At 70.6% G+C, this 57,671-nt stretch carries 44 protein-coding genes and 1 pseudogene (2 of these 45 cut by a window edge); 28 read left to right on the top strand and 17 right to left on the bottom strand.

Annotated features, from left to right (window positions below; genetic code table 11):
* From AB0J04_RS07770 to AB0J04_RS07755, 4 genes are all read left to right on the top strand, one after another.
* A protein-coding gene (locus tag AB0J04_RS07770; RefSeq protein WP_363167461.1) for a hypothetical protein crosses the window boundary here: on the top strand, positions 1-643 show its final stretch. Its footprint begins 1,466 nt before the window's first position; the window shows 643 of its 2,109 coding nt (coding positions 1,467-2,109); its start codon lies off the left edge, out of view; it ends in the stop codon at positions 641-643.
* 216 nt (positions 644-859) lie between these two features.
* On the top strand, positions 860-1,168 hold the full coding sequence (locus AB0J04_RS07765; RefSeq protein ID WP_363167460.1) for a hypothetical protein: 309 nt from the start codon (positions 860-862) through the stop codon (positions 1,166-1,168).
* A gap of 206 nt (positions 1,169-1,374) precedes the next feature.
* Positions 1,375-1,698 carry a hypothetical protein gene (locus AB0J04_RS07760; protein ID WP_363167459.1) on the top strand — a complete coding sequence of 108 codons (324 nt, stop codon included), beginning with the start codon at positions 1,375-1,377 and terminating at the stop codon, positions 1,696-1,698.
* Entirely contained in the window at positions 1,629-2,366 is a 738-nt protein-coding gene (locus AB0J04_RS07755; protein WP_363167458.1) for a nucleotidyl transferase AbiEii/AbiGii toxin family protein, read from the top strand. Before AB0J04_RS07760 ends, AB0J04_RS07755 begins: the two co-directional genes overlap by 70 nt.
* Before the next feature lie 1,462 nt (positions 2,367-3,828).
* Here AB0J04_RS07755 and AB0J04_RS07750 read toward each other — a convergent pair.
* Together AB0J04_RS07750 and AB0J04_RS07745 are read right to left on the bottom strand one after the other, a co-directional pair.
* On the bottom strand, positions 3,829-4,125 hold the full coding sequence (locus tag AB0J04_RS07750) for a hypothetical protein (protein ID WP_363167457.1): 297 nt from the start codon (positions 4,123-4,125) through the stop codon (positions 3,829-3,831).
* A 75-nt stretch (positions 4,126-4,200) separates the two neighbouring features.
* Positions 4,201-7,821, bottom strand: coding sequence for a DNRLRE domain-containing protein (locus AB0J04_RS07745; protein WP_363167456.1), 3,621 nt, complete (start codon positions 7,819-7,821; stop codon positions 4,201-4,203).
* A gap of 476 nt (positions 7,822-8,297) precedes the next feature.
* Here AB0J04_RS07745 and AB0J04_RS07740 point away from each other — a divergent pair, with 476 nt between their 5' ends.
* The 3 genes and pseudogenes from AB0J04_RS07740 to AB0J04_RS07730 all read left to right on the top strand — a co-directional run.
* Positions 8,298-15,482 carry a ricin-type beta-trefoil lectin domain protein gene (locus AB0J04_RS07740; protein WP_363167455.1) on the top strand — a complete coding sequence of 2,395 codons (7,185 nt, stop codon included), beginning with the start codon at positions 8,298-8,300 and terminating at the stop codon, positions 15,480-15,482.
* A 76-nt stretch (positions 15,483-15,558) separates the two neighbouring features.
* Entirely contained in the window at positions 15,559-16,275 is a 717-nt protein-coding gene (locus AB0J04_RS07735) for a hypothetical protein (RefSeq protein ID WP_363167454.1), read from the top strand.
* Positions 16,276-16,457: 182 nt separating this feature from the next.
* A pseudogene (locus AB0J04_RS07730) lies at positions 16,458-17,537 on the top strand (ISL3 family transposase); the annotation flags it as partial.
* 776 nt (positions 17,538-18,313) lie between these two features.
* Here AB0J04_RS07730 and AB0J04_RS07725 read toward each other — a convergent pair.
* The 8 genes from AB0J04_RS07725 to AB0J04_RS07690 all read right to left on the bottom strand — a co-directional run bounded on the left by AB0J04_RS07725 (position 18,314) and on the right by AB0J04_RS07690 (position 27,953).
* Positions 18,314-19,153, bottom strand: coding sequence for a TauD/TfdA family dioxygenase (locus AB0J04_RS07725; RefSeq protein ID WP_363167453.1), 840 nt, complete (start codon positions 19,151-19,153; stop codon positions 18,314-18,316).
* A gap of 11 nt (positions 19,154-19,164) precedes the next feature.
* Positions 19,165-20,211, bottom strand: coding sequence for a methyltransferase (locus tag AB0J04_RS07720; RefSeq protein WP_363167452.1), 1,047 nt, complete (start codon positions 20,209-20,211; stop codon positions 19,165-19,167).
* 279 nt (positions 20,212-20,490) lie between these two features.
* Positions 20,491-21,678 carry an amidohydrolase family protein gene (locus AB0J04_RS07715; protein WP_363167451.1) on the bottom strand — a complete coding sequence of 396 codons (1,188 nt, stop codon included), beginning with the start codon at positions 21,676-21,678 and terminating at the stop codon, positions 20,491-20,493.
* 157 nt (positions 21,679-21,835) lie between these two features.
* On the bottom strand, positions 21,836-22,633 hold the full coding sequence (locus AB0J04_RS07710; protein ID WP_363167450.1) for an SDR family NAD(P)-dependent oxidoreductase: 798 nt from the start codon (positions 22,631-22,633) through the stop codon (positions 21,836-21,838).
* Between the two features lie 30 nt (positions 22,634-22,663).
* Positions 22,664-24,328: an FAD-dependent monooxygenase gene (locus AB0J04_RS07705; RefSeq protein WP_363167449.1), complete on the bottom strand. Its 1,665-nt coding sequence runs from the start codon at positions 24,326-24,328 to the stop codon at positions 22,664-22,666.
* Between the two features lie 10 nt (positions 24,329-24,338).
* Positions 24,339-25,316, bottom strand: coding sequence for a zinc-binding dehydrogenase (locus AB0J04_RS07700; RefSeq protein ID WP_363167448.1), 978 nt, complete (start codon positions 25,314-25,316; stop codon positions 24,339-24,341).
* Between the two features lie 80 nt (positions 25,317-25,396).
* On the bottom strand, positions 25,397-26,317 hold the full coding sequence (locus AB0J04_RS07695; RefSeq protein WP_363167447.1) for a zinc-binding dehydrogenase: 921 nt from the start codon (positions 26,315-26,317) through the stop codon (positions 25,397-25,399).
* Between the two features lie 154 nt (positions 26,318-26,471).
* On the bottom strand, positions 26,472-27,953 hold the full coding sequence (locus AB0J04_RS07690) for a DHA2 family efflux MFS transporter permease subunit (protein ID WP_363167446.1): 1,482 nt from the start codon (positions 27,951-27,953) through the stop codon (positions 26,472-26,474).
* A 216-nt stretch (positions 27,954-28,169) separates the two neighbouring features.
* On the opposite strand from AB0J04_RS07690, the gene AB0J04_RS07685 reads away from it, so the two are divergent.
* The 7 genes from AB0J04_RS07685 (at position 28,170) to AB0J04_RS07655 (ending at position 36,043) form a co-directional block, all read left to right on the top strand.
* Complete coding sequence (locus tag AB0J04_RS07685; RefSeq protein WP_363167445.1) at positions 28,170-28,628, top strand: MarR family transcriptional regulator; 459 nt, start codon at positions 28,170-28,172, stop codon at positions 28,626-28,628.
* 41 nt (positions 28,629-28,669) lie between these two features.
* Positions 28,670-29,689 carry an LLM class flavin-dependent oxidoreductase gene (locus AB0J04_RS07680; protein WP_363167444.1) on the top strand — a complete coding sequence of 340 codons (1,020 nt, stop codon included), beginning with the start codon at positions 28,670-28,672 and terminating at the stop codon, positions 29,687-29,689.
* 125 nt (positions 29,690-29,814) lie between these two features.
* Positions 29,815-33,060 carry a BTAD domain-containing putative transcriptional regulator gene (locus AB0J04_RS07675; protein ID WP_363167443.1) on the top strand — a complete coding sequence of 1,082 codons (3,246 nt, stop codon included), beginning with the start codon at positions 29,815-29,817 and terminating at the stop codon, positions 33,058-33,060.
* A gap of 188 nt (positions 33,061-33,248) precedes the next feature.
* Entirely contained in the window at positions 33,249-34,070 is an 822-nt protein-coding gene (locus AB0J04_RS07670; protein WP_363167442.1) for an AfsR/SARP family transcriptional regulator, read from the top strand.
* A 110-nt stretch (positions 34,071-34,180) separates the two neighbouring features.
* On the top strand, positions 34,181-34,630 hold the full coding sequence (locus AB0J04_RS07665; protein WP_363167441.1) for a nuclear transport factor 2 family protein: 450 nt from the start codon (positions 34,181-34,183) through the stop codon (positions 34,628-34,630).
* Positions 34,627-35,730: an alkene reductase gene (locus AB0J04_RS07660; RefSeq protein ID WP_363167440.1), complete on the top strand. Its 1,104-nt coding sequence runs from the start codon at positions 34,627-34,629 to the stop codon at positions 35,728-35,730. Before AB0J04_RS07665 ends, AB0J04_RS07660 begins: the two co-directional genes overlap by 4 nt.
* Before the next feature lie 10 nt (positions 35,731-35,740).
* The gene (locus tag AB0J04_RS07655; RefSeq protein ID WP_363167439.1) at positions 35,741-36,043 is read left to right on the top strand and encodes an antibiotic biosynthesis monooxygenase family protein; all 303 of its coding nucleotides are present in this window, start codon (positions 35,741-35,743) and stop codon (positions 36,041-36,043) included.
* Positions 36,044-36,129: 86 nt separating this feature from the next.
* Here the strand turns inward: AB0J04_RS07655 and AB0J04_RS07650 are convergent, their stop codons facing one another.
* Together AB0J04_RS07650 and AB0J04_RS07645 are read right to left on the bottom strand one after the other, a co-directional pair.
* A complete protein-coding gene (locus AB0J04_RS07650) occupies positions 36,130-36,846 on the bottom strand; it encodes an SDR family NAD(P)-dependent oxidoreductase (RefSeq protein ID WP_363167438.1) in 717 nt (238 codons plus the stop codon).
* 171 nt (positions 36,847-37,017) lie between these two features.
* On the bottom strand, positions 37,018-37,923 hold the full coding sequence (locus AB0J04_RS07645) for an MBL fold metallo-hydrolase (protein WP_363167437.1): 906 nt from the start codon (positions 37,921-37,923) through the stop codon (positions 37,018-37,020).
* Between the two features lie 110 nt (positions 37,924-38,033).
* Here AB0J04_RS07645 and AB0J04_RS07640 point away from each other — a divergent pair, with 110 nt between their 5' ends.
* From AB0J04_RS07640 to AB0J04_RS07610, 7 genes are all read left to right on the top strand, one after another.
* Positions 38,034-38,837: an AfsR/SARP family transcriptional regulator gene (locus AB0J04_RS07640; protein ID WP_363167436.1), complete on the top strand. Its 804-nt coding sequence runs from the start codon at positions 38,034-38,036 to the stop codon at positions 38,835-38,837.
* Between the two features lie 9 nt (positions 38,838-38,846).
* Complete coding sequence (locus tag AB0J04_RS07635) at positions 38,847-40,022, top strand: phosphotransferase family protein (RefSeq protein ID WP_363167435.1); 1,176 nt, start codon at positions 38,847-38,849, stop codon at positions 40,020-40,022.
* A complete protein-coding gene (locus tag AB0J04_RS07630) occupies positions 40,009-40,527 on the top strand; it encodes a flavin reductase family protein (RefSeq protein ID WP_363167434.1) in 519 nt (172 codons plus the stop codon). Before AB0J04_RS07635 ends, AB0J04_RS07630 begins: the two co-directional genes overlap by 14 nt.
* A 21-nt stretch (positions 40,528-40,548) precedes the next feature.
* Positions 40,549-41,613, top strand: a complete 1,065-nt coding sequence (locus AB0J04_RS07625) for an LLM class flavin-dependent oxidoreductase (protein WP_363167433.1) — start codon at positions 40,549-40,551, stop codon at positions 41,611-41,613.
* A gap of 10 nt (positions 41,614-41,623) precedes the next feature.
* Entirely contained in the window at positions 41,624-42,535 is a 912-nt protein-coding gene (locus tag AB0J04_RS07620; RefSeq protein WP_363167432.1) for an amino acid ABC transporter permease, read from the top strand.
* Positions 42,532-43,281: an amino acid ABC transporter ATP-binding protein gene (locus tag AB0J04_RS07615; protein WP_363167431.1), complete on the top strand. Its 750-nt coding sequence runs from the start codon at positions 42,532-42,534 to the stop codon at positions 43,279-43,281. The genes AB0J04_RS07620 and AB0J04_RS07615 overlap by 4 nt, the downstream gene beginning before the upstream one ends.
* Positions 43,282-43,345: 64 nt before the next feature.
* Complete coding sequence (locus tag AB0J04_RS07610) at positions 43,346-44,311, top strand: ABC transporter substrate-binding protein (RefSeq protein WP_363167430.1); 966 nt, start codon at positions 43,346-43,348, stop codon at positions 44,309-44,311.
* A 7-nt stretch (positions 44,312-44,318) separates the two neighbouring features.
* Here AB0J04_RS07610 and AB0J04_RS07605 read toward each other — a convergent pair whose 3' ends face one another.
* Positions 44,319-45,335, bottom strand: coding sequence for a ketoacyl-ACP synthase III family protein (locus tag AB0J04_RS07605; protein WP_363167429.1), 1,017 nt, complete (start codon positions 45,333-45,335; stop codon positions 44,319-44,321).
* A gap of 276 nt (positions 45,336-45,611) precedes the next feature.
* Here AB0J04_RS07605 and AB0J04_RS07600 point away from each other — a divergent pair, with 276 nt between their 5' ends.
* From AB0J04_RS07600 to AB0J04_RS07585, 4 genes are all read left to right on the top strand, one after another.
* Positions 45,612-46,679 (top strand): acyltransferase domain-containing protein, encoded by a 1,068-nt coding sequence (locus tag AB0J04_RS07600; protein ID WP_363167428.1) that lies wholly within the window; start codon positions 45,612-45,614, stop codon positions 46,677-46,679.
* An 8-nt stretch (positions 46,680-46,687) separates the two neighbouring features.
* Positions 46,688-47,956, top strand: a complete 1,269-nt coding sequence (locus tag AB0J04_RS07595; protein ID WP_363167427.1) for a beta-ketoacyl-[acyl-carrier-protein] synthase family protein — start codon at positions 46,688-46,690, stop codon at positions 47,954-47,956.
* Positions 47,953-49,173, top strand: a complete 1,221-nt coding sequence (locus AB0J04_RS07590) for a ketosynthase chain-length factor (RefSeq protein ID WP_363167426.1) — start codon at positions 47,953-47,955, stop codon at positions 49,171-49,173. Before AB0J04_RS07595 ends, AB0J04_RS07590 begins: the two co-directional genes overlap by 4 nt.
* A 65-nt stretch (positions 49,174-49,238) precedes the next feature.
* Positions 49,239-49,508, top strand: coding sequence for an acyl carrier protein (locus AB0J04_RS07585; RefSeq protein WP_363167425.1), 270 nt, complete (start codon positions 49,239-49,241; stop codon positions 49,506-49,508).
* Positions 49,509-49,585: 77 nt separating this feature from the next.
* On the opposite strand, the gene AB0J04_RS07580 is transcribed toward AB0J04_RS07585, so the two are convergent.
* From AB0J04_RS07580 to AB0J04_RS07565, 4 genes are all read right to left on the bottom strand, one after another.
* Complete coding sequence (locus AB0J04_RS07580; RefSeq protein WP_363167424.1) at positions 49,586-50,533, bottom strand: aromatase/cyclase; 948 nt, start codon at positions 50,531-50,533, stop codon at positions 49,586-49,588.
* Between the two features lie 1,228 nt (positions 50,534-51,761).
* Positions 51,762-51,884 carry a hypothetical protein gene (locus AB0J04_RS07575; protein ID WP_256252286.1) on the bottom strand — a complete coding sequence of 41 codons (123 nt, stop codon included), beginning with the start codon at positions 51,882-51,884 and terminating at the stop codon, positions 51,762-51,764.
* Between the two features lie 786 nt (positions 51,885-52,670).
* Entirely contained in the window at positions 52,671-52,841 is a 171-nt protein-coding gene (locus tag AB0J04_RS07570) for a hypothetical protein (RefSeq protein WP_363167423.1), read from the bottom strand.
* Between the two features lie 61 nt (positions 52,842-52,902).
* Positions 52,903-53,379 carry a hypothetical protein gene (locus tag AB0J04_RS07565; RefSeq protein ID WP_363167422.1) on the bottom strand — a complete coding sequence of 159 codons (477 nt, stop codon included), beginning with the start codon at positions 53,377-53,379 and terminating at the stop codon, positions 52,903-52,905.
* Positions 53,380-53,655: 276 nt separating this feature from the next.
* On the opposite strand from AB0J04_RS07565, the gene AB0J04_RS07560 reads away from it, so the two are divergent.
* The 3 genes in view from AB0J04_RS07560 to AB0J04_RS07550 are tightly spaced (at most 13 nt apart) and all read left to right on the top strand, a layout consistent with a single transcriptional unit that may run on beyond the window.
* Positions 53,656-55,278 carry a TIGR02677 family protein gene (locus tag AB0J04_RS07560; RefSeq protein ID WP_363167421.1) on the top strand — a complete coding sequence of 541 codons (1,623 nt, stop codon included), beginning with the start codon at positions 53,656-53,658 and terminating at the stop codon, positions 55,276-55,278.
* A 13-nt stretch (positions 55,279-55,291) separates the two neighbouring features.
* Entirely contained in the window at positions 55,292-56,734 is a 1,443-nt protein-coding gene (locus tag AB0J04_RS07555; RefSeq protein WP_363167420.1) for a TIGR02678 family protein, read from the top strand.
* Positions 56,731-57,671, top strand: partial view of a TIGR02680 family protein gene (locus tag AB0J04_RS07550; RefSeq protein ID WP_363167419.1) — the 5' portion only. It continues 3,178 nt past the right edge of the window; only the first 941 of its 4,119 coding nucleotides appear in the window; it begins with the start codon at positions 56,731-56,733; its stop codon lies off the right edge, out of view. The genes AB0J04_RS07555 and AB0J04_RS07550 overlap by 4 nt, the downstream gene beginning before the upstream one ends.

Raw genomic sequence — 57,671 nt, 5'->3', positions numbered from 1 at the left:
GCGGCTGTGCGCCCCGGACTCGCCCGCCGCCGCCCTGCTGCGGCTGTACGGCGCGGCCGGGCCGCTGTACGGGATCGGCGTCGGCTCCCGGGAGCGGGTGGAGTCCTGCAGCGTCGCGGTCTTCCCCGCCGAGGGACGACGCGGCTGGGACAGTGCCGGAGGCGAGGTCCGCACCGACCGGGGACGCCATGATTACCTGCTGCGCTGGTCCCTCGGGCCCGACCGGCTGATCGCCGAGGTCCTGCCCCACCAGACCCCCTACGCGATGAACGCCAGCACCATGATGGCGCGCTACCGCCCAGGTGGTACTGAGCCGGCCACCCGCCTCCCGCGCACCGGTGCCGAACTGGACCCGGTCGCCCACCTGCTGTGGCAGCGTACCCCTGCCCGACACGGGGCCCACCTGGCCGCACGGGCCCTGGGCTCCTGGTGGCGGCTGACCGATCCGCAGGCACTGCGGGAGCGTTACCCGGCTGCGGTCCTCGCTGCCGCCGTCGAACGGTCCGCCTGCTACTGGAGCGGCGTCGGCGGAGGCGGCTACGGCGACGCGGCACTGCTGTGGCAGGTCCCCGAGGCCGACCTGCGCAAGGCCGGCACGCACCTGCAGCGCCTGCTGCGACTGACCCAGGACCAGCCCTGGTAGTCGCGCACCGCGCCCGGAACGGTCGACTGCCCGGCGGACGAGCTCGGGGCCTGTCGGCGCGCCATCGAGCCCCTCAGGGCTGTCACCAGGGGCACCGACCACCAGCAGATCCCCCGGCTGCTCAGCGCCCATGCCTGGCCTGCGCTGACGAGCACCTGCAGACCCTCGACGGGCTTGCACAGACGCAGTCGGCCCGGGCGAAGCGGGTCTACGGCCATGACTCCTCAGCCTGCGACCGCAAGGGCCGCGCCGGGGATCTGGCCGAGTGGCACGGGATGCTGCTGGAGCGACGCGGCGGACCGTCTCGCCCGGCTGGCTGCGCGCCCCGCCCTCGCCGGTGCCGAGTCGCTGCTGTTCCAGGCCAGGCTGGCCTGGCGGGACGGGGAGGCGGACCGGGCCCGCGCTGTGGTGAGTGAGGCGCTGACCGAGCTCCCCGGGCACCAGGAGCTGCACACGCTCGCCGCCGAGAGTGGGGCAGCGCTGCCAGCTCGGGTGCTGGGGGCGGCAGGGCGGTTCTCCTGCTGAACGGACTCCGAGTCCACAGGCATGTGTTGCTGGAGCGAGTTCAGGGCGGTTACGACGATCGGGACGACGGTGGTCCTGCGGTCGGCGCAGGGGGCGGCCTCGCCTCCCCGGCGGCGCGGCTCACGTGCCTGGTTGCGGATCGAGGCGTCGCTGACGAACACCACAGCGACCGGCAGACAGCGCTCGGGCAGGGGCATACTGGGCGCATGGAGTCACGGGTGCGGTACGCGGAGATCCGGCCCTACACGGTTCCGGAAACGCTGGAGGAGCTGGCTGGTCCGGCAGCCGGGGTGGTGGTTCTGCCGACCCTGCTGGACTGGACGCCGAAGCGCGTCTACGACCTGTCGGACGACGTTGACCTGCGGATGCTCTATGAGACGGTCATCCGTGAGGCCATGCATGTGGAGGAGCTACGACAGTTCCTGGACCCGGTGCTCCTCTCGGCCGTATGGCAGAGGCTGTGGCTTCCGCCGCGCGCACGGTCGATGTGGGAAGGGCGATTCCCGCAGCTGGCCCGCAGGGCTGCGTAGGATTCACCTGCATGGATCCGTTTCACACCCGGCTCGCCCGTATCGGTCTTGGAGCCGCCGCGAGATACGGCTTCGCTCTGGCCGGCGGGTACGCGGTTCAGGCGCACGGGTTCCTGGACCGGCTGTCGGATGACGTCGACCTCTTCACGAACATCGCCGACCCTGTCGCCTTCTCCGAGGCGGTCGAGGCGGTGGCTGCGGCCTATCGGGCGGCCGACCTGACCGTTGAGGTGGAGAAGTCCGCCGGGGTGTTCGCCCGGTTCGCTGTTGCCGACGAACAGGGGCACATGGCGAAGGTGGAACTCGGGTGCGACTGGCGGGCCCAGCCGCCTGCAGTGTTGGAGATCGGTCCGGTACTGCACCCCGATGACGCGGTGGCCAACAAGGTGACCACGCTGTTCGGACGGGCCGCGCCACGGGATTACCTTGACGTGAATGCCGCGCTCGCCTCCGGGCGGTACTCCGGTGGGCGGCTGCTGCAGTTGGCGTCGGAGCACGACGCCGGGTTCGATCCGCGCTACTTCGCCCAAGCGCTGCGGGCGGTCGACCGTTGGCCGGACCGGGAGTACGAGGCATACGGCGTCGACGGCGGTCAGGTGGAGGATATGCGCCGACGGTTGCGCGCCTGGGCTGCCGAGATCCTTGACGAACGGCTCGACGAGAAATGACCCAGCCAGCTGTGTTGACCCTGAGTACCCGCAAGCGTGGGCGACTTCGCCGACTACGGCGTCTCTGGCACCGGAACTGAAGACCACGGTGACCGAACCCAGTGATGGGCGCTTGTAGATGTCCGACAGCGACCTCCGTTCGTCTCTCCGCCTGGTCGACAGCGTCGTTGGGAGCGCAGCTCCAGTCTCGCTGGTGCGCCGCTGACGCCCCCTTCGGTGGACAGCCGGTGGACAGACGCCTTTGGACCGTGCATCACGTGGCAGTACGGATCAACCAGTTGCACGTCTTCTGATCAGGCGAAACGTCACCGGACAGCACGACGAAGCACCAGGCAACACGATCGCTCATGTTCTCGTAATGCGTAGGTCTCGGGTTCGAATCCCGAAGGCGGCTCCATGGTGAACCCCAGGCCAGGCCTCTGACCTGGGGTTTCTTTTTTTGGCTGACCTTGGAATTCGGGCCAATCGGGCACGTGTGGTCTATGCATCGCAATGCGTAGGTCTGAGGTTTGCAGTCAGTGGCGGTTCTGCTCTGCAGAGCTGTGAGCTGGCCATTGTCTCTTGCGGGCGCCGTTCTTCGGGCTGCTCGGATTGGCGTGGTGGCCGTGCGGTGGCCGAGCGTGCAGACCGGCTCCCGAAAAACCGTGAAATTGGTGGTTCACAGGGGAAACGATGGTTGTGGCATCCCGACAATGAGTGCGTTTCTTGTTAAGTGAGGTCGGCGAGAGCGCCGCGTCTGGCGTGGTGACCGTCCCGTTGCGGTAGCTGGGTCGATCAGCTGGCGTGGGAGGCGATGGTGTCCCACCGAGTGCGACGCCGTTGCGTCAGCCGTCAAGCCCGGCGTAAATGTCTCCGTGAGTAATTGTCGAGACCTGTGGATCATGAGGTGGATCACGCTGCGCCGGTCTCGTCTCGTTCGATGAGGCGGCCGTTCTCGAAGCGGGCGCCAGCCCTTGCCTGGACGGTGGCCAGGAATGCCGGTGTTACTCGTCCTCGGGGTAGGCAGCAGCGATGCTGCCGCGCTCGACAGCGTCATGTCCCCGTTGCCGTGCCGCCGGTTCGGCGAGCCTTTGATTCCGTCCGAGGCCTTCGGCGTGGGCAGCAGCCTGCGGCGACCGCGGCGGCGGGACACCGGTAGGTGGTTCGGACGTCGCGCCGGCGGAGGGCGCGGTCCGCTGGGTGGCGGCGTGCAGGGAGGAGGCGCGGGCGGCTCGCTGCCGGTCCGCTTGTTGGTTCTGGGCAGCCGGAGGAGTGGCGTCTGCGATTGCGTCGCTGAGCAGTTCCCTGGTCCGCAGGACAGGCACCTCGTCGCGGTACTTGGGGTCGCTGAGTTCTGCAAGGCATGCGGCGATCATGTCCTCGGCGACCTCCAGCTCCTCCTGGACGTCCCGGAGCAGGCGGGTGGCGGCGGCCAGCCGTGTCCACGTCTCGAAGGTCGGGTTGTGGTGCGGGTTCTCGAAGGTCAGGCGGCTCGGGTCCAGTTGGCTGCTGCGGCGACGAGTTCGGTCAGCTGCGGGAGGGCTCCGACCAGGGCTCCGTTGACCTCCTCGATGATTCCGGCGACCTCATGGGGAGTTGCTGTCTCGGTGAGCCGGGCGATCATCCCCGGGACGGAGTACGGGTCGGCGGACGGGTGGGGCAGGTGTTGGACCTGCAAGGGCGTGTCGGAGTTGGACGCGTCGCCGCCGTGGGCGAGCCGGATGTCGTGCTGCATCGAGGCGCTGATGGCCTCGCCGATGCTCGGGTAGAACTCGGGCACTGTTCCTCCTCCAGAGCCGAGACGTACAACGGCTCCGCACCAAGTCGGATGCGGAGCCGTTCACTGGTCGAAGGCTCAGCCGATGGCCATCTTGTTGATCCAGGCGTCTCCGCTCTTGCTTACGATCTCCGTGCCGGAGCCGGCCAGCTCACTACGGGAGCCGGCGTAGAACCGGACCGCGCCGTCGGTGCGGACCGTCCAGATGTCCGGGATGTTGTCGCCGTTGGCGTCGGGTGTGCCGAACAGGAAGCGGATGCTGCTGCTGCCCCATCCCGCGGCACCGTACGGGTCGTCCGCCCCGCCTGCGGAGTTGACGGCCGCCGCGAGGGAGTTGAGGTCGACCCCGCGGCCTGAAGCAGCCTGCTTGCCGGTGCGTAGCAGGAGTCGGCTGGAAACGTCCGTGCGGTAGATCAGGTCGGTGATGCCATCGCCGGTGACGTCCTGGACGGTGACGATGTCACGCTCAGTCCACGGCGAGCTGGAGAGCTGGACGGCCTGCTCGATGCTCGCGCCGTTGTAGCCGGTGAAGGCCCAGATCGCGTCGCCGACGGTGAGGAAGAAGTCGGTCTTCCCGTCCCCGGTGGCATCCCCGGCGGCCACGATCTGGGTGATCGTGGAAGGGGCGGGCGCGTTCGACGGCAGCAGCATCCGCTGGCGCTTATCGATGTTGACGGCGCCGTAGCCGTCGCCCGGATAGACCCACAGCGTGTTCTCGCGGACGGCCACGAGATCCTGGAGCCCGTCACCGCCGTAGAAGTCGCCGAGATGGGTGACCAGGGTGTTCTTCCAGTACCCGGAGGGTGCGGCGGCGTAGGCGGGAAGGCCGTCGTTGCCGTTGGGGTCCTTGGCGGGGTTGCCCCGATAGGCGCCCGACATGGAGTAGTCGAGGTCCCCGGTGCCCTTGGTCAGGTCCGTCGTGGACTCGGACGGGTAGAGGCGCAGATTGCCGTTGGCGTCGACCACCATCAGGTCGGGCCGCCGGTCACCGGTGAAGTCGCCCGGCGCGTCGGCCTTGTCTCTTGGGGTCACGTAGAAGAAGTACTTGAGCGGCTGAGACACGTTCCCGGCGCCGTCCACCGCACGCACGTACAGCACGTTCGGTCCGGCGAGCGGCGGCTTCACGTTCGACACGGAGGTCGTCGTGGTGGTCGCCGCACCGTTGGTGCGGTTGGCCGAGAAGGGGTACGACGCCTGATTGAAACCGTACTCGTAGCGGACCACGTCAGTCTGCCGGGCTCGGAAGACGAAGGTGCCTGCCGTTCCGAAAGCGACCGTGCTCCACTTCGAGTCCTCGGGGTCGTTCCCGAAACCGTTGTCGGCGGCGTCGGCGTCCGGGAACTGCGTCGAGGACGCGAGCGGCGGCGACGGCTTCGAGGTGTCGTACACGAAGCGACACGGGATCTTGCTGTGCGAGTAGGCAGAGGTGGCACCGTACTTGTCGACAGCCTTGGCACGCCATGAGTACGTCGTGCCGTTGACCAACTTCAGACCGGTGCTGCCCGTCGAGAACGGATCGGTGTGCACACGCGCGGAACTGTTCTGGCTGCCGACCGACACCTTGCCCTTGCTGCCGAGCAGGTTGGCCGTGCTGCCGAGCAGGTTGGCCGTGCTGCCGTTCGTCGGCCACATCTCGAAGTTCACGGAGGCGAGGTTGCCGTCCTTGTCGGAGCTGTTGGCCCAGAAGGTCAGCGAGGATGCCCCGACGTTGATGTACGGCGACGTGGTGTCACAGCTCAGGTCCGGGTCGAGGTCGAGGCTGCTCGGGGGAGCGGGCGGCCGATTGTACGACAAGTCGACGTACGGGTCGTTGCCGCCATTGGCCTGGAACTTCTTCCACGAATACTGGGAGTTCTCGTCGGAGGCGCGCATCCCGATCGTCATCGTCGTCCAGCCGCCCGCGACGGCCTTCATCGCGCTCGCCTTGACGTCGAAGACGACGTACTCGTCCGGACACGAACTCGACTTCCAGCCGTGCGCGAAGCTGCCTCCGCCGATCTTGTTGCCGCTGTTCATCGCCGGGGCGTTCTTCCAGTTCGTCTTCGAACTGATCGTCCCGGTGAGATGGACGGTCATGGCGCGGGCGCTGCATGACCAGGAGTACGTTTCCAGGGCGCGCAGCTTGGCGCTGTGCACCGTGGAGCCCTTGAGGTCCGGGTCCCAGTCGATGCTGAAGAAGGACCGTGAGGTGCCCCAGGTGTCCGACTCGAAGCCGACGCGTGCCTCATCGGTCCCGCCCCGGTTGAAGTTCTTGCCGTTGTAGAAGGTAGCGGTGGGGTGGCGGCTGTAGGCCGTCGTCCAGTCGTTTGTGTGCTTCTTGATCGAGGGGTCGACGAAGACGGGGTACACGGTCTTCGGGTCGGCGAGGAACGCCTGGTCCGGGCTGAACACCCAGCGCCCAGCGTCCAGGTCGACGTCTACGAGAGAGCCGTGGGAGTCGGGCTGCGGGCCGTTGACACCGGACAGCGAGAGCGTGGCGGCGGCACCGGTCTGGGAGGGCAGCGGGCTTGGCTCCGGCGGTACGGGCGGTGAGGTGCCCTCCATCTCGGCAACGACCGACGGATCGGCTGCCTCGTCGGTCGCCGCGGGCAGCGTCTCGGGGGTGAGGTCCTCCTGATCGGTGTCGGCCATCTCGTCGGTAGGCTCAGGCGACTCGGACGGCTCGTCCTCCGGCCTGCCAGTGACGGTCGGCTCGGAGGGGATGACTTCGGGGACGGTCGGTGAGGCGCTGCTGCCCGCTTGGCCGTCGGTGAGGGCCGGAGTGCCGGCGCTGTCCCACATCAACGGGGTCGGCGCCTCCGCCACGTCGGCGCCGTTCGTGTCGGTGGCCGACACGATGCCGGTGACCGGATCGAGCGCGAAGTCGAGGTCCGGGGAGCTGAGGCCGTATGCCAGACGCGCCACGCGCGGATCGGTCGCGGCTTGACGGTTTTTGACGACCAGAAGCTGAGCGAACCCGCCGTCGGCCGCCGTCAGGACGAGGTCGGCGCCGGGCAGGATCTCCGGGTACAGGGCGCGCGGCCCGTCAATGACGGGGGTCGGCACGGCGTCCGGCCAGGTCAGCATGATGTCATGACCGTCCACGGAGAGCGTTACCAGCGGGTTCGCGGCGGACGTAGCGGCGGCACTCGTGGTGGAAGCGTTCTTGGCGCTGCCGAGCAGGGGGACCTGGTGGGGAATGGAGCGGTTGGCGTGCTGGTCGGCGGGCTCGCCCGCACCGGCGGCCGAGCCCGTGGCCCCGTGGACGTACGAAGCGCCCTGGGCGCCCTTTGGGCTCGATGTCTTGCCCGCGCCGCCCGAGAAGACCATGCCCACGTTGGTCGCCTTGGGCGCCCAACCGCCGTCCACCCGGCGCAGATCCGTGCCGATGGCCTGCCAGGCCCCGTCCACCTTGGCCCGGATCGGGCTCGCGTGGATCCGGCGCTGGAGCAGTCCGTCCGGGCGCGCCCAGGTCGTCGCGTACGCCGTGCGCAGCGCGGTCGCCTCGACGGCCTTGCCAGTCTTCTTGGCGCGTGCGGCGGCGGCGGTCTCCGTCAGAGGCGCCGCCTGGCGGGCGTCGGCAGGGCGCCGTGGATGGTCTTCTTCGCCACCGCTCAGAGCGACGACCGTGAGGCCGGACGCTGCGATGACGGCGGCGACGACGGCCGCGACCGGTCGGCGCGCGGGCGAGCGGCGCCATCGGCGCCATCGGCTCGGCATGAGAATTCCCTTCCCCCTGTGCAACGGCTGTGGCAGACGCGGAGACAGCCGACAGATCATGGCTCAGCTCTCGGGGGCCGTCACCCGGCGTTGTGGCGCTGACAGCGCCGGGCGGCGTACGGAGTCCCGCGCCGTTCGCGGCCCACACATCGGCCCGTGGCGTCCCCGCAGGGGTGCACGGGCACCCATTCGGCGCACAACGGGACATGACTGGAGGGAATTTGGGGGGACTGATCCGCAAGGGGGTCACGCACCCCAAACGTGACGCAGTTACCCATGAGTCTGATCAGCGGCATCAGTGGCTCTTTGCCGCAACTGGCGTCAGGGTAGGCCGATTTATGTCCGTGGTGACCATCACATGACTACAGGGTGTCTGGTTTTTCTTCACAAGTAGCCCACAGAATCATCCCGTTCACTGGCCGCACCTGCGCACTGCCCGGGTGCGGCCTTCTGTCGCCCGGGGGGGGACTTTGTTCGTGCCTGCTTTCCTGTCCGCGCGCCGCGCTCGTCGCGCGCGCCGTGGCCCCCTGCGCTCAGCGTTGGCGCCCGCCGTCGGCGCGGTCCTGCTGGTGGGACTGACCCCGTTGACGGCCGTCGCCCAGCCGCCGAACCCCGAGGCGGCCGAAGTCGCCCGCGAGGAAGTGTTGTTGGAGGAGATCCCGACCGAGCAGCGGGTGGCCGGCAACACGCACAACGCCGGGCTCGACAGCATCGAGGCCGCCCCGCCCGCCGACCTGGAGCAGGCCCCGGCCGGGACCGTCATCCCGCCCACGGGCGGCACAGACACGGTCACCTTCGGTGCCGCGGGCGCCCGGCAGACCGGCCTGCGGGCCACCACCGGTACCGCCGTTCTCGAACCGGTCGGCACCCTGCCCGTGAAGCTCGGCCAGGCCCCCGGCGCCGCCCTGCCGACCGGAACCTGGCAGGTCGGTGTCTCCCCGCGCACCGCCCCCGAGGCCGACGGCATCGACGGCGCGCTCGTCACGGTCACCGCCCCCGCCACCGGCTCGGTGCCCGTCTCGGTGCAGCTCGACTACAAGGCGTACCAGAACCTCTACGGCGCCGACTGGGCTTCCCGGCTCACCTTCGTGCAGTTCCCCGAGTGCTACCGCACGACCCCCGACGTCGAGGAGTGCCGGGCCTACGAGGAGTTGGAGACGGTCAACGACACCGACGCCAAGACCCTGACCGCCACTGTCGACACCGCCGCCGACGGCACGGTGACGCCCGCCTCGGCGGCCGCGTCCCCGGCGGCCGGCACCGGCGCCGTCCAGGCGGCCTACCGCACCGGAGCGAGGCAGGCGGCGGCCGGCGGTGACAGCGCCGTGGTCGGCGCGGTCGACTCCGGCGCGGGCGAGAGCGGCTCCTTCAGGGCGACTCCGCTGGAGTCCAGCGGCAAGTGGTCGGCGGGCGGCTCGTCCGGCGCGTTCACCTGGTCGTATCCCATCGACGTTCCGCCCACGCCCGCGGGTCCCGCGCCGGAGATCTCCTTCGACTACAACTCGCAGAGCGTGGACGCGAAGACGTCCACCTCCTCGCCGCAGGCGTCGTGGATCGGCGAGGGCTGGGACTACAACCCGGGTTACATCGAGCGCCGTTACCGCACCTGCAAGGACGATCGCGAAGCCACCGCGGCCGGCGCCGCCAACAACGCGGCTAAGAAGGCCAAGACCTCCGACCTGTGCTGGGTGTCCTACAACGCCGTGATGTCGCTCGGCGGCGCCACGACCGAACTGGTCCGCATCGGCGACACGGACCGCTACCGCACGCAGCACGACGACGGCACCCGCGTCGAGTTGAAGACCGGTGCCGCCAACGGCGACAACAACGGCGAATACTGGGTCGTCACCATGCGGGACGGCACCGTCTACACCTACGGCCTCAACAAGATCGGCGGCGGTCACGAGGACACCCAGTCCGTCTTCACCGTCCCCGTCTTCGGCAACCATCCCGGTGAGCCCTGCCACGCGACCTCCTTCGCCGACTCCCGCTGCCAGGGCGACACCACCAAGCAGCAGGCATGGCACTGGGGGCTGGACAAGGTTACCGACGTCAACGGCAACGTCATGGTCGTCAACTGGCTGCAGTCGACGAACTACTACGCTGTCAACAAGAAGTTCAAGACGCCCGAGAAGTACGTCCGCGGCGGTCTGCCCGATTCCATCGAGTACGGGCTGCGCGAGGGCGCCCTCGGCGCCACCCCGGCCGCGAAGATCGACTTCCTGCTCTGGCAGCGCTGCCTCCAGGACACCGCGGTCTGCGACTCGGCGAAGTTCGACGACACCAAGAACCCCGCCTCCTATCGCCCCTGGTGGGACAGCCCCGGCAACCTGAACTGCAAGAGCGACTCCAAGCTGTGCCCTGCCTTCCCTTCTTTCTGGAACCGGCTGAGGCTCGGCGGCATCACCACCTACGCCCAGCGTCCCGGCGTCGCGGGTCTGTCCAAGGTCGACACCTATCTGCTCAACCAGTCCTTCCCGCGCGACTGGTACGACACCTCGCCCGGCCTGTGGCTCAACTCCATCCAGCGCTACGGCTTCCGCCCCGGCGACACCAGCGGCACCCTGCTCACCAAGTCCGGCGTCAGCTTCCAGCCGTACGTCGTCGGCACCGGCTCCGCGCACCCCCTCAGCACGTACCTGAAGGACCAGCAGCTGCCCAACCTGGTGCCCCGCAGCTCCTCAGACCCGCGCCCCGGGTTCACCCGGCCGCGCATCGGCGCCGTCGCCACCGAGCACGGCGCGGACATCGAGGTCACGTACAAGGGCGGCTGCCGTGTGCAGCCCGGCGTGGCCCCCGAGGACAACCACGGCACCTGCTTCCCTGTCCGCTGGTCGCCCGACGCCGAGGTCGAGAAGCCCGCGCTGGCCTGGTTCAACAAATACATCGTCCACACCGTGACCGAGACCGACCGGATCACCGGCGTCTCCGCCCGGATGTCGACGCGCTACGACTACACGGGCGCCGCCTGGGGCAAGAGCGACGACGAGTTCAGCAAGCCCGCCCTGCGCACCTACAGCGAGTGGCGTGGCTACCAGCAGGTGGCCACGTCGAAGGGCAACAAGATCTCGCCGGCCCCGGGCCGCCCGCAGACCCAGTCGTACTCGGTCACACGCTACTTCCGCGGTGCCGGCGGTCCGGTCAAGGACTCCACGGGCACCGTCACCTTGGCCGCCGACGACATCGCCCCCTACGCGGGCATGACCGCCGAGACGATCACGTACACCGGGACCGGCGGCAAGATCGCCACCCGGGTCCTGAACCGGCCCTGGGCCAAGCAGACCGCCTCCCGGCAGCGCGACGGCGACCTCACTGCGCTGACGGCCTACCGCAGCGGCTTCCAACGCAGCGACACCCTGCAGACCGTCGGCAGCAGCTGGCAGGGCGTGCGCACCACCACCGTCGTCGACGACGTCTACGGACTGCCGCAGCAGGTCGAGTCGGCCGTGGTCAAACCCGACGGCGGCGGTGAAACCCTCAGCGACCAGAGCTGCGTCAAGACGCTCTACGTCGTCAACGAGGCAGCCAACCTCGTCGGCCTACCCAAGGAGATCCGCACCACCTCCACCTCCTGCGCCGACCACGCCACCGCCGACCCGGCCACCCAGGTGATGAGCGCCGTCCGCACCAGCTACGACGGCGGAGCCTGGGGCGCCGCGCCCACCAGGGGCCTGGCCACGACCACGGCGACACTCAACGACGACGGCAGCGCCTACTCGACCGTCATGACCAGCACCTTCGATCCGCTGGGCCGGGTGCGGAAAATCACCGACCCGCTCAAGGGCGTCTCGGAGACCCAGTACACCCCCGGCGATACGGGGGGCCCCGTCACAGCGGTCAAGAAGATCAACCAGATGGAGCACGCCTCCACCACGGCCCTGGACCCCGGCCGGGGCCTGGCTCTGTCGGTGACCGACGCCAACGGGCACGTCTCGCGCATGGAGTACGACGCCTTCGGCCGCCTGGTGAAAGGCTGGTCGGCCGACGCCGCGACGCCCGACGTCCTCGTCGACTACCAGATGGCGACCGCGACCCCGACCGTCACGCGGCCCACTGCCGTCACCGTCCGCTCCCTCAAGGACAACGGCGGCTACAGCCGCCAGGTGACCGTCTACGACGGCCTGATGCGCCCCGTGCAGACGCAGAACGAGGCCCACGGCCCCGGCCGGATCGTCCAGGACACGCGCTACGACGACCACGGACTCGTCTCCGAGCAGACGGGCTCCTATCTCGCCAAGGGCGAGCCGGAAACCGGCCAGTTCAAGCGGGTCAGCGACTCCCTGGTGCCCAATCTGGTGCGCAACACGTACGACGGCCTCGGCCGCCCGGTACGCAAGACCACCGTGCAGAGCGGCAGCCCCGTCTGGTACGACACCGTCGAGTACGGCGACAACTGGACCATCTCCCGCCCGGCCGGAGGCGCCTCACCCGCCGTTCGCGCCTACTCCGATCCGCGTGGCCGGATCACCCGTGTCGACCACTCCACCAACCGCACCCAGGACGAGTGGCGCACCACCCGGTACTCCTTCGACGCCCGGGGCAACCGCACCCGCATCGAGGACCACGCGGGCAACCTCTGGACGTACGGCTACAACGCCCGGGGTCTGCTGGCCTCGGCCACCGACCCCGACATCGGCAGCGCCTCCTTCACCTACGACGCGCTCGGCCGGCAGGCCAGCGCCACCGACTCGCTCCAGCGCACCACGTACACCGAGTACGACGCGATCGGACGTGTCCTGAACGTCCGTCAGGGCTCCACGACCGCCGACCCGGTCAAGTCCTTCACATACGACCTGCCGGGCGCGCTCGGCAAGGCGGCGAGCTCCACCCGGCACGAGGGCGGTGCCGACTGGACCGACCGGATCACCGCCTACGACGACAAGTACCGCCCGACCACCCGTGAGATCGTCGTCCCGTCCCAGGCGGGGCCCAAGCTCGCCGGCACCTACACCTACCGCTACGCGTACACCGAAAGCGGCAAGCAGCTCTCCGTCAGCGTGCCCGCGATCGGCGGTCTGGCTGCCGAGAAGGTCATCACCCGCTACAACGAGGACGGTCTGGCGGAGTCCACCTCCGGCCTGAGCTGGTACACCTCCGACGTCACCTACTCCGCGTACGGCGAGCCCCTGCGGACCGTCAGCGGACCCCAGCCCTACCGGGTGTGGACCACCAACTTCATCGACCAGGAGACGGGCCGCCTCCAGCGGACCGTCTGGGACCGCGAGACCGCGTCCTCGCACCGCATCTCCGACTCCTACTACTCCTGGGACCGCGCGGGCAACCTCACATCCGCGGCCCGCAAGCAGGCTGACGGCACCACGTCCACCTGGGACAACCAGTGCTTCACCTACGACTACCTCGGTGAGCTGGTCCACGCCTGGACCTCCGGCCTCGAGGTGACCGCCGCCACCGGCTGCAAGTCCGCCTCCGGCACCGCCTGGGGTTACCGCAGCGACGACCAGAGCAGCTCCGGGCCCATCGCCGAGGCGCCGGACGCCGTCACCGACGCCGCCGCGCCCGACGCCGAGATGCAAGCGTCCCTCGACGCCGCGGCCCCGGCCTCCGGGTCGGTCGCCACCGCCGCCGGTTCCTACTACCAGTCCTTCACCTTCGACGCCGTCGGCAACCGGGCGTCCCTCACCGAGCACGACCCGGCGAACTCGGCCCTGGACGCCCGTACCACCTACAGCTACGGCAAGACGGTGACGGGCAACGGCACGAGCGCCCCTACCCTCACTCAGCCCCACCTGCTCAACAAGGTCGACCGGCCCACTGGCACCGACCCCGGTTACGTCAACGACGCCACCGGCAACACCACCGAGCGCCACCTCACCGGCGGCGACCAGATCCTGGACTGGAACGCTGAGAACAAGCTCGCCTCCGTTACCGGCGCCGGCGACGGATCCGGACCGATCACGGGCCTGAACGGCAAGTGCATCGACCTCCAGAGCAACACCCTCACCGACGGCACCCCGCTCCAGCTCCACGGCTGCAACAGCACGCCCGCGCAAGCGTGGCAGACCACCGGCGACACCCTGCGCATCCGCGGCAAGTGCGCCACCGTCAACGGTGCCCTCGTCCAGCTCGCCGCGTGCAACGGCAGCACCACGCAGAAGTTCACCCTGCGCACCACCGACAAGGCGTTCGTGCACGCCGCGACCGGCAAGTGCCTGGCGGTACCCGGCGGAACCGACACCGACGGCACCGACCTCCAGGTGGTCCCCTGTGCCACCGGCGCCGCCCAGCAGTGGGCCCTCGCCGACCGCACCACGTACATCTACGACGCGGGCGGCAACCGCATCCTGCAGAAGTCTGCGGCCGGCACCACCCTGTTCCTGGGCGAGACCGAGGTCACCACGGACCCCAAGGGTAATCTGCTCAAGGCGAGCAGGATCTACCAGCACCCCGGCGCCCCCTCCGTCGTCCGTGTCAGCAAGAACGGTGGTTCCGACCACGTCCTGAGCGTCCTGCTCAACGACACCGTCGGTACGGCCACCACCTCCGTGGAGCAGAGCACCGGCCAGGCCGTCACCCGCCGCGCCTTCAAGCCGTATGGTGAGACGCGCGGGACCCGGCCCGAGGGCTGGCCCAACGCCCGCAGCTACCTCGGCACCGGCATCGACGACACCTACTCCGGGCTCACCCACATCGGGGCCCGCGAGTACGACCAGTCGACCGGCCGCTTCCTCTCCGCCGACCCCGTGGTCGACTTCGCGGACCCGCTGCAGATCAACGGCTATGCCTACGCCAACAACAACCCGATCACCAAGAGCGACCCCGACGGGCTCCAGCCCATCGAGTGCTGGGAAGGCACCGCCGTCTGCGAGGGCGGCCGTATCGTCAGAGCCAAGAACGACGACGTGAAGCCGACCAAGGCGCTGACCGACGTGAAGGTCACCAAGAACAACAAGACCTACCGTGTCATCTACGACGAGCGAGGTGTTCCGCACACCGTCGGCTCGCCCGGAAAGATCCAGTCGGAACGCGTCGCTATTCAATTCATGAACGACGACCTGCGCTCGTCGCTCAACCTGTACGACCCGAAGACGGGCAACGGTAGTGAGTACCTCTGGCAGGACGACGCGGGAGTGGTCCCCAAGAAGGGCTTGGTCCACGACGCGAACGGCAACCACCGGGTGGCCGGCACGACGGCCGACTTCATCAAGGTCACCTGGAAGAACGGCAAGATCGTCGACGTGGAGACCTGGGACGCCAACGAGTCGACGCGGGGCCACGACTCCAAGACCGTCGGTGACATCGAGAAGACCATCAACAACAAGCTCGATCCCGAGGGTAAGACACAGAGCCAGAGGGTCGTCTTCGTCGCCAACAGCGTGGAGCAGGCCAAGGCCGTCGCGGACAAGTTCGTCGGCAACGCCAATGTCCGAGTAATTTTCGCGGGTGACGGGAAGCCGGGCTCCACAATGTTCGACACCCACATGTCGGGCGGTCTGCGCGGCGGGAGCATCTCGGGTACCGGCAGGACCAGTGGCGGTGATGGCGAGAGCAGCGGCGGTAAACGCGGCGGCGGTCTCGGCGGCAAGCTGATGAACGGCGCCGGCATTCTCGGCGACCTGACGTTCATCTGGGAGGGCTGGAAGACCTTGGAACGCGGCTGCGACGACGTCGTCGTCTCCTGCGGACCCCCGCCGACCGCCTGACCGGCGCGGCCTGCCAAGGTGGGCCGCGCACCGCACCACCCGCACCGAGCACGGACTGCACCGCAGGAGGAACACCATGGGCAAACAGCGCATCACCGTCTGTCTGCCGCCCGTCGGCCCCGACGGGCTCAAGCAGGCGCTCGGGCAGGCCATGGACCCCTTCTGGTACGACCGTGAGGACCGTCCCCATCCGGACTGGGTGGGGGAGTGGAGCTACTGGTTCGTCTCCGGGGCGGGCTGTCTCTTCGACGTGCTGCCCGGCCACGAGGACGACCCCCGGCTCGTGCGCTACGACGACTGGACCGAACCCCCGGAAAACCTGCCGCCCTCCCGCTGCCACGGAGGCCCGCGCGGCATCCTCGACCTCGACACGCCCCGCGCCGCCGAGGCTCGCCGGGCCGGCGACACCTGGACGGCGTACCGGGCCTTCTCCGACCGCTACCCCCCGGCGCTTCCCTTCCACCACTTCGCCGAGCGGGCCAGGACCCTGGACCCCGAACACGCCAGGGAGGCGGCCGTGACCGCCTTCCGGGAACAGCCCCTCATCCGGGCGATCAAATCCAACCCCGCGCTGGAGGAGCGGTTCGGCTCCGACCCCGCCTACCACTTCGACGAGGACCTCGAGACGTACGTGACCCGCCACGCGGCCGCCGTGTTGCCCACCGCCGCGCTGCTCACCCTCGACGGGCGGTGGATCGAGGGCGGCGGCCTTGAGTACAAGCAGACGTTCAACGCCTACCTGGACGGCCTGCCCGCCGACGCGATGGTCGTGCGGGTGCTCTACCACTCGTGACAGAGCAAAGGTATCGGCGGTATGGCGTGGGTCGGCATGGCCGGTTTGTGAGTGGGTGGTTCATGTGGTGATGTCCGTTTCCGGCTGAGGTCGGGGCAAAGTCGCTGGTGGAGGTTGCGTCGGCTATTGCCTCCTGGCGAAGTTGCCGGTGTCGGCCTCGGTGAGGATCCCGATTTTGGTGCAGCGAGCCGAAGTGCCCGAGGAAGTCGTTCACCGAGAGCATTGCCCAGATACCGGCCGGGGCGCGGGTCACCGCCCGGCTGCGGGAGGCGGCCGGGCACCGGGTGCGCGACGCCGGCTCCACGGTCATCCAGGCCGCCCGCGACCTGCATCTGTCCTGGCCGGCAGTGACGGGCGCCTTCCGCACATCGGCGCGCGAGGTCACGGGCGCCCCACTGCCCGAGGTGAGGGTGCTGGGCATCGACGAGACTCGGCGGGGCAGGACGAAGTGGGAGCAGGACCCCGACAGCGGCAAGTGGCACCTGGTGCGGGATCGGTGGCACACCGGCTTCGTCGACGCCCTCGGCACCGGCGGGCTGCTCGTCCAAGTCGAGGGCCGCACCGTCGCCGACGTCCTGGCCTGGCTCGTCACCACACCGCTGACCTGGCGAAAGGGTATCCGCTACATCGCCATCGACATGTCGGCCACCTACCGCGCGGCGGTCCGCACCGGCCTGCCGCACGCAATCGTCGTCGTCGACCACTTCCACGTCGTCCAGCTCGCCAACAAGATGCTCTCCATGGTGAGGCGCCGCACCACCGCCGAGATCCGGGGCCGACGTGGACGCGCCACCGACCCGGAGTGGAAGGCCAGACAACGGCTCCTGCGCAACCGCGAGGATCTCACCGACGACCAGTTCGCCACAATGTGGAACACCCTGCTCGGTGAGGGGAAGATCGGGCAGACGCTACTGACGGCGTGGATCGCCAAGGAGAACCTGCGCAACCTCCTCGCCCTGGCCCGCACCGGGGCCGACCACCACCAAGTCGGCCATGCCCGCTGGAAGTTCCTCACCTGGTGCGCTGACTCCGACATCCCCGAAGTCCGTACCCTCGCTGCCACCGTCGACCGCTGGTGGACCGAGATCGCCGCGTTCATCGACACCGGCCACAGCAACGCCAAGAGCGAGGGCATCAACCGCGTGATCAAGCTCGTCGCCCGCAACGCATTCGGCTTCCGCAACGCCGAAAATCAACGGCTACGGACACGCTGCGTCACCACCCGCCGAGCCCGCGGACACCTCCGCACCGCTCAACTTTGAAGACCCCAGTTGAGGCTGACACGCAGGAAGCACTGTGGGAGGCCCATAACCGGGGCAGCCTTGCTTCTTGTCGTCAGTGGTGCCCCTGCCGGTGGCCAGCCGGTGGCCGGATGCCTTTGGACGACGTAATACGAGGTGGCACAGTCCAACCAGCCGCACGTGCTCTGATCAGTCAGAACATCACTCAGCAGCACGATCAGGCACGAGGTAACACGATCGCTCACGGTCTCGTGATGCGTAGGTCTCGGGTTCGAATCCCGAAGGCGGCTCTAAGGGGAACCGCAGGTCAGGACTCTGACCTGCGGTTTTTTCGTTTTCTTGACCTTGGAACGTGCGTGCGTAGCGCTTCGGTCGCCTGCGCATGGAATGCGTAGGTCAGAGTTTCTCTCTACGGGTAGTGATGGCATGATTGTGGTGCCCGGAAGTGTTTCTGACCTGCTATTTTCTCGCGCGTAACTGAATGGCGGGCCAGTATGCGCAGCGGGTGGGGTGGCCAAGGGGTGGCCATCTGTGCAGCGCTGGTGCACGTGGCGGGGCGGGGGGCGTTCGCGGAGGTTGCGAGGGACTCGCCGCTGTTGTGGGAAGTCAACGATGCGGGTGGTTTGCGGGCATGGTTTGCACTGCCCGCTCAAGTCCCTGGGCAGGCCACACGAGGTCGACCGGTGACAAAGTCCGGCGTAGTCCGACTCGTCTCGCCTTCCGAGTCCAGGCCTCACGGCCCGGCCGCGTGGATAATTCGAGAGGGGCCGGTCTCCGCCTGCCGACAGAGTCCGGCGCTACCCGGCCTCCGCCCTGATGCTCACCCGGTGCACCCTCCTCAAGGTGCCCGGTGCCAGCTCGGTGGCGCTGTGGTAGGTGGTGGCCGTCTTCCACAGCACCAGGTCCCCAGGGCGCCAGCGGTGGGTGTGGACGTGATCCGGGTCCTGGATCAGACCGTCGATCAGCGCGAGGAACTCCTCGTTCTCCCGGTCGCTGAAGCCCACCACCGAGTCGAGGAACTCCGGTGCGCCATAGAGGAACCGGCGTCCCGTGTGCGGGTCGTGGCGCACCAGGTCGTGCGGAACCCTGGGATGGTCGTCCGACACTCGCTGCCTGAGTTCCGCCATCGACAGGCCGAGGTGCTCCGGGCCGATCCGCAGCCGCTTGGCTGCGGTGTGCAGGGCCGTGCGCCCGGTGACCTTGCCCTTCCATTCGGAGGGCAGCCGGTCGTAGACGTCGACGGCGCTGGCGAACAGGGTGTGGCCGGTGGTGCTGGGCACGTCTACGCCGTGCAGCAGGGTGTACGTCTCGGGGGCGGGCGTGCATGACGAGTCCTGGTGCCAGAAGTTCCCGGCCCGCGCCACGCCGACCGGCTTGCCGTCCCGGATCTCGTTCGACAGCACCATGATCTCCTGGTGGTCGGGGTGCGACTGCCTGCGCAGCGGCACCGGCCGACCGATCCGGGCGGCAAGCAGCACCTGCTGGGCGGGCGTCAGCTCGATGTCCCGGACGACCACCAGCTCGCTGCGGTGGACGAGGTCCAACACCTCGTCGAGGGCTCGCTGCTCAGTGAGGTCCCGGCTGGTGACACCGGTGATCTCGGTGCCGATGAAATCGCTGAGTTCCCTGGTGCGCATGGGGTCTCCTGTCAAATCTTGCGTGCCACGAGGGCGCCGTTGGCGCCGGGGGCGTCGAGGATGAAGTCGACCCGGGAGACGTCGGAGAACCCGGCCTTGCGCAGCAGCGACTCGTACTCCGCGCGGGAGTAGTTCCGGCCGTGCGACGTCTCCAGGAGCATGTGCAGGCTGGAGACCGCGCCGGAGACCGGTCCCGTCCCCTCGTCGTCGACGAACGACTCGGCCACGATCACCGCCCCGCCCTCGTCGAGCGCGGCATGACACTTGCGGGCCAGGACCAGGTTCTCCTCCTCGCTCCAGTCGTGGAGGACGTTGGAGAGCAGGATGACATCGTGGCCGCGTGGCAGGTCTTCCTGCCAGAAGTCCCCGGCGATCACCTCGACCCGGTCCCCGGCACCCGCGTCCTCGACGGACTGCCGGGCCAGTTCGCACACCACCGCCCGGTCGTAGACCGCGGCCGACAGGGCGGGGTGATGCGCGGTCAGCTCGATGCAGAAGGCTCCCGAGCCGCCGCCGACGTCGAGCAGCTTCCGGTACGGGCCAAAGTCCACGGAGAGGGCGAGCGCCTTCGCGGTGAACATGGCGCCGGAGTACAGCGCCTGCCAGAACATGTCCTTGAGCATGCCGTCGCCGTCGAAGACGCTGGACGCGGCGGCCGTGTCCCAGGTCATCGGACTGTCCTCGCGCAGTGCCTGCTCCAGGTGCAGCCACCCCGAGTAGGCCCTGCGGTCGTTGAAGCGGATGAAGTCCCCGAAGTAGTACCGCTTGCCGCGGATCAGGAACTCGTCCGCGAGGCGGGAGTTGCGGTAGCCCTCCGCCGTCCGCTCCAGCAGGCCGAGAGCGGTGCAGCCGACCAGCAGCATCTTGGCGGGACGCTCGGCCAGGCCGACGGCTTCGGCGAACTCGGCGACCTCCATGCCCCGGGAACCGTCCAGTGTGCCGAAGACGTTCAGTTCGAGGGCGGTGGCGAGAACCTTGGAGATGCGGAAACCGGCGGCCATCTCCATCAGCGGCACGGGCGTGAGCGGGACGGTTCCGGTGTGCGGGTGCTTGTACACGGCGGCTCCTCGGCTGTACGGAGGGATCAAGGACACGGGAAACGTCGCGGCGCCGGCGGCGGGGGTTCGTCCGGGAGACCCAGCAGGCGCGAGGCGGTGGTCCGGCCTCCCGGAGCGAGCAACGCACAGCCCAGGGGGATGGTGAGGTGCTCCGGGGGCCGGGACACAGGGGCGCCGGTCGCGGACGGTTCGGCTTCGGTACGCATGTCGGTACGCATGAGGGAAGCGTCGCCCGGACCGGTGGAGACGCGATCGAGCTCTGCTGCACACCCCGTCCGGCTACTCCGACACCCACCGCGGCGACCGTACGGCGACCCCCTTGGCCAGGACCAGTCGCAGCTCGCGGAGGGCGGCCACGTCGTGGAGCGGATCGCCCTCCACGGCGATGATGTCGGCGCGCAGACCCGGAGCGATGCGGCCCGTCACCGTGTCCACTCGCAGGGCACCGGCGGCGCGTGAGGTCGCTGCCTGGAGGATCTCCTCGGGCGGCAGACCGAGCCGGGCCATGCCGAGCAGCCCGTCCACGTAGGCGTGATGGGGCGCCCCGTCCGTGCCCGCGTCGGTGCCGGCGACGATGAGGACACCCTCCCGGTACAGCACCGGCAGGGCGGGCAGCTGGTGCCGTTCCCCTCGGTCCCAGCGGTTGGTGAAACGCCGGCTGATGGTGGGGCAGACGTGGATCCGGCCCGAGACGAGGCGTCGTACGAGCTCGGGGTCGGGGACGATGGACTCCGTCGCGTCGACGAAGCTGCAGTGTTCGACCGTGTGCACCCTGGCCCGTATGGATGCGGCGATGCCGTCCGTGCCATGCGCGTGTACGGCCACGACGAGGCCGGCGCGGGCCGCCTCGTCGACCACCGCCGCCAGTTCGGCCTCGCTGAACTGCCGCTCCCAGGAAGCGGGGCCGCTGGTCAGCGAGCCGCCGGTCGCCATGACCTTGATGAGATCGACGCCTGCGGACGCCTGGTCCCGTACCGCCCGCCGCAGGGCCTCCTCGTCTGCGCAGGTGCCGCCCATGAACCAGCAGTGACCGTCCGGCAGTGTGAGCGGTGCCCCGGACACCACGAGTTCGGGGCCCGGGGCGAGGCCCGAGCGGATCGCGTCGCGGACCCGCACCCCGAGTCCGGCGGGCGCACCGAGGTCCCGGGCCGTCGTCACGCCCGCCGTCAGCAGTTCGGCGGCGTTGCGCAGCATCAGCGCGTACAGCTCGTCGTCCGATGCCGCGCGCATACGGTCCATGGCGCCGGTGGCGCCGTCCAGGGCGAGGTGGACGTGGCTGTCGATGAGGCCGGGGAGCAGCGTCAGCGGCCCCAGGCCGATGTGCTCGCTGCCGCGCCGCAGCCGGTCGGGCAGCTCGTGGCTGGGGCCCGCCCAGCGGATGACCTCGCCGTCCACCAGCACTCCGCCGTTGCGGATGAATCTGCCGCGATCACCTGTGATCAGCCGGTCCGCCGTGTAGTACTTCACCGGGCTCTCGTTTCCGCCGTGGGTGCCGTGGGTGCCGTGGGTGCCGTGGGTGCCGTGGGTGCCGTGGGTGCCGTGGGTGCCGTGGGTGCCGTGGGTGCCGTGAGGACGTGCGGCCCGGCACCCACGGCCTGCTCCGGCCCCCAGGCTGCGGCCAGGGTCAGTAGTTGCCGAGACCGCCGCAGACGTTGAGGGCCTGGGCGGTGATGGACGCGGCGACGTCCCCGGCGAGATATCCGACCAGCCCGGCCACCTCCTCGGGGGTCGAGTACCTGCCCAGCGGGATCTTCGCCTGGAACCTCGTGAGCACATCCTCCTCGGTGGTGGCCCAGTGCGCGGCGTAACCCTGCCGCACCCGGGCCGCCATCGGGGTCTCCACATAGCCGGGGCAGACGGCGTTCACGGTGATCCCGGAGAGGGCGAGTTCCTTGCCGAGCGCCTTGGTGAAGCCGATGACGCCGTGCTTGGACGCCGAGTACGGGGCGGCGAGCTCCACGCCCTGCTTCCCGCCGGTCGAGGCGATGTTGATGATGCGGCCGTGGCCGCGGTCGAGCATGCCGCCGCGGGAGAGCACCTCACGGGTGATGCGGAAGACACTGTTCAGATTGGTCTCGATCACGGACTCCCACAGCTCGTCGGGGAGTTCGGCCGTTGCACCACCGCCGCCGCGACCGGCGTTGTTCACCAGGACGTGCACCGGGCCGTAGCGCTCCACCGCTGCGTGGACGAGGCCCTGGACCGCGCTCTTCGAGGTGACGTCGGCCGCGATGCCGTCGGCGTCGAGGCCTCGGCTGCGGAGCTTGTCGGTGACGGCGGCGACGCTGTCGCCGTCCCGGCCGCAGATGAACACGGCGTGCCCCTGCTCTCCCAGGAGGTCGGCGCAGGCGAGCCCGATGCCGCTCGTACCTCCGGTGATCAGCGCGACGCGCCGCTCTTGCGTCTTCTCTGCCACTGCCATGGATGGGTCCTTTCGGGGTTCGGGACGGTGTCAGGCCGCGCTGCCGGCCCTGTGCAGGACGTGCCGCAGTACCCGGTCGATCTCCGTCTCAGGGGCGTCGTGCGAGCCCGGGGCCCGCCAGGCCACGAACCGGTCGGGCCGCACCAGCACGGCCCCGGCGTCACCGATGCCGTACGCGGCGGTGAACGCGCCTTCCGTGTCCCGCAGTTCGGCCTCGGGGCCGATGCGATGCACCCGCAGCCCGACACCGAGGGCCCGGGCGGCAGCCGTGGCACCCGCTGCCCACGCGGCTCCCTCGGCTCCGGTGAGCAGGACGAACGAGCGGCCGAAGAGGGCGGTGGTGGAGGACGGTGTACCGTCGCGGCCGACGAGCGGGAGGTACGGGGCGTGGGACCCGGGCCGGCCCGTGGGGTGCGCGGGGTCCTCGAACAGGTCGCCGCGGTCGCCGGGTTCGGTGAGCACCGCCCCCTTCGGGTACCGGTACCCGAAGGCGATCACGGGCGGGGGCAGGGGCGCGGTCATCGACTCGTCGGCGAGTTCGGGGGAGATGCGGTCCACGAGGTTCGTGAACTGCTGCTCCACCAACTGCTCTGCGTACGGGCGGCGTTCGGAGTCGTGGCTGTCGAGGAGTGCGTCACCGGCCGTTCCGTCGAGCACGGCGGCGAGTTTCCAGGCCAGATAGAGACCGTCCAGATAGGCCGTGTTGCCGCCCATGCCACCGGTCGGCGGCATGACATGCGCGGCGTCGCCGACGAACAGGACCCGCCCCTCGCGGAACCGCTCGGCGACCCCGCAGGAGATCTCCGTCTCACCGATCTCCTCGATCTTCAGCGGGGTGTCCGGGATGCCGAGGTCGGTGCGTATCTGTTCGGCGACGGTCTCCTCGCCGGCCCACCAGCCGTCCGGGAGTTCTGGGGTGAGGTTGCGGAAGTAGCCGTAGAGGCTGGGGACTTCGGTGTTGAAGAGGACCGCACGGCCGACGTGCAGGGCCGTGAAGCGCCGCCCGTCCGCGGCACCGTCGGTGTGCGCGAGCTGCGCGCGCAGGTCGGCCTGGAACAGGACGCGCAGCACCCTGCCGACCGTGCCGCGTCCGCGCATCACGATGCCGAGGGACTGCCGGATCCCGCTCCGCCAGCCGTCGGCGGCCACCAGGTACCGGGCCCGGACGGTGCGCCGCTCACCGGTGACCGTGTCCTCGGTGACGGCGGTGACCCCGGTGGCGTCCTGGGTGAGCGAGGCCAGCCGGGTCGAGAAGCGCAGTCGGGCGCCCAACTCCCGGGCCCGGTCGGCGAGTACGGCCTCCACGCCCGACTGGCTCGCGGTGCCCCAGTCCTGCGGCGAGACGTGTCGCATGCCGAGTTCGGCGCCGCTCATCAGGGTGCGCAGCACCGGCCCCGCCAGGGTCTTGGCGACGACCATGTGGAAGTCGCTGCGGTAGGCGCGGCTCCGCTCGCGTACGGCGTCGGCGGCGCCGGCTATCTCCAGTGCCTCCATGGTGTGCGGATACTGCCCGGTGGCCTTGACCGCGGTCGAGGTTCCCGGATGCCGTTCGACGACCAGCGCGGGCACACCGTGCAGGCCGAGGAAGACGGCGGTGCTGAGGCCACCGGGCCCGGCACCGGCCACGAGGACGGGCACGGTCTCGTCGGGCGGGGCGGTCGGCGGGGCCTCGGTTCGGGCCTGTCGTTCTGTCATGTCCGGCTCCTCAGGGGACGAGTACGACACGGCCCAGGTGCGAACGGCCTTCGATGATCCGGTGTGCCTCGGCCGCGTCGGCCAGCGGCAGCCGGGCGTGCACGGCGACGCGCAGATCGCCTGCGGTGACCAGGCGGACCAGCTCCCGGCGGGCCTCGGCGACGCGTTCCGGGGCGGCCTTGGTCCAGACGTCCAGCGAGGTGCCCACCACGTAGGTGAGACCGAGGAGTTCGGTCATCGAGACCTTCGCGACCTCGCCCCCGGCACCGGCGAAGCCGTAGTAGACCAGGCGCCCGTACGGCTTCAGCAGTCGCAGCCCGTCGTGGAACACCCAGCCCTCGACACTGTCCAGGACGATGTCGACGCCCTGCCCCCCGGTCAGCTCACGGACGCGGTCCGCCCAGTCGGGCCGGCTGTAGTCGACGACCTCGTCGGCGCCGTGCGCGCGCACGAAGTCGGCCTTGGCGGGCGAACCGACGGTCCCGATGACCCGGCCCGCGCCCCGGAGCTTCGCCAGCTGGGTCACCAGGTGCCCGATGGCGCCTGCGGCGGCGTGCACCAGTACGGTCTCGTCCTTGCCCAGCCGGGCGGCGTCCAGGACGCTCCAGGCGGTCTGGGCGGTGGAGCCCAGCGCGGTGGCGGTGGCCGCGTCGACCGAGTCGGGTACGGCGAGCGTGCGCGCGGCGTCGACGACGACCTGGTCCGCGTAGGCGGCGGGCACACCGAAGGCCACGACCCGGTCGCCGGGCCGCGCTCCCTCCGTGTCCGGGCCCAGGGCCTCCACCCGGCCGACCACGTCCCCGCCGGGGCGTCCGGGCAGCGGCGATGGGAAGGGGGTGGCGTTGCCGCGCAGTTGGGTTTCGATGAAGTTGACGCCGACGGCCTCGGTACGCAGCAGCAGTTGGCCCGGGCCCGGGGCGGGCACCGGAACGTCTTCGAGGCGCAGGACGTCGGGTGAGCCGTGCTCGGCGTAGCTGATCAGTCGCATGGTGAGTCCTCGCGGTGCGGTGGCGGGGGTGTGCCGTCCCGGAAGCGGTGCGGCAGTCAGTCGTACGGTCCGGGCCGCCCTCAGATGGACAGGACGACCTTGCCGTTGATCTCGCGGGAGTACAGGGAGCGGACGGCACGGTCGGGATCGGTCCACGGGGTGACCAGGCCTGGTTCGGCGACCAGCCGTCCGGTCGCCGCGAGGTCCACGAGGAGACCGAGGTCGGCCGGCACGGAGCGCCGCGTGACCTCGTCGAGCAGGAAGAGGTACTCCAGCCGGACTCCGGGCCGTGCGTGGCCCCAGTCGGCGGGCAGACGCAGTTCGGCGCGGACGGTGTTGCCGAACACGGTCGCCACACCGCCGGCCCGCAGCAACTTGTAGCCGGCGCTGAACACCTCGCCGCCGACGCTGTCGACGAGGATGTCGGCCGAGGTGGTCGGCGGTGTGTCGTATCCGCTGACGACCTCGGCCCCGAACTCGGCGAGTCCCGCGCCGCGCGCCGGTGAACGGACCCAGGCGGTCACCTCGGAGCCGCCTGCCCGCGCCAGTTGTACAACCAGCCGGCCGACTCCACCGCTCGCCCCGGTGACCAGGACCCGCTTGCCGAGCAGCCAGCCGGCGCGCTGGAGGGCGTAGAGCGCCGTGAGTCCGGCCACCGGCAGAGTGGCCGCGTCGGTGTCCGTGAGGCTGTCCGTCAGCACGGCCATGCGGTCGGTGCGCAGCGCCACGAGTTCGGCCCACGCGTTGTTCTCGGCCAGACCGGCGATCCGCGCTCCGGCGGGCGGTCCGCTGCCGTCGGCCGCCGGCCGCAGCACGGTGCCCACGACGTCCAGGCCGAGGGACGAACCGACCGGGCGGTGCCGGGCCAGCAGCAGGTCGGCCCGGTTGAGGGCGGAGGCGTGGACCTCCACGAGTGCCTCGTCGGAGCGAGGGCGGGGATCGGACACGGACCGCAGTTCCAAGGCGAGCGGCTCGACTCCGGTTGTTACAAGTGCCTTCATGCTTCCTCGTCAGCGCAGTAGCGGTGGATGTCCGAGGTGTAGTCCCGCCCACTGGATTCCTGATCCAGCGCTCATGGGGCTGGACGGGCAGGAAACACGCCGGCCCGCCCTGGGGGTGGTGGGCGGGCCGACACAGGGAGGGGCTGGTCGGAGGTCAGGCGCGGGTGGACTCCGGGACCGTGTCGTGTTCCTCGCCGGAGGGCTGGGGCTGCTCGGGCGCGGACGCGAGGAACGCGCCGGGCAGGGTCAGCGCGGCGAGCGCGGCGACGGCGCTGAACGCGATCACCACCCAGTAGCTGCCGCCGTACGCCCCGGCCGGGTGGCCCGTGACGTCGTCGAGCCGCTGCTGCAGGGTGATGGCGATGACCGCGATACCGAGGGCTCCGCCGATCTGGTTGAAGATGAACAACGCACTGGTGGCCCGGGGCGCGCTGGCCTCACCGACGGCCTGGTACATGAACGCCATCGTGCCCGGCGCGGTGAGGCCGATGCCGAATCCGGTCAGCGCCAGGGCGAACGACAGCCATGCGGTGTTGGTGTCCGAGCCCACCTGCGAGAAGGCGAGCGCGCCGAGCGCGGTCACCGCCATACCGACCATCGAGGTCAGCCTCGCGGTGACCTTGGCTGCCGACTTGCCCGAGGTGATCGCGCCCACGGCACCAAGCACACCGGAGGGGATCAGGAGCAGACCCGCGTGCAGGGCGCCGAAGCCGCGGGACTGCTGGTAGTACAGCGGGGTCAGCAACAGCAGGGTGTTGGCGACGGCCCCGACGAAGAACATCGTGATGACGGCCATGGTGAAGCCGCGCTTGCCGAACATGCGCAGGTCGATGAGCGGTGTCACCGTCGTGCGCAGCGCGTGCACCACATAGCCGATGAGGAGCAGGACGCCCGCACCGAACGCGACGAGCACTTCGGGGGACGACGCGTCGCCGGAGTGGGCGGCGGTGGTGAAGCCGTAGACCAGTGCGGCGAAGCCGGGGGAGAGCAGCACCAGCCCGAGGACGTCGAGGCGTTCGTCCGGCCGGCCCCGGTGTTCGTCGGCGGGCAGGGTGCGCAGCGCGAGCACCAGGGCGATCAGGCCGATCGGCAGGTTGATCAGGAACATCCAGCGCCAGCTGACCGCGTCGACGAGCACACCGCCGACGACGGGCCCGAGGATCGGGCCGAGGGTGAGCGGCAGGGAGATGAGCGCCATCGCCTTGGCGACGCGCGCGGGGCCCGCGCGCGTGGCGAGCACGCTCTGCACCACGGGGACGATCATGCCGCCGCCGATGCCCTGGAGCACCCGGAAGACGATGAGGGACTCGATCGACCAGGCGAAGCCGGACAGCACGGAGCCGAGGACGAACAACGAGACGGCCACGAGCCACATCGTGCGGCCGCCGTACCGGTCCACGGCCCATCCGGCGAACGGTGTGGCGACGGCCACGGCGAGCAGATAGCCCGCAGTGACCCACTGGATGGTCGACAGAGGGGAGTTGAACTCGCCGCCGAGCGTCTTGAGGCCGACGTTGACGATCGTCTCGTCGAGCAACGCCATCAGCAGGGCGAGCAGCAGGACGCCGGCCATCCGCAGGAACGCCGGATCGAGCTTGTCGCTCGCCGTGGTGGATTCGGGTGTTCCGCTTGTCATGCGTACCGCCTGGATGTTGGTGGATAGTGACTTCCACCGTAGAGATAAATGCTGGTGCACGCATCTACTTTTGAGCCAGATCTTTGCTTGGTCTGTTCCTGGCCTGCCAGTTGGGGCAGAGTTGCCCGAGAAGGCGCCTGATGAATGCATGCGTACACAAGGACTGTGCATAAAGGCGGCTATAGTGGAGGAGGAGCGAACGAAGGGGAGGCGGACATGTCGGCCGATGAGCGTGCGGGACGTCCCGACGAGTTCGACCTGTGGCGTCGGCTGACGCTGATGGTGGGTCAGCTCAACCAGTCGCTGGAGCGGACGCTCGCGAGCGAGTACCAGATCTCGCTGCCCGAGCTGATGGTGCTCAACGAGCTCCGGTTCGGCCATGTTCGGGGCACGCGCGTTCAGGAGCTGTCCGCCGCGGTCGGGCTCGACCAGTCGTCCATGAGCCGGCTCGTCACCCGCCTGGAGAACAAGGGCTTGACCACCCGGGTCTCCTGCGAGCACGACCGCCGGGGCGTCTACTGCACGCTGACGCCCGAGGGTGCCGAACGCTGCGAGCAGGCGGAGGCCCGCTGCCGTGACGAACTCACGGGGCTGCTCGACGTCGCCTCGTTCGACGACCGCTGGGCCTCACTCGTCGCCCGCCTGAGGCACACCGCGGCCGGCGCCACCCCCTAGACCGCCCTCTCCTCACGGCCTCGATCGTGAAGGAGACCCGCATGAAACTGTCCGTCCTGGACCAGTCCGTGGTGCCGGAGGGCGCCACCCCGGCCGCCGCGCTGCACAACTCCCTGGACCTGGTACGCCTCGCGGACAGGCTCGGCTACCACCGCTACTGGTTCGCCGAGCACCACGCCACGCCCTCCTTCGCCGGCCCCGCGCCCGAGGTCATGGTCGCCCGGGCGGCCGCCGAGACCAGCCGGATCCGGGTGGGCTCCGGGGGAGTCCTCCTGCCCCACTACAGCCCGCTCAAGGTCGCCGAGGTGTTCCGCGTCCTCGGGGCCCTGTCGCCCGGACGGATCGACCTCGGTATCGGGCGGGGCACCGGTGCCGGCAGTATCGAGGCGCACGCCCTGGCGCCCGGCTCCGCGGTCGACGGCGAGGACGACTTCCCCCAGCGGCTCGCGGAGCTCCTGGCCTTCCTGCACGGTGGATTCCCCGATGGTCATCCCTACGGCCGCATCCAGCTCATGCCCACCGCCGGGGCCCCGGAGGTGTGGCTCCTCGTCGCCAGCACCGGCAGCGCGGAACGCGCCGCACGGCTCGGACTCCCCATCTCCGTCGCGCACTTCGGGCGGCCGCAGATCACCCGCTCCGTCGTCGAGGCCTATCGGGGGGCCTTCGACGGCAGGGGCGGTTCCAGGCCGCGCATCCAGATCGGGGTCGGGGTCTACTGCGGCTCTACCGAGGACGAGGCCCAGCGCGTCTTCGCCAGTCAGCGGCTGTTCAGGCTGCGCATGGGACGCGGGTTGCTGCTGCCGCTCCCGTCGCCCGAGGCCGCGCTGGACGGTCTGCGCGGAGAGACGGAGCCGCTCGCCGACGAGGCAGCCGACTGGCCGCGCTGCGTCGTCGGTGACCCCGACCATGTGCACAAGGTGCTCACCTCCATGGCGGAGGCGCTCGACATAGACGAGTTCATGGTGCTGTCCACCATCCACTCCCCGCAGGACCGTATGCGCTCCTACGAACTGCTGGCGCGGCGCTTCGGGCTGATAGACGGTCAGGCGATTGTGTCTTGAACTGGAGCTTCGACTGTTCGACTGACTGAGACCTGGATCACACGTCGGCGGTCAGGTGCGCGAGCGGGTCCTACTGTGGCGACCGTGCACGGCCGACCGTGCACAGGGGGAGCTAGCAGGCAGGTGTGCGCTTGAACGGAGAACGTGCTTCTACCGACTTCCGAATACTCGGGCCGCTGGCGATTCGTCTGGGGGGACGTGAACTGAGCGTCTCGTCCCCCAAGCAGCGAGTGCTTCTGACCTCGCTGTTGATGAGGATCGATCAGGTGGTCACCTCCGACGAACTCATCCGGCGGCTCTGGGACGACCAGTCGCCCCGGGACACCCGCGCCGCGCTGCACGTCCACACCACGCGGCTGCGGGCGCTGCTGAGGACACCGTCGGACAGCGGCGGCAGCCCGGTCATCGAAACCCACCCGGGCGGCTACCGGCTCGCTGTGGACCCGGCCGCCCTTGACCTCATACGCAGCCGCCGTGCCGCGGAAGAGGCCCGGGCCGCCCGCGGCGAGCGCGACACCGCTCGCGAACTAGCCGCTTTGGAACGCGCGTTGGCCGAATGGCGGGGCGACCCCTTCGAGACAATCACTTCCGTCTCCTTGCAGACGGAAGTCCTTCCACAACTCGTCGAGGAGCGTCTCAGCCTCGCCGAGCGACGCTTCGCGCTCGTGCTCGACCTCGGCGGCGGCCCCGACGTCATCCCGCAGATCCGCGCACTCGCCGCCGAACACCCCCTGCGGGAGCGGCTGCGCGAGTACCTCATGCGTGCACTGCGGTGCACCGGGCAGATCGCCGTGGCCCTGGAGGAGTACCGGGACTACTACCGCATGCTCGACCGCGAGCTCGGCCTGCCGCCGGGACAGGAACTCCAGGACCTGCACCGGCAGTTGCTCGCGGAGATCGGTGAACTCCCCGACCCCGCCGCACGTCGTGCCACGCCATCCGCGAGCGCCTCACGTGCCCCGTCCGCCCTGCGCCGGCCCGTGGGAGTGCCCACCGTCAACCCCGGCGCGCCCTGGGTCGTCCAGCGCCAACTGCCGCCCGGGGCCACCCACTTCGTGGGCCGCGAGGAACTCCTCGAAGACGTCGTGAACGCGCTCACCCCGGGGCAGCGAACCGCCGTTCCCCTGGTCAGCCTCGTGGGACCGCCCGGCATCGGCAAGACGGCCCTCGCCCTGCGCGCCGCCCACCGGCTCGGCTCCGCCTACCCGGACGGCCAGTGGTACGTACGTCTGCACGACCCCCGTGGTCAGGCCCGCCCGGTCCACGACGTCATCGCCGAACTGCTCTTCTCCTCCGGCGCGGACGTCTCCGCGCTGCCCGCCGAACGCCATCAGCTCACCGGAGTGCTCCGCAGCAGGCTGGCGGAGCGACGCGTCCTCATCGTCATCGACGACGTCAACGACAGCCAGCAGATGCACGACCTGCTGCCGGGCTCACCGAGCTGCGCCGTCCTGGCCCTGCACCGCGAGTACCGCCCCGACCTGGTCGCCGTCTACGGAGCCCGCAGCTTCACCCTCGACCTGCTCTCGCAGCGGGAGAGCGAGGAGGTGCTGACGGCGGTGCTCGACCGCCCGCAGAAGACGGTGTCCCGGAAAGCCGTCGCCGAACTCGTCGAACTGTGCGGCAGACTGCCGCTCGCCCTGCGTATCGCCGCCGGGCACCTCGCCGGCCGGCCCTGGCGCTCCGTCGAGTCCTTCGTGGAGGCACTGCGCGAGGGAGACCCGCTGGAACTGCTCGCCCTCGGCGACAGCCCCGCCACCGCCGTACGGGCCGCGTTCAGCGTGGCCTACGAGTCCCTCCCCGCACTGTCCCGGAGGTTCTTCCGGGTCCTCGGCATCGTCGGGGACATGGCCTTCACCACGCGTACAGCCGCGCAGCTCGCGGGCTGTGAACCGAGGCTGGCGGAGCAGCTCCTCGACAAGCTCGCCGCCGCCCAGCTGATCGAGGCCGAGGCCTGCGACACGTACCGCTTCCACAACCTCATCGCCCTGTTCGCGGCGGAGCGCGGTGTCGAGGAGGACAGTCCCGAGGACCGGCGGCAGGCGCTGAACCAGCTGTGCCGGTGGTATCTACTCCGGACGGACGAGGCCGTGCAGTCCTGCTACCCGGGCTTCCTGCGTGTGCTGCGGCCCAACCAGCAGGTCCCCGTGCGTGAGATAACCCCGCAGGCGGCCCAGGCGTGGCTGCAGGCCGAGCAGTCCAACCTGGTGGCCCTCGTCGTACGGGCCGCGGACGACGGGCTCGACGAGGTCTGCGTGCGGCTCGCCGACATGCTCCGCGGCTACTTCTCGCTGGGGCGGCTGCAGACGGACTGGCTCACGGTCGCCCAGGCCGGACTCCGCGCCGCGTCCTCACTGGGCGAACCGCGGCTGAAGGCGGGGATGCGGCTCAACGTCGGCCTCGCCCTCCAGGGACTCAACCGGCTGGGTGACGCCGCCCGCGAACTGCGCTCCGCCCACCGGGTGTTCATCCGGCTCGGCATCCACGACTTCGAAGCGGTCACCGTCAACGCCATCGCCATGAACCAGCTCCAGCGGCCCAACAAGGACATCGACGGCGCCGTCACCCTGCTGGAGCGGGGCCTGGAGATCAGCCGGCGGCTGGGACTGCGTCAGGTGGAAGCCCGCGGCCTGCTCTATCTCGGCATGGCCCGGCACAGCCAGGGCCGGCTGCGTGCCGCGGAGGCCCACTTCGCCCGCGCCGCCGCGATCCTCGATGAGGACGGGGCACGCCGCTCCCGGCCCGAGGTCCTGGCCCGGCTCGGTGCCGTCCACGCCGACCTGCGGGACTGGGACGCCGCCATGTCCGACCTCAGCGAGGCGCTGTCGCTCAGCGAGGAGTTCAACGCCCCGCACTCCTCGGTGCTCGCCTCCTCCGGACTCGCCCAGGTCTACGCCTGCAACGGCTATGTGGACCTCGCCCACCAGCACGCCGAGAGCGCGGCGGTCATCGCACGGGACCACGGCTATCTCGCCCCGGAGGCGAACGCGCGCACCGTGCTCGCCGGGGTGCACCTGATCCGGGGCCGCTCGGCCGAGGCCCGCGAGGAGTTCGGCCGGGCCCTGCGGATCGCGGAGAGCATCGGCCACCCGCAGGCCGAGGCACACTCGCTGATCGGCCTCGGCAGGCTGGAGCTCGACGAGGGGCGGCGGGCCGAGGCGTACGAACTCGGCATGCGCGCGTGCACCGTAGCCCAGCGCTCCGGGTTGCGGCTGCTCAGCGTCCAGGCCTCGGAACTGTGCGGGCGGACCGGTCTGGCCCCGGCACGCGTCGGCGCCGGCCCGGCCGAAGCCGATGCGGACCAACTCGTGGACAGGCAGCTGCCCGAGGGCTTCGACGGGCGGGCGCTGTTCCCTGAGTGCAATGCGTGACCCAGGTTGGGGGACGTGCGGCTTGGCGGTGATTTCGGGGCGTCGCGTCGCCGCAGTGTTGCGGCGAGATGTACGGCGCCGACGGGCGAGGACGCGTGAAAGGACGGTTCGGCCGGGGTGAAAGGCCGCCGTAAGGCCCGGGCGGCACGATGGTGCCCGCCCAGCAACCAGCCAGTCCTGGAGGCGACATGTACGCACGGATCCTCGGCCCGCTGACCCTCACCGACGGTCTGAGGCCCCTGACTCCGCGGGCCCCGAAACAGCGGCAGCTGCTGTCCCTGCTGCTCCTGCACGCCGGACAGGTCGTCACCGTCGAGGAGTGCGTGGACGAGCTGTGGGACGACGCGCCTCCGCACAGCGCGCACTCCACGCTGCAGACCTATGTCATGCAGATACGCAAGACACTCAGAAGCGCCGGCGGGACGGCCCCCGCGGACCTGCGGCTGGAGACCCGGGACCGCGGCTACCTGCTCGCCGTGGACCCCGGCCGGCTGGACCTGCAGCAGTTCGAGAAACTCGTCGACCAGGCGTCCATGGCCCGGATCGCCGGTGACCACGCCCGGGAGTCCGCGCTGCTGCACGACGCCCTCGGGCTGTGGACCGGCAAGGCCCTCGCGGACGTGACGTGCGGCCCCCTGCTGCGGATGCGGCTCAGCGGGCTGCACGAGACCTGGCTCGGCGCCCTCGAACAGCGCATCGACGCGGACCTGCGGATCGGCCGCCACCACCAGCTGATCGGTGAACTCAGCGTGCTCACCCGGCAGTACCCCACCTACGAGAACCTGTACGCCCAGCTCGTGATCGCGCTCCACCGCTCCGGGCGGACCGCCGACGCCCTGAAGGTCTTCGCGCGGCTGCGTCGGACCCTCAACACCGAGCTGGGCCTGGAGCCTTCGGCCCGGATGCGCGCCCTGCAGACCGACCTGCTCAACTCCGCCCCGCTGGCCGAGTCGGTGTACCTGCCCGCTCCGGGCGGCGTCGGCCCCGTCGCCCTGCGGCCCGCGGGCTGACCGGCCCGGCCGCGCCCAGTGGAGCCGGACTCCACGCCCGCTCCACCGGTGCCGCCGAACCTGGCACGGACAGCGCCCGACCGGCGACCCCGATCAGAGGGAGGAAGACCGTGACGCGGACCGCACCGTCGGACACGCAGACCGTGTCCCACATGGACTACGCGGCCATCATCCAGTTCTATGCCGGACAGGCACAGATGCTGGACGCCGGCCGGGCGGAGGAGTGGGCCGAGCAGTTCACCGAGGACGGGACGTTCGCCCAGAACGTGAAGCCGGGCGTGAAACAGGGCCGCGCCGACATCGCCGCGGGCATGCGCAAGGGCATCGACGCCCTGGCCGCGCGCGGCCTCACCCGGCGCCACTGGTTCGGCATGGTGGCCGCGGAACCCGTCGAGCCCGATGTCGTACGCACCCGTTACTACGCCGTGGTGTTCGAGACACCGCCCGGCGGGGAGCCGCGGCTGTATCTGAGCACGACCGCCGAGGACGTCCTCGAACGCGATGGCGACGGATGGCTGGTGCGCAGCCGGTACATCACCCATGACGGGACCGACGCATGAGCACGCTGTTCGACCCGGTCCCCTTCGGCGCGCTCGAACTCCCCAACCGGCTCGTCATGTCCCCGATGGGCCGCGGCCGTACCACCGTCGACGGCACCCCGCTGCCGGTCATGGCGGAGTACTACGCGCAGCGGGCCGGGGCCGGCCTCGTCATCAGCGAGGCGACCCATCCGAGCCCGGTCGCGGTCGGACACGCCCACAGCGTCCGGCTGCACACGGCCGAGCAGGCCCGGGCCTGGGCCGAGGTCGTCGACGCCGTGCACCGGCGTGGCGGGCGGATGTACCTGCAGATCATGCACGCGGGCCGGATCAGCCACCCGGATCTGCACGGGGAGACTCCGCTCGCGCCCTCCGCGGTACGGGCCGACGGAACCGCCCGGGTCTTCCGCGGCAAACCGGACTATCCGGTGCCGCGGCCGATGACCGAGGACGACATCGCCCGTACCGTCGAGGACTTCGCGCGCTGTGCGCGCACCGCCGCCGAGATCGGCTTCGACGGCGTCGAGATCCACGGGGCCAACGGCTATCTGCTGCACCAGTTCCTGGCGTCGGCGACCAACCGGCGCTCCGACGCCCACGGCGGTGACATCGCGGGCCGGATCCGGTTCGCCGTCGAGGTCGCCCGCGCCGTGGCCGCCGAAGTCGGACCCGAGCGGGTCGGGATGCGCCTGTCGCCGGGCTTCCCCCTCAACGACATGTCCGAGCCGGACCGTACGGAGACCTATCCGGCGCTGCTCACCGAGCTCGACCGGCTCGGCCTCGGCCACGTCCACTTCGTCGCGGGCAGCGACACCGATCTCGTACGGCGGCTGAGCCGTCTGTGGAAGCGCACCGTCGTCATCAACTGCGGTACCGGACCGCTCGACACCGACTCGACGCTCGCCGCCGCCGACCGGGCCCTGAAGGACGGCGCCCACCTGTTGTCCTTCGGGCGGCAGTTCCTCGCCAACCCCGACCTGCCCGAACGGCTGCGCACCAGGGCCCCGCTCAACGCCTGGCAGCCCCCGTTCTTCTACGAGGGCAGCGCCCGCGGCTACACCGACTACCCCGTCCTGAGCGACACCGCGCCCGATACCCCCGCCGTAACGGCCGCACACTGAGGAGACCATCATGGTCGTGTTCGTCAACAAGCTCACCCTGATCGGCGACGCCGAGGAGTTCGAGAAGCGCTACGAGGCCGTCGGCGCCTTCATGGAGACCCAGCCCGGGCTCATCCGCTACTCCCTCGTCCGGTCCGGCAAGGACTCCTCCGTCTACTTCAACCTCGCGGAGTGGGAGGACGAGGAGACCTTCCGCAAGGCCCTCGCCGAGCCCGAGTTCCGCAGCCGACTCGACGCGCTCACCGGTCTCATCAAGGGCGAGCCGCACCTCACCGTGCCCGTGCGCCAGGGACAGCCCGCCGCACAGCTCTGAGCCCGGACACGAGGAGCGGGGTGCGGGCGACGGAGCCAACTCCGCCGCCCGCACCCCGTCCCGTGGGTCCGTCAGAGGTGGATTCGTCAGAGCACTCCGCCGTCCACCCGCAGCACCTGCCCATTGATGTACGAACTGTCCGCCGAGGCCAGGAACAGCACCGCCCGGGCCACCTCGTCGCCGGTGCCGGGACGTCCGGCCGCGAGCGTCGGGGCGAGCCTCGCCCATAGCTCCTCGTTGCCGATCAGCGCCCGGCCCATGCCGGAGTCGATGTACCCCGGCGCCACACAGTTCACGGTCACACCGTCGGCGGCCAGCTCCAACGCGGTCACCTGGGTGAACGCCTCCACTGCCGCCTTCGACGCGCAGTACGCGGCGGCACCCGGCATGGCCCGCGAACCCAGCAGGGAGGACATGGTGATCACCCGCCCGCCGGGCGACTCGCTCACATACGGCAGGGCCGCCCGTACGGTGTGGAAGACGCCGTGCAGATTGGTGTCGACGACCTCGGTCCAGTGCTCGACGGACAGCCGTGCGACCGGTCCCGGCCGGCTCAGGCCCGCGTTGGCGACCACGATGTGCGGCCCTCCGTACCGTTCGTGGACGGTGTCCATCAGCGTCCGCATCGAGTCCGGCGCCGTCACGTCCGCCTTCAGCACCACGACACCGCCGCCCGGATCCTCGGCTGTCTCCCGGGCCGCGGCGACCACCGTGGCGCCCTCCGCGGCGAGTGCGAGCGCCACGTCCCGGCCGAGCCCCCGGGTGCCTCCGGTGACGACGGCGGTCCTGCCACACAGTTTCATCTGTCCTCCACAGCTTCGGCTTCGGGGCCTTCGAGGCCCTGCCGAGCGTTGGCGGCCCGGCTCGTGCCACGGCGGAGCGGCACTGGAGACGACGCCCCGGCGGTCCAGCGGATCTGGAGTGCCGCTCGACCGGGCCGGGAAACGCTCGGCGCCATGGACTTCTCCGCGACCTCAGGCCAGGCACCTCAGCGGACGCCCTCCGTTGAAGGCGATCATCTCCCGCATGGCCGGGGTCGACGGGATGTGGCCGCCGTGCACCCCGCCCGCCGCCTCCTGGAAGGCGCGGTGGAGATTGCCGACCAGGCGCTCCCGGTCCAGGAGCGCCGCGAACGCGCCCTCGTCCGCGCGCCGCGCCGTCTCCAGGGGGCTCAGCCCGTCGGCCAGACCCCGCTCGGCCAGGCCGGACACCCAGCGCAGGTACTCCTCGACCGAGTCGAGGAGTTCGGGCCCGCCGACCGAACCGTGGCCGCCGACCACCACCCGGGGACGCAGAGCCCGCAGCCGTGCCAGGGCCTCCAGGGATCCGGCGAGCGAGCCCATCAGCACGAACGGCGCCGCTCCAGAGAACACCAAGTCCCCTGCGAACAGCACCCGTTGTTCCGGCAGCCACACCACCAGGTCGTCCCCCGTGTGCGCGACGCCCGGGTGGATAAGCCGCGCGGTGATGCCGCCCAGGTGCAGCGTGGCACTCTCGCCCACGGTGAACGTCGGCAGCACCGTCGGGGTGTTCCCCCAGTCGACGTCCGGCCACAGCGACTGCAACGCGGCACCCCTGCGCAGCAGTTCGGCGGGGCCTCCCTCGTGGCTGACGAGATCGGTATGTGGGCCGGCGAACACGTGGTTGCCGAACGTGTGGTCACCGTGGTGGTGGGTGCTCACCACGATCCGGCGCGGCCCCGGGGCCAGCGCGTCGACGGCGTCCCGCAGCGCCAGCGCCCGTTTCTCGGTGGCCGCCGTGTCCACCACGAGCACGGCATCCTCGCCCACCACTATCCCGGCGTTGTTCACGCACCAGCCGCCCGGCGCCTGGACGTACGCGTGCACCCCGTCGGCCACCGTCACCACTGTCCCCGACACAACCCCTCCACCTGCTCGACGTGATCCGTGCTCCCGACGCCCCATTGCGCCGCCTGCCGGTGGAGGGCGGCTGGAGCAGCCGGAGAAGACCGGAAAAGAGAGGAACCGCGATGGAATTCGGCGTGCTCGGGGGGCTGTCCGTCACGGACGACGGCGGCCGCCACCTGCCGACGGCGCCCAAACAGCGGCAACTGCTCGGCCTGCTGCTGCTCCACGCCAACCAGGTCATGCCGGTCCACACCTGTGTGGCCGAGATCTGGCGCGACCATCCGCCGCTCAGCGCGGCGACCACGCTCCAGACGTACGTCATGCATGTGCGGCGGCTGCTCGCCCGGCTGCCGTCCGTCGCCTCACGCGCCGCCGCCCGCGACCGGCTCAGGACTGTCGGCCAGGGCTACCTGATGGTCGTGGGCCCCGGTGAACTGGACCTTCTGCGCTTCGAGGACCTCGTCGAGCGAGCGGGCCGGGTACCGATGGGCGACGACGCGGCGGTCGCCGGACTGCTGCGCGGCGCCCTCGCGTTGTGGCACCGGCCGGTCCTCGCCGACGTACGCACGGGCCCGGTGCTCCAGTCCGCGGTCACCCACTGGGAACGGCGCCGGCTCGAAGTCCACGAGGCATACCTGGACGCACGGCTGCGCCTCGGGTGCCATCGCGAGGTCCTGCCCGAGCTGGCGGTCCTGACGCGCAGCCACCCCACCCACGAACCCCTGCACGCCCGCTACATGACCGCCCTCTACCAGGTCGGCCGGGTGGGCGACGCCCTCGATACCGCGACCCGGCTCACCCACCGGCTGGTCGAGGACCTGGGCGTCGCCCCCGGGCCCGTCATCCGCCGTCTGCAGTCCGTGATCCGCGACGGCGGCAGCATGCCCGTCCCCGCTCTGTCCGTCCCCGGCCGCCGGCCAGCCTGAGGAGGCCCCGTGCCCGTACCACTGCAACGCGACCCCGACCTGACCCGAGCCGTGCTCACCCACTGGTTCGGCACCCGCTCCGCGGAGATCGACGCGGTCGAACTCGGACCCGTCACCGTGCCCAAGGAGGCCGGGTTCTCCGGAGAGATCCTGCTCCTCGACGTGGAGTGGACGGTGGCCGGCGTCCGCCGCAGCGAGCCCCTCGCCATCCGCGTCGCCCCGACCGGACACCGGGTCTTCCCCGAGGACTCCTGGGCCGACCAGGTACGTCTGCTGCGCGTGCTCGGCGACACCGGACTGCCCGTGCCGAAGGTGCTGTGGGACGAGCCGTCCGCCGAGTTCCTGGGCGCCCCGTTCCTCGTCATGGAACGCGTCGACGGGCAGGTCCCCGCCGACCTGCCCTCGTACCACCGCCAGGGCTGGCTCGCCGGACTGGAGCCCGCGGCACGCGCCGAGGTGTGGAACGGGGGAGTGGACGCGCTCGCCTCCGTCCACCGCCTCGACCCCCGGGCACTGGGGCTCGAATTCCTCGACCGGCCGGAGTTCGGCGCCCGGGGGACCGGCCAGCTGCTGCGGCACTTCACCCACCATCTCGACTTCTACGGCGCCGGCGGCAACGCCACTGCCGAGGCCGCGCTGGACTGGCTGCGCGGCAACCTGCTCGACGACGCCGGACCGCCCGCGCTGTTGTGGGGGGACGCACGCATCGGCAACATCATCTACTCCGGTACCCGGCCCGCGGCGCTGCTCGACTGGGAGATGGCGGCGCTCGGCCCGCCCGAGGCGGACCTCGCCTGGTACCTGCACATGGACCGCCACCTCAGCGAGGGCATCGGTGCCGCACGCCTCGCCGGACTGCCCGACCGGGCCACGACGGTGGCACGCTGGGAGAGCGGCACCGGACGCCGTGCCCGCGACCTGCCGTACCACGAGGTGTTCGCCGCGTACCGGTTCTGCGTCGTCACCGCCCGCGTGGCCCGGCTCCTCGACGAGAGCGGGATCCTGCCGCCCGGTACGGACTTCCCGCTGCACCGCAACGCCACGGCGCTGCTCGCGAAGGTCCTCCGGGAGGTGTCCGGAACCTCCGTGGCGGATGACGCCTCCAGGGAGCATGGACCAGCCCTCCAGAGTGCGTGGCCAGCCTTGGCGCGGAATGGAGGAGGCGCGGAACATGGCGATCGATGACGAGCTCTTCCGGGCGGTGTTCAGCGCGCACCCGGCCGCGGTGTGCGTCGTCACCGCACTGGATGCGGAGGGCCGGCCGAGCGGCCTGACCACCAGCGCCGTCACCTCCCTGTCGAAAGAGCCACCGCTGCTGCTGGTCTGCCTCGGCACGGAGTCGCGGACCCTGCGGGCCATCCGGCACTCGGGCGGCTTCGCGGTCAACTTCCTCGCTGTGCACACCGAACAGCTCGCGGAGCGCTTCGCGGGCAAGAGCACCCAGAAGTTCGAAGGGCTCGACTGGCGGCCGTCCGACCGTGCGTCGGGGGCACCCCTGCTGCCCGCGCCGCACGTCAGCGCGGTGGCCGAGTGCGCGGTCCTCCGGGAGATGCCGGCCGGCGACCACTGCGTCCTGTTCGGCCGGATCGAGGACGCGGCCGTGTCGGGCCGTGCGCCGATGCTCTACCACCACCGGGACTACATCCACCTGCCGGCACCCGTTCTCTCCGCGCCCGCCGCGTCCGACTAGCCATCACATCGAGGGGCTCTCATGAAGTTCGGCATCAACCTCTTCCCCACCGTGGGCCCGGCGGAGAAGTCCGCGGGACAGCACTTCGAGGAGTCGCTGCGACTGGCTGAGCTCGCCGACACACTCGGCTTCCACCACGTGAAGACCGTGGAGCACTACTTTCACGAGTACGGCGGCTACAGCCCCGACCCGGTGACCTTCCTCGCCGCCGCCGCGACCCGCACCCGCCGGGTCCGGCTGGTCACTGGTGCCGTGCTGCCCGCGTTCACGCACCCACTGAAGCTCGCCGGCAAGCTCGCCATGCTCGACAACATCTCGCAGGGCCGACTCGACGTCGGCTTCGGACGGGCCTTCCTGCCCGACGAGTTCACCGCCTTCGAAGTGTCTATGGACGAGAGCCGCGCCCGCTTCGACGAGGGCGTCGAGGCATGCCGCCGGCTGTGGGCGGAGGAGGACGTCGTCTGGGAGGGCCGCTTCCACCGCTTCGGGCCGCTCACGCTGCTGCCCCGCACCTGGCAGCGCCCGCACCCGCGCATCCTCGTCGCCACGGCCAAGACACCCGCGTCCGCCGAAGCCGCCGGCCGCGCCGGGTACGGCGTGATGCTCGTGCCGTCCATCAACCCACGCGAGCAGGTGCAGAAGACGCTCGCCCTGTACCGCGACACCGCCTCGGCCGCCGGGTTCAAGCCCACCGAGGAGGACGTTCACATGAGTTACAGCTGCTACCTCGCCGAGGACGCCCAGGCCGCCAGGGAGAAGGGCAAGCTCGCCTCCGACCGCGCCAACCAGGCCCTCGCCTCCGCCGTGTCCGCCTGGAAGGAGACCCGCAGCGCCGACTACCCCGGCTACGAGAAGATCGTCGAGAGGGCGGGCAAGGGCGACTTCGACCGTGCCGTCGCCGAACGCAAGGCGCTGGTCGGCACGCCCGCCGAGGTACGGGCCGCCATCGACGACATCCGCGCCTGGTTCGGTGACTTCACCATCAGCCTTCAGGTGATCTCCGGCGCCATGCCGTTCGAGGAATCCGCCCGAACCATGCGCCTCTTCGCCGACCAGGTCCTGCCGCACTACCGGACCAACGACTGAGGGACAGCTGATGGTTTCACTCCGCACCGATCCTCGCTCGGGGCGTGGTGGCGCACCCGGCAAGGCGCTCGCCGGCGGACCCGGGCGGGACGGGGCCGACGCGGCGCTCGCACGTCCCCGTCCCCGGCCGTCGCGCTGGGTGGCCGCCGCGGCCGGGCTCGTCCTGCTCACCATGGCCCTCAACGCCCTCGCGACCAATGACGCGTTCCGCTGGGACGTCGTCGCCAGGTACTTCACCGCTGACGCGGTGCTCGCCGGACTCGGCACCACCCTGTGGCTGACGGCCGTGGCCTTCACCGGCGGCTTCGTCCTCGGTACCGCGCTCGCCGTGATGCGGTTGTCGGGGAACCCGGTCCTGACGTCGCTGAGCTGGGGCTACACCTGGCTGTTCCGGTCGGTCCCGATGCTGGTCCAACTCCTGTTCTGGTACAACATCTCGCTGCTGTACCCGAAGTTGTCGCTGGGCATCCCGTTCGGCCCGGCCTTCACCGAGTTCTCCACCGAGCGGGTGATCAGCAGCCTGACCGCCGCCGTGATCGGCCTCGTCCTGCACGAGGCGGGCCAGCTCGCCGAGATCGTGCGGGCCGGCGTCCTGTCCGTCGGCCGGGACCAGACCGAGGCCGCCGAGGCGATGGGGCTGAGCAGTTGGCGGATCTTCCGGCGCATTGTGCTGCCGCAGGCGATGCCCGCGATCCTGCCACCCGCGGGCAGCCAGATCATCGGGCTGCTCAAGGGCACCTCCATCGTCAGCGTCATCGCCGTCCAGGACCTGCTGTACGCCACCCAGCTCATCTACAACCGGAACTACCTGGTCATCCCGCTGTTGCTGGTGGCCACGCTCTGGTACCTGCTGCTGACCACACTGCTGGGCATCGCCCAGTACTTCGTCGAACGTCGCTACGCCCCGGGAGCCCGGCCATGATCGAGGCAGCAGGCGTCCGTAAGTCCTTCGGCACCCGGCTCGTGCTCGACGACGTCTCACTGACCGTTCCCGCGTCCACTGTCACCTGTGTCATCGGCCCTTCGGGCTCCGGCAAGAGCACACTGCTGCGCTGTGTGAACCGGCTTGAGCGCATCGACGCGGGGCGCATCACCGTGGACGGCGAACTCGTCGGATACGAGTGGCGCGGAGACCGGTTGTACGAGCGCTCGCGCCGGGCCGTGTCCCGCCAGCGGTCCCGTATCGGCATGGTCTTCCAGAACTTCCGCCTCTTCCCGCACATGACGGTCCTCGACAACATCACCGAAGCGCCGCGCGCGGTCCTCGGACTGAAACGGGGGGCGGCCGAGGAACGGGCCAGCGCACTGCTGGCGCAGGTCGGTCTCGCCGGGAAGGAGAAGTCGAGCCCGCACCAGTTGTCCGGCGGCGAGCAGCAGCGCGCCGCCATCGCGCGCGCCCTCGCCATGGAGCCCAGGGCCATGCTGTTCGACGAGCCCACCAGCGCACTCGACCCCGAGCTGACCGGCGACGTTCTGCAGGTGATCCGTTCGCTGGCCGACGGCGGCATGACGATGGTCGTCGTCACCCATGAGATGCGGTTCGCCAGAGGCATCGCCGACCAGGTCGTCTTCATGGACAACGGCGTGATCGTGGAAGCCGGGCCGCCCGAGGCGGTATTCGAAGCCCCCCGGCACGACCGCACCATCCGGTTCCTGGCCCCCCATTAGGCGTCCCTGGGCACTTCCCCCCACCGCTGCTGACGTGCCAGCACAGCCCGACGAGGAGAGACCGATGCCATCTGCCCGCCCCGTCCTTCCCACCGTCCGCCGACGCGGCACACGCCGCGCCCACCTCAGAACGGTCCTCATGGCAGCGTTGCTGCCGTTGACGCTCACGGGCTGTGGCGCCGCGGACGACGTCCCCGAGGACGCCCAAGCACGCGATCTCGGCAGCCAGGACGTAGTGTCGGCGGTCCAGGAGGACGCCAGGCTGTCGGCGACGCTTCCCGCCGAGTACCGAGAGTCCGGTGTGTTGCGCGTCGGGTCCGCCGTCGGAGTGCCGCCCATAGCCTTCAGCCCCGAGGACGGGGGACCGCCGCGTGGCGTGGACATCGACGTGACCGACGCGGTGGCGCGCGTCCTCGGGCTGAAGGTGCAGCGCACGCATGTGAGCGGAGCCTCCCTGATCACCGGTATCAACGCCGGCCGCTACCAGGTCGGCACCGCGAATCTCGCCGTCACCGAGGAGCGCGAACAGGTCCTCGACTTCGTCCTCTACCTGACTGACGGCTCCGGCTTCGCCGTACGCGACGACAGTGCCCTGAAGCAGGTCAAGAGCCTGGCGCAACTGTGCGGGCTGAGGGTCGGCACGGGTACGGGGACGACGTTCGAGGCCGAACTCCAGACGGCGAGCAAGGACTGCGTCGCCGACGGCGGAAAACCGATCGGGATCAGTACGTACCCTGATGCCGCCGCCCACTTCCTGGCACTGCGCCAAGGCCGTGTCGACGTGCTGATGACGTCGTCGAGCGTCCTGCGCTATGCGGCGACCCAGCAGCCGGGGCTGCGCTACCTCAACGAGATCGAACGCAAGAGCGTCGGCCTCGCGGTCAAGAAGGGGTCCCCGCTCGCCGGGCCGTTGAAGAACGCGGTCGACCACCTGATAGAGGAGGGGACGTACGACAGGATCCTCAAGAAGTGGAACCTGCGGGCGGCAGCGGTTCCGGCCGCCGAGATCAACCCCGGCCCCACTCCCTGAACGGCGGTCAGCCTTCCCACTCCACCACCGCGCAGCTCCAGGTGAACCCGGCGCCGATCCCGAACAGCAGACACAGCTCGCCGGGCCTGACCCTGCCGGACTCGGCCAGGAAGGCGAGTCCGGCGAACTGGTCGCCGGCTCCGAGGTGACCGACCGACCGGCCCCACGGCCATGTGGTGCGCTCTTCGGGAATGCTCCAGCGGCGCAGGAAGGTCGAGTTCAGCCGTCCGTGTCCGAAGTTCGGCAGGACGAACCACGAGATGTCGGTGAGCGTGCAGTCGGCTTCCGCGAGTGTGCGCTTCAGCGTTTCGTCCTGCCCCGCGGTGATCCGGGCCACGCTGTACGAACGTCCGGTGTCCTCGACGAACGTCCGCTGCAGCAGGCTCAGGTCGATCGGCTGCCGCAGCGCGAACGGTACCCGGGAGAACGGATCCCGCCCACGGTGCATCTGTTCGAGGTCCGCGTCGGACACGGTCACCAGGCTCCGCAGCCGGGCCAGCCCCGTCCGCCCCCGAGTGAGGACGAGAGCGGTGCCCGCATCGCCGTAGACGGTGCCGGGATCGCTTCGCCAGCGCGCGAAACCGGGCTCACCGAACACATCGCCAGTGGTCAGCAGCGCACCCCTTCTGCCCGGAGCCCCGCTCAGATAGCCGGCCGCGAGCTCCAGCGCGGCCATGCCGCCGTTGGACAGCTGCTTGATCTCCACGGCAGGGCACCGGTTGCCGACCGCGTACCTCTGGATGTACGAAGCGGGCGCCCACAGGTCGTGCCCCTGGTACTGCACCGTGGCGTGCAGCAGCAGATCGATGTCGGTGGCGGGCGTGCCGGTGCGCTCCAGCACCTGCCGTGCCGCTGCCACGGCGAGTTCGGGTGCCGAGCCGCCGGCCGACACCGCTACGGAGCCGATGGCACTGCGCGCGGCGGTCCGCTCGTCGCACAGGCCGTCGCGCAGTGCCTGATCCACGGAGCAGGTGTCCTCCACGTGCAGAGCCGCTCCAGCGATGTGCAGGTCTTCGAACCTCATCTCCCGATGCCCTTTCACCGGCCGTCTCCTGGGGGTGCGGACGCCGACGGCCGCCGGTCCGGAGGGTGTCCGGAACCGGCGGCCCTCGTACCGACCGCGGCGTACCGGGGCGACGGGTCGCGTGCCTCCGGCCACCACGACACTCCGGCCCGCCGGTGGACGAGTGGTCCAGAGCGGCTGGAGCCGTCGTCGCGGACGGCCGCTGTCCCCCGGGTCGAGCCATCCTCCAGCCCGCGCTCCCACCCTGGGCGGGCCACGAAGGAGAGGAGACCTGCCGTGACCGCACCGCCGCCGACCGCGCTGCTGTTTCCCGGTCAGGGCGCGCAGCAGCCCGGAATGGGCGTCGGCCTCTATCACGCGCATCCCGGCTTCCGGCAACGCATGGAAGAAGCCCTGGAGTTGTGGCGCGACCACGGCTTCGAACTGCGCGCGGACTGGCTCGCCGCCCGCCCCGGCCCCGAGGCCGATCGCCTGCATGTCGCCCAGCCCCTGCTGTTCTCCCTGGACTGGGCGCTCGGCCGTACCGTTCTCGACGCCGGGGTGCGGCCAGCCGCGCTGCTCGGCCACAGTGTCGGGGAGGTCGCCGCCGCCACCCTCGCCGGGGTGTTCGACCTCGCCGGTGCGGTCGGTGTCATGGCGGACCGGATCGCTCAGCTGGCTGGCACTCCGGCAGGCGGCATGCTCGCAGTCCTGGCGAGTCCCGACGAGATGGTCCCGTACACAACGACGGACGAGGTCGTCGTCGGCGCCGTCAACGGGCCACGCCAAGTGCTCCTCGCCGGGCCCGAGGAGGGCCTGCGGCTGGCCGAGGCGAAGCTGCGCGCCGACGGCTTCACCTGCCGGCGGGCCCGCGCCGTCAACCCCTTCCACAGCCCGGTGCTCACCGAGGCGGCCCTGCGCGGCCTGCCCTTCCTCGCCTCGGTACGGCCGAACCCGCCCCGCCTGCCGCTGTACTCGGCCTACACCGGCGGGCCCCTGACGCCGGAACAGGCCCGCGACACCAGGTTCTGGGCGCTTCAGCCCGCCTCGCCCGTCCTGTTCGGGCCGGCACTCGACACGCTGCTCGCCGAGCGGGACGTCGTCCTCGTCGAGGCGGGCCCGGGCCAGGGGCTCACCGCGCTGGCCCGGCGCCATCCGCGGGTCACCCGGGGGGCGTCCGGGGCGCTCGCGCTGCTGCCCGCCCGCCCCGCCGACGCGGACACCGAGTACGCGGCTTTCGAGAAGGCCCTCGAGGGGCTGGTGAGCCCGCCCGCCGTGTCCGGGCCCGCTCCAGGGGGTCTCCAGACCGCCTTGCCACGGTCACGACCGGGGGCCGGAACACCGGTCCCCGCCGACAGCGAGTGAGGATGCCCATGCAACGACGCGTCGTCATAACCGGAATCGGTGCGGTGGCGCCCGGGGGAACAGGGATCAAGCAGTACTGGGATCTGCTGTCGACCGGGCGGACGGCCACCCGCACAATCTCCCTCTTCAACGCCTCGCCGTACCGCTCCCAGGTCGCCGCGGAATGCGACTTCTCGCCCGCGGCGGCCGGACTGTCCCCGCAGGAGGAGCGCAGGCTTGACCGGGCGGGCCAGTTCGCGCTCGTCGCGGCCCGGGAGGCGCTGGCAGACAGCGGCTTCGACGTCACGGGACCGCGACCCGAGCGCACCGGGGTGGCGCTCGGCTGCGCGGTGGGCTGCACCACCTCGATGGAGACGGAGTACACCGTGCTCAGCGACGGGGGCGCGCACTGGCTCGTCGACCCCGCGTATGCCGTCCCGCGTCTCTACGACCACTTCGTGCCCAGCTCCCTCGCCGCGGAACTGGCCCGCGAGGTGGGAGCGGGGGGCCCGGTGTCGCTCGTGTCCGACGGCTGCACCTCGGGCCTCGACGCCGTCGGCCACGGCACCGACCTGATCCGCGAGGGCAGCGCCGACGTCGTCGTTGCGGGGGGCACCGACGCGCCCATATCCCCGATCACCCTCGCCTGCTTCGACGCCATCAAGGCCACCACGCCGCGCAACGACGACCCCGAGCACGCCTCGCGCCCCTTCGACAACACCCGCAACGGTCTGGTCCTCGGTGAGGGCGCGGCGGTGCTGATCCTGGAGGAGCTGGAGCACGCCGTGCGGCGCGGCTCCCGCATCTACGCCGAGGTCGCCGGGTTCGGCACCCGCAGCAACGCGTACCACATGACGGGTCTGCGTTCGGACGGCGCCGAGATGTCCGAGGCAATCCGCGTCGCCATGGCCGAAGCGCGACTCGCCCCCGAGGATGTCGACTACGTCAACGCGCACGGCTCCAGCACCAAGCAGAACGACCGCCACGAGACGGCCGCGTTCAAGACCTCGCTGGGGGAGCACGCGTACCGGATCCCCGTCAGCTCGGTCAAGTCCATGATCGGGCACTCGCTCGGCGCGATCGGCGCGCTCGAACTCGTCGCGAGCGTCCTCGCCATGGAGAACGGCCTGATCCCGCCGACCGCCAACCTCCACGAGCCCGACCCCCTGTGCGACCTCGACTACGTGCCGGTGACCGCCCGGGAGGCGCGCGTCGACTCCGTCCTGAGCGTCGGCAGTGGCTTCGGCGGCTTCCAGACCGCCGTCGTGCTCGCCCGGCCGGAAAGGAGCGCCGCGTGACCGCGTCCGCACCCGTCATCACTGGGCTCGGTGTCGCCGCCCCCACCGGGCTCGGCACGGACGCCCACTGGTCGGCGACCGTCGAGGGCCGCAGCGGCATCGCCCCCATCACCCGCTTCGACGCCTCCGGCTACACCGCGCGCCTCGCGGGCGAGGTGCCCGGCTTCGCGGCCGCCGACCACATTCCGAGCAGGCTGCTTCCCCAGACCGACCACATGACCCGGCTCGCGCTGTACGCCGCGGACGAAGCGCTCCGGGACAGCGGCCTCGACCTCGCCGGCCTGCCGCCGTACGCGGCCGGCGTCGCCTCCGCCTCCTCGATGGGTGGCTTCGAGTTCGGCCAGCGCGAACTGCAGAACCTGTGGAGCAAGGGCGGCCAGTTCGTCAGCGCCTACCAGTCCTTCGCATGGTTCTACGCCGTCAACACCGGCCAGATATCGATCCGGCACGGGCTCAGGGGACCGAGCAGCGCGGTCGTCACCGACCAGGCCGGGGGACTGGACGCGATCGGCCACGCCCGCCGCCAGATCCGCAAGGGCACGAAGGTCATGCTCGCCGGGGGCGTCGACGGCGCCCTGTGCCCCCTCGGCTTGGCCGGCCGGCTCAGCTCCGGCCGGCTCAGCACCGCCGACCGCCCGGACCGGGCCTACCTGCCCTTCGACGAGGACGCCGCCGGACACGTCCCCGGCGAGGGCGGCGCCTACCTGGTCTTGGAAGACCCCGAGGCAGCCAGGGACCGGGGTGCGCAGCTCTACGGCCGACTCGCCGGGTACGCGGCTACGTTCGATCCCGACCTGAAATCCCCGGCCGCCGACGGCCTGGAGCGGGCCGCACGTGGGGCCCTCGCCGACGCCGGCCTGTACCCCTCCGACATCGCGGTCGTCTTCGCGGACGGTGCCGCCGTGCCCGCGGCGGACCGGGCCGAAGCGGCCGCGGTGACCGCGGTGTTCGGCCCCGGGGGAGTGCCGGTGACCGTGCCCAAGGCGCAGACGGGACGCCTTTACGCAGGCGGTGGAGCTCTCGACCTGGTGTCGGCTCTGCTCTGTCTGCGTGACGGACGGATCCCGCCCACGGCGCACGTCATCTCCGTCGCCGCGGACTGCCCGATCGACCTGGTTACGGGCGAAGCCCGGCCGCTGTCCGGTGACGCGGCGCTAGTCCTGGCCCGGGGCGAGGGTGGCTTCAACGCGGCCGCCGTCGTCACCACCCCGGGCTGAGCGGGCACCGGCCCGATCGGCCTCCCTCCCGCGACAAGCATGTGTTACGACAGGAAGGAACTGCCATGAGCACCAACGGGACCACGGCACTGAGCCTCGACGATCTGACCCGCATCCTGCGCGAGTCGGCCGGTGAGGACGAAACAGTCGATCTGAGCGGAGATATCGCCGACGTGTCGTTCACGGACCTGGGCTACGACTCGCTCGCTCTGCTGGAGGTCGCGAGCCGCATCACCCGCGAGTACCGGGTGTCCCTACCGGACGAGGAACTGGACCGCGCCGAGACGCCACGGGCCTTCGTCGAACTGGTCAACACGGAGCTCTCGCGGACCTGACGCTCCTGGGCGCAGGCGGCACACGCGAGAGGGCGGGTCCGGAGAACTCCGGGCCCGCCCTCTCGCGTTCGGAGCGCTCAGCGAGCCGCGGCCCGTTCGGCGGCCTGCTTCGCCAGTGTCAAGGTGGCCGTGCTGTTCCCGCCGAGCGCGTTGCGTACGAGATCCCGAGCGGTGTCCAGCGTGGCGTCCACGCCCAGCAGGCCCCGTACCCGATCGGTACGCAGGACGACGGTGTGGTGCGAGAAGGCGCGTACTCCGTTCTCGGTCGGCTCGACGACCCAGCGGCCGGTGTGCGCGCTCATCAGCGGAGGCACCCGAGTCTGCTTGTACACGAGCCGGTTAGGTCCGAATCCGACCCGTACCGATTTCGTGGTGTGCACGGAACCGTCGGCGGAGCGGGTGTCCATCTCCACCGTCTGCAGATCGTCGTCGGGCTCGGTGAGCACGAGCCGGCTGACGTGTGGCAACCGCTCCTCCCACAGGTCGGCCCGCCACAGGAAGTCGTAAACGGCCTCGGCCGGCCCGGCGATGTCCACGTGGTCGGCGAACGACAGCAGCGCCCGGGGCTCGGCGCCCAGCGACTCGGCGGCGGACTTCAGCGCGGCGAGCTCGGCCTCGCTGTTGGTGTCGACGGCGCGTTGCACCCACTCCCGTGCCGCCGGATCGTCGTCGACGACGGCGAAGTCGTGCAGCAGCACGACGCTGGAACCACCGGGGGCCGCCTCGACGACCCACTCGCCGCCCATCGACGCCACCGGTGCCGACGACACTTCCTGGCGGAACGTCACCCGCAGCGCCGCGGGGTCCAGTTCACGTCGCGAGGTCCAGGACCGCACCTCCCCGTTCGCGAACGCCCAGATCTTCAGCCGCTCCGAACGGCTGTCCCCGTCGAGCCGCTCCACGTGCACCGTGGGAGGGAAGACGTGCGGCCAGCCCTCTGCCGTGGCGATCAGCTCGTACACGGCCTTCGGATCGGCCGTCACATCGACGGCGTGACGCGTCCTGAATATGCCTGAGTCCGGCATGCTGTACCCCTTTCCGGTGATGTCGCCGAGAGTGTGGGGGAGACCGATCCAGCAGGAGTGGAGGAGTACTGGACGCAGGCGCTCCCGACTGTCCTGGAAATACCTCGCGAGCCAGTGACCTGGGGAGGAAGTATCGTCCCGGGTGACTGATCGAAAGGCCAACGAGCAAGGCTCGCGTCCGCAGTGCCGACGTGTCCCCCCCTTTCTGTCAGCCTTGGGTCTGCGGGGTTAGCCTGAGAGGGCACGACAGGAGAACCGTCCCGTATGCCAAACACCGAGTCCGTCGGGTCCGACCCGGCACCGAGGCCGAAGCGTCGCACCTTCACCTCGGAGTACAAATTGCGGATCGTCACCCCGTACGACGCCGCGCCCAGGACGAGAAGGGTGCGGTCCTGCGCCGCGAACGGCTCTACCACTCGCATGTCAAGGAGTGGCGGGCCGCCCGTGATGCCGGGCCGAAGGGTCTGTGGGAGGCCGACAATCTCGGTGACCCTGCTTCTTGTCACCAGTGGTGGCCAGCCGGTGGCCGGACGCCTTTGGACGGTGCAGCATCGGGTGGCACGGGTCAACCTGTTGCACGTGCTCTGATCAGGAAAAACGTCACCACGCGGCACGACGAGGCATCAGGCAACACGAACGCTCACGGTCTCGTAATGCGTAGGTCTCGGGTTCGAATCCCGAAGGCGGCTCCCAGGTGAACCCCAGGTCAGGCCTTTGACCTGGGGTTTCTTGTTTCGGGCGACCTTGGAATCTCGGCAAATCGGGCACCGTTCGTCTGTGCATCGTAATGCGTAGGCCGGAGGTTCGGGTTCTGTGACGAGATCGACGATCTAACGCTCTGACCTGGTCATTTACTTGCTCGCAGGGGGTGGATCATGCTTGCGCGAAGAGCCTCGGTGGACAACCGATGGACAAGTGTGCCTGACTCTCCATCAGGGGACTCTTGGTGCCCTGGGTCGATGGGTGAAACCGACTGGTCTCCGATGGGACGGTAGGAGTCGTCGGGACTGTCCGGTGCGGACAGATCTCACGTCCGGCTCAGGCCCTGGCGATGACGGACCGTGAGCGTACGCAGTAGCCAATCGGGGGCAAGAACCTCGAAGGAGCGGCTGCGTCGGTGCATGCGGGAGCGTCGTCCCAGTTCAGGGCGAGACCAGCTCTTCAGGCTCTGGTGCCCAAGTCGTGCGGTCCGTCATTGTGCGGGGCGACGAGCGGCAGGCGGGCATCATCACTGCGTACTCAGCCCCCGGCTCTCCTTGTCGAGCAGAAGGTCGTCGTCCGACCACAGCCACTGCTCGTTTCCGAAGGGGCCGGGCAACTGCCGCGAATCCGGCCCGGTCCGTGATGTCACCGACCAGCACCTCGGAGATGTTGAGAGCGAGGCGTGCGGGGGAAGCCCGGGCGGAGTGTCCGTCAGCTGGGCGCCAAGGGTTTTCAGGAGTAGGTTCCCGTGCGCGTACGGCACGGGAACCGGGTGGCGTCGTGTCGCCCGGCCGGGTCGTTGCCTTGGGCGGGGCAGGCCGGTGGTTCACGGCTTCTGCCCGGTCGGCCGGTCGGCGTAGTCCTCGACCAGGTCACTGATGAGCGAGAGCAGGGCGTCGACGCGGTGCCGGTCCTCGCGCTGGTCGCGCAGGGCTTGGGCCATTGCCCGGAGCCGGTCCAGGGTGGCTGGAGCCCGGTCCCGCACCTCGTCGAGCAGCGGCGTGGTGATCAGGTCCAGGCATTCGGTGAGCAGGAGCCGGGTGGCCTGCGCGGGGGGAGTCAGGGCGGGGGGCGGCGAATCCGGTGGTCAGGTACCGCGCGGGGTCGCTGAGGCTCCAGCCCACGACGGTGCCGTGCTGGACGAGGAGCGCCACGTCCGGGGCGATGCCGATGCGGGCCTCCAGCGGCTCGTCCAGGACGTCGAGGTCGCGTAGGCAGGTGAGCACGGTGTCTGCGGGGGCGCGGCAGAGCTCCGTGGTCACTTCCAGGCGGAAGTCCTGGGCGCATCGTCCGCGAGAAGGCCGCCCGGGCGGACGGGGGGTGTGGCGGGAAGGCGGGCAGAGTCTGCGGCATCGGCGGCCTCACCGGCGATCTGGAACTCGGCGCCGACCAGTTCCCGGCCCGCCTGATCGAACCGAAGCTCGTCAGGCGTGTCTCACAGCCACGGCTGACTGCCGAAGGTGTCCAGAAGGAACTGCCCGCGTTCCTCGACGTTTGCGAACCTGGCGATGCGCAGACTGAAGTCCCGAAAATCGAAACGTGGGCTGATGCGCAGCGGATCGCCCGTCACCGTCGCGGTCCAGTTGTCGTCGATGGTGATTCTCATGGTGAATGCGACCTCATCCCCAGCGCCTTCAGAGCACGGAAACGCCCAGTGTCGACCTCGGTCACCAGTTTCCGTAGTCCTCGACCATGGTGGCGATGAGGTCGAGCAGGGCGTCGGCCCGGTGCCGGTCCTGTTGTTGGTTACGCAGGGCTTTGTCGGCGGCCCGAAGGCGGGCCAGGGCGGCCGGTTCTCCGTCCACCAGGTCGTCGACCACCGGCGTGGTGATCAGGTCCAGGCACTCGCTGAGCAGCCGACGCGTGGTGTCGGACGGCGGGGCGGGATCCGGGGCGGCGAACCCAGTCGTCAGGTACCGGACCGGGTCGGTCAGATTCCAGCCGACGACAGTTCCGTGCTGGACGAGGAGCGCCACGTCTGGGGCGATGCCGATACAGGCCTCCAGCGGCTCGTCGAGGACGTCGAGGTCGCGCAGACAGGTCAACCCGGCGTCCCCGGGAGCGCGGCACAGCACCGTGCACATCTCATGCCGGAAGTCCCGCACCTCGTCGGCGCGGAGCCCGCCCTGGCGTAGTGCGGGCATGACGGGAACGCGAACGGACGTCTCGTGGTACGCGGAGACGTACGGCATCCGGAGTTCGGCCCCGACCAGCTTCCGGCTGTCCGGGGCGAACCGGAGGGTGTTGGAACCAATGCGCCCTGCACGGAGTGCGAAACGTGCAAAGTAGCACAGGATGTGTGACCCCGAGAGCCGGTTCCCCGCACCCGTGGGAGTGCGGCAGACTGGCGCGGAGTCCCGGGCCGCACGGCCGGGGCGAGCGAATACGTGCCCAGCCCCAGCGAGGAAGCCGTCAGACCCGTGAGCGACGAGCCCGACGCCCCGGACCCCGTCCCGGACCCCGTCCCGGACCCCGTCCCGGACCCCGTCCCGGACCCCGGCCTGGCCCCTGCGTCGGGTTCGGACGTCCCGGAGCCCGATGCCGCGGACCCCGTCGACGAGGGCGCGTTCGGTATCGACGCGTTCTCCCTCGACGACCGGCTGCGGCTGTTCCACTTCGCCGCCGCCGAGAAGCGTCACGAGTACCTGTGGCTGCTGCGGGCCTTCGACCGCGGACGTGCCAACTACCAGGTGCTGCTGCACGCCTCGGACGCGGTGGGACTGCTGGAGCGGCTCGCCGCCGACCATCCCGGCGCGGGCGCGGTGGGCGGGTCGGCCGGTGTGCAGCCGTTGCTCGACGCGCTCGCGGAGTGGCAGGTGCTGGACCGGTCGTACGACGGGACGCGCGCCGCGAACCTGGCCGAGTACCGCAACCGGCACTACGTGTACCAGTTCACCCAGGCCGGGTACCGGGCGTACCGGGCGGTGGAGGACGTGCTCGGCGCGAGCCTGGAGGACGCCCGGCTCTCCCGCCTCGTCTTCCCCGACATCCTCGGCGACCTGCGAGCGCTGGCCGAGGCCAACACGGCGGGCGACGGCGAGGAGGTGTACCGCAAGCTCGGCCGTCTCGACTCGGTGCTGAACGAGATGGCGCAGCGTGCCGCCCGTTTCTACCTCATGCTGGGCGACCTGGCGCGTACCAACGACACCCGGCCCGAGGTGTTCCTCGCCCACAAGGACACGCTCCTCGCGCACATGCGGGAGTTCACCGCCGAACTCGGGCGCTACGCCCCGCTGCTCGCCGAGGCGGTCGAGAAGGCCGCGGCCACCGGTGTGGACCGCATGGTCGAGTTCGCGGCCGAGGCCGACGAACGGCTCTTCCGCAGCCCCGCCGAGCGCCTCGCGGACTGGCGGCACCGGTGGGACGGCATCGTCCACTGGTTCGCGGAGCGCGAGCACAGCGAGACCGAGCGGCTGCAGGACGCCACCGTCACCGCGATCCGCTCCGTCCTCGCCCTGCTGCGCCGGGTCACCGAGGCCCGCCGGGGCGGGGTGAGCCGGGAGAGCCAACTGCGCCACCTCGCCCAGTGGTTCACCTCCTGCGAGAGCGACGAGGACGCGCACGCCGTGTTCCAGGCCGTCTTCGGGCTCGGCGCGCCCCGCCACATCGCCGACCCCGAGCAGATTCCGGGGCGTACGTCCTGGTGGGAGGCCGAACCGGTCGAACTCGCCCGCACCCTGGTCCAGTCCGGCCGCACCCCCGCCCTGCACGGCCCCGGCCGCATCGAACGCGACGACGACCGGCGGGCCCTGCTCCGCGCCGAGCAGCTCAAGGAGCAGGCCGAGCGCCGCGGCGCCGCGAACTCCCTCGCCTCGGACGGCGTGTACGGCCGGACCCTCGACGAGCCCGAGACACGGGCCCTGCTCGGTCTGCTGGACGTGGCCCTCGCCGCCCGCGTCCCCGCGAGCCGCCGGGTCACCGCCGCCTCCGGCTCCGCCCACGGGGTACGGCTCACCCTCACCCCCGCCGAGGGCTCCACCACCGTCGACACCGTGCGCGGCCGCCTCCATCTCGACGGGCTGCGCCTGGAGGTCACCACATGAGCGAGGACGTCGTATGAGCCGTGTCGCCGAAGGCGTCTCCCCGCTCGAACTCGCCGACTACCAGAAGGCGGTACGGCTCGTCCTGCGGCACCCGCTGGTCACGTCCGGGTACCCGGACAAGGCGGCGCTGGCGACGGTGCGCCGCTGGGCCGACCAGTTGCGCACCGACCTGATGGAGGCACTCGGGTACCGGCTCGTCACCACCGCCGACACCGTCCGGCTCCAGCGCGCCCAGGACGGCCTGGACGCCACCCGCCCGGCCCTCACCCGCGCTGGACGCCCCTTCGACCGACGCCGCTACGCCTACCTTGTGCTCACCCTCGCGGCCCTGGGCCGGCACGGCGCGCAGGTGGCGCTGGGCGAGCTGGCCGACGCGGTCGCCGCCGACGCCGTACGCATCGACGGACTCGGGCTCGACACCGCACGCAAGCCCGACCGGGACGCCTTCGTCGACGCGGTCACCTGGCTCACCGAACGCGGCGCGCTCACCCTCGCCGACGGCTCCGCCACCGCCTGGGCCGGCGATCCCGAGCGCGCCGAGGCCCTGTACGACATCGACCGCGAGATCCTCCTCGCCGTCCACCACCCGACCCGGGTCCTGCAGCATCTGACGTCGGTCACCGCGCTGCTGGACTCCTCCGGCGCGCTGGGCCTGTCCGCAGGCCGTGCCGCTCAGCGCCGCGACCAGGCCCGCCGCGCCCGCCGCCTGGTGCTGGAGAACCCGGTCGCGTTCTACGCCGACGCCGACACCGAACTCCTGGGCCAGCTGCGGGCCCCCGCCCTCGCCGAGGACCTGGAGCGGCTGACCGGGTTGACGGTGGAGCGGCGGGCCGAGGGCGTGGCGCTCATCGACACCTCCGGCAGGCTGTCCGACATCCGCTTCCCCGGCGGCGGTACCGTCGCGCAGGCCGCGCTGCTCCTTGCCGCCCGGATCAGCGCGGCCGTGCAGCGTTCCGGACGGCACGCCCTCGAACTGCTGCCCGCGCCCACCGCCGCCGAACGTCTGACGGTCCGCGCCCGGCGTATCGACGCGGCCCTGCCGTCGCGTGGACTGGTCGCCGAACTCGCCGAGCCGGACGAGGAGTCGGCGTACGAGGTGTCCGTGTACGAGACGCCCGACCACGAGGGCCGGGAGCCGGCGGAGACCCGCCACCCCTTCGTCACCGACTCCTGGCTGCGGGGCAGGCTCAAGGAGATCACCACCGAGTACGGCGCGGGCTTCGCCGCCGATCTGCGCGGCGACCCGGACCGGTTGCTCGGCCAGGCGCTCGACCTGCTGGCCGCCATGTCGCTGATCGCCCGGGTCGACGGCGGGGCCCTCGCCCTGCCGCTGATCGCCCGCTATCGGGGGGTCACGGCCCGGGTGAAGACCCGTACGGTGGCCGGGCCGCCCTCTCAGACCGCCCTGTTCGCCGACGACACCGTCAACGACACCGCCGAGGACCCGACTCCGTGAGCACCCCCGCCCCAGCAGCGCGCTACGTCCCTACCCGCGCCGGGATCATCAACCTGTGGGACTACCGGGACGAGGAGTTCTCCTTCGCCGGCGGCTGGCTGGTGCTGCGCGGCCCCAACGGATCCGGCAAGACCAAGGCCCTCGAAGTCCTCTTCCCCTTCGTCCTCGACGGCCGTATCGACCCCAAGCGGCTCAACCCGTTCGCCGCCGAGGACCGCACGATGAAGTCCAACCTGCTCTTCCGCGGGCAGGACAGCGCGCTCGGCTACGTCTGGATCGAGTTCACCCACCGGGAGACGGGCGAGGCCGTCACCTGCGGCATCGGGCTGCACGCTCAGCGCCACCGTGACACACCCGCCCGCTGGCACTTCGTGGCAGAGGGCCGCGTCGGCGAGGACTTCTCCCTCCTCACCCACGACGACCGGCCGATGACGAAGAAGCAACTCGCCGCCGAACTCGGACGCGAGCTGATCGCCTCCACGGTCGACTACCGCGCCGCCGTGGACCAGCGCCTGTTCGGTCTCGGCCCGGAGCGGTACGAGCAACTGCTCACCCTGATCCTCACGCTGCGCCGCCCGCAGCTCGCCAAGAACCTCGACCCGGCCAAGCTCTCCGACACCCTGACCGCCGGTCTGCGCCCGCTCGACGACGACCTGATCGCCGAGGCGGCCCGTTCCTTCGACGACATGGAGTCCGTGCAGCGCACCCTGGAGGGGCTGGCCGCCGCCGACGACGCCACCCGCGCCTTCCTCGCGAGCTACTCCACCTACCTGCGGGTCCACGCCCGCGCCGCCGCGGACCGGCTCACCGCCCGCCGTACCGAGACCGCCGAGCGCGCCACCGCGCTGAGCACCGCCACCACGGACCTGGCTCAGGCCCGTGAACGGCAGGCCGCCGCCGAGACGACCGCCGAGTCGGCCGACGCCTCGCTCGCCGC

Source organism: Streptomyces sp. NPDC050263 (assembly GCF_040655955.1).
Classification (GTDB): Bacteria; Actinomycetota; Actinomycetes; order Streptomycetales; family Streptomycetaceae; genus Streptomyces.
This window is presented reverse-complemented; position numbering and strand designations above follow the sequence as displayed.

Coding starts and splice junctions, on each gene's coding strand:
- AB0J04_RS07725 (WP_363167453.1), bottom strand. CDS start 19,153: ATGCGCACCAGGGAACTCAGCGATTTCATCGGCACCGAGATCACCGGT.
- AB0J04_RS07640 (WP_363167436.1), top strand. CDS start 38,034: ATGGAATTCGGCGTGCTCGGGGGGCTGTCCGTCACGGACGACGGCGGC.
- AB0J04_RS07615 (WP_363167431.1), top strand. CDS start 42,532: ATGATCGAGGCAGCAGGCGTCCGTAAGTCCTTCGGCACCCGGCTCGTG.
- AB0J04_RS07765 (WP_363167460.1), top strand. CDS start 860: ATGACTCCTCAGCCTGCGACCGCAAGGGCCGCGCCGGGGATCTGGCCG.
- AB0J04_RS07685 (WP_363167445.1), top strand. CDS start 28,170: ATGTCGGCCGATGAGCGTGCGGGACGTCCCGACGAGTTCGACCTGTGG.
- AB0J04_RS07620 (WP_363167432.1), top strand. CDS start 41,624: ATGGTTTCACTCCGCACCGATCCTCGCTCGGGGCGTGGTGGCGCACCC.
- AB0J04_RS07605 (WP_363167429.1), bottom strand. CDS start 45,335: ATGAGGTTCGAAGACCTGCACATCGCTGGAGCGGCTCTGCACGTGGAG.
- AB0J04_RS07565 (WP_363167422.1), bottom strand. CDS start 53,379: ATGCCCGCACTACGCCAGGGCGGGCTCCGCGCCGACGAGGTGCGGGAC.
- AB0J04_RS07710 (WP_363167450.1), bottom strand. CDS start 22,633: ATGGCAGTGGCAGAGAAGACGCAAGAGCGGCGCGTCGCGCTGATCACC.
- AB0J04_RS07695 (WP_363167447.1), bottom strand. CDS start 26,317: ATGAAGGCACTTGTAACAACCGGAGTCGAGCCGCTCGCCTTGGAACTG.
- AB0J04_RS07650 (WP_363167438.1), bottom strand. CDS start 36,846: ATGAAACTGTGTGGCAGGACCGCCGTCGTCACCGGAGGCACCCGGGGG.
- AB0J04_RS07660 (WP_363167440.1), top strand. CDS start 34,627: ATGAGCACGCTGTTCGACCCGGTCCCCTTCGGCGCGCTCGAACTCCCC.
- AB0J04_RS07735 (WP_363167454.1), top strand. CDS start 15,559: ATGGGCAAACAGCGCATCACCGTCTGTCTGCCGCCCGTCGGCCCCGAC.
- AB0J04_RS07585 (WP_363167425.1), top strand. CDS start 49,239: ATGAGCACCAACGGGACCACGGCACTGAGCCTCGACGATCTGACCCGC.
- AB0J04_RS07630 (WP_363167434.1), top strand. CDS start 40,009: ATGGCGATCGATGACGAGCTCTTCCGGGCGGTGTTCAGCGCGCACCCG.
- AB0J04_RS07570 (WP_363167423.1), bottom strand. CDS start 52,841: ATGAGAATCACCATCGACGACAACTGGACCGCGACGGTGACGGGCGAT.
- AB0J04_RS07745 (WP_363167456.1), bottom strand. CDS start 7,821: ATGCCGAGCCGATGGCGCCGATGGCGCCGCTCGCCCGCGCGCCGACCG.
- AB0J04_RS07655 (WP_363167439.1), top strand. CDS start 35,741: ATGGTCGTGTTCGTCAACAAGCTCACCCTGATCGGCGACGCCGAGGAG.
- AB0J04_RS07580 (WP_363167424.1), bottom strand. CDS start 50,533: ATGCCGGACTCAGGCATATTCAGGACGCGTCACGCCGTCGATGTGACG.
- AB0J04_RS07700 (WP_363167448.1), bottom strand. CDS start 25,316: ATGCGACTGATCAGCTACGCCGAGCACGGCTCACCCGACGTCCTGCGC.
- AB0J04_RS07690 (WP_363167446.1), bottom strand. CDS start 27,953: ATGACAAGCGGAACACCCGAATCCACCACGGCGAGCGACAAGCTCGAT.
- AB0J04_RS07595 (WP_363167427.1), top strand. CDS start 46,688: ATGCAACGACGCGTCGTCATAACCGGAATCGGTGCGGTGGCGCCCGGG.
- AB0J04_RS07670 (WP_363167442.1), top strand. CDS start 33,249: ATGTACGCACGGATCCTCGGCCCGCTGACCCTCACCGACGGTCTGAGG.
- AB0J04_RS07680 (WP_363167444.1), top strand. CDS start 28,670: ATGAAACTGTCCGTCCTGGACCAGTCCGTGGTGCCGGAGGGCGCCACC.
- AB0J04_RS07610 (WP_363167430.1), top strand. CDS start 43,346: ATGCCATCTGCCCGCCCCGTCCTTCCCACCGTCCGCCGACGCGGCACA.
- AB0J04_RS07760 (WP_363167459.1), top strand. CDS start 1,375: ATGGAGTCACGGGTGCGGTACGCGGAGATCCGGCCCTACACGGTTCCG.
- AB0J04_RS07705 (WP_363167449.1), bottom strand. CDS start 24,328: ATGACAGAACGACAGGCCCGAACCGAGGCCCCGCCGACCGCCCCGCCC.
- AB0J04_RS07555 (WP_363167420.1), top strand. CDS start 55,292: ATGAGCCGTGTCGCCGAAGGCGTCTCCCCGCTCGAACTCGCCGACTAC.
- AB0J04_RS07625 (WP_363167433.1), top strand. CDS start 40,549: ATGAAGTTCGGCATCAACCTCTTCCCCACCGTGGGCCCGGCGGAGAAG.